Origin of the sequence: Paenibacillus sp. J53TS2 (assembly GCF_018403305.1) — a bacterium.
Taxonomy (GTDB): Bacteria; Bacillota; Bacilli; order Paenibacillales; family Paenibacillaceae; genus Fontibacillus; species Fontibacillus rhizolycopersici.
This window is the reverse complement of record NZ_BOSK01000011.1, coordinates 57,672-110,067: the sequence shown is the minus strand read 5'-3', so window position 1 is coordinate 110,067 and position 52,396 is coordinate 57,672. Positions and strand designations below refer to the sequence as shown.

General features: G+C 55.7%; 42 protein-coding genes (1 of these 42 running past the window's edge). 13 read left to right on the top strand and 29 right to left on the bottom strand.

The genetic code is table 11. From position 1 onward, the window contains the following. Window positions 1–289: 289 nt before the first annotated feature. From KJS42_RS20025 to KJS42_RS20010, 4 genes are all read right to left on the bottom strand, one after another. Entirely contained in the window at window positions 290–778 is a 489-nt protein-coding gene (locus KJS42_RS20025; RefSeq protein WP_155608570.1) for a low molecular weight protein-tyrosine-phosphatase, read from the bottom strand. 111 nt (window positions 779–889) lie between these two features. Beyond that, on the bottom strand, window positions 890–1,765 hold the full coding sequence (locus KJS42_RS20020; RefSeq protein WP_213623925.1) for an AraC family transcriptional regulator: 876 nt from the start codon (window positions 1,763–1,765) through the stop codon (window positions 890–892). A gap of 233 nt (window positions 1,766–1,998) precedes the next feature. Next, on the bottom strand, window positions 1,999–5,142 hold the full coding sequence (locus KJS42_RS20015; protein ID WP_213623924.1) for a discoidin domain-containing protein: 3,144 nt from the start codon (window positions 5,140–5,142) through the stop codon (window positions 1,999–2,001). Between the two features lie 237 nt (window positions 5,143–5,379). Beyond that, window positions 5,380–6,207 carry an AraC family transcriptional regulator gene (locus tag KJS42_RS20010; RefSeq protein ID WP_193415621.1) on the bottom strand — a complete coding sequence of 276 codons (828 nt, stop codon included), beginning with the start codon at window positions 6,205–6,207 and terminating at the stop codon, window positions 5,380–5,382. A gap of 241 nt (window positions 6,208–6,448) precedes the next feature. Between KJS42_RS20010 and KJS42_RS20005 the strand changes: the two genes are divergently transcribed. The 4 genes from KJS42_RS20005 (at window position 6,449) to KJS42_RS19990 (ending at window position 10,754) form a co-directional block, all read left to right on the top strand. Then, the gene (locus KJS42_RS20005) at window positions 6,449–7,612 is read left to right on the top strand and encodes a Gfo/Idh/MocA family protein (RefSeq protein WP_213623923.1); all 1,164 of its coding nucleotides are present in this window, start codon (window positions 6,449–6,451) and stop codon (window positions 7,610–7,612) included. A gap of 130 nt (window positions 7,613–7,742) precedes the next feature. Then, window positions 7,743–8,591: a sugar phosphate isomerase/epimerase family protein gene (locus KJS42_RS20000; protein WP_213623922.1), complete on the top strand. Its 849-nt coding sequence runs from the start codon at window positions 7,743–7,745 to the stop codon at window positions 8,589–8,591. 11 nt (window positions 8,592–8,602) lie between these two features. Further along, a complete protein-coding gene (locus tag KJS42_RS19995) occupies window positions 8,603–9,709 on the top strand; it encodes a Gfo/Idh/MocA family protein (RefSeq protein ID WP_213623931.1) in 1,107 nt (368 codons plus the stop codon). Window positions 9,710–9,728: 19 nt separating this feature from the next. Next, the gene (locus tag KJS42_RS19990; RefSeq protein ID WP_213623921.1) at window positions 9,729–10,754 is read left to right on the top strand and encodes a Gfo/Idh/MocA family protein; all 1,026 of its coding nucleotides are present in this window, start codon (window positions 9,729–9,731) and stop codon (window positions 10,752–10,754) included. Between the two features lie 140 nt (window positions 10,755–10,894). On the opposite strand, the gene KJS42_RS19985 is transcribed toward KJS42_RS19990, so the two are convergent. The 8 genes from KJS42_RS19985 to KJS42_RS19950 all read right to left on the bottom strand — a co-directional run bounded on the left by KJS42_RS19985 (window position 10,895) and on the right by KJS42_RS19950 (window position 21,105). Next, window positions 10,895–11,086, bottom strand: coding sequence for a hypothetical protein (locus KJS42_RS19985; protein ID WP_155608576.1), 192 nt, complete (start codon window positions 11,084–11,086; stop codon window positions 10,895–10,897). 222 nt (window positions 11,087–11,308) lie between these two features. Beyond that, window positions 11,309–12,286 (bottom strand): aldo/keto reductase, encoded by a 978-nt coding sequence (locus KJS42_RS19980; RefSeq protein ID WP_155608577.1) that lies wholly within the window; start codon window positions 12,284–12,286, stop codon window positions 11,309–11,311. Between the two features lie 85 nt (window positions 12,287–12,371). Further along, window positions 12,372–14,777: a glycoside hydrolase family 65 protein gene (locus KJS42_RS19975; RefSeq protein ID WP_213623920.1), complete on the bottom strand. Its 2,406-nt coding sequence runs from the start codon at window positions 14,775–14,777 to the stop codon at window positions 12,372–12,374. After that, entirely contained in the window at window positions 14,774–15,886 is a 1,113-nt protein-coding gene (locus KJS42_RS19970) for a carbohydrate ABC transporter permease (RefSeq protein WP_213623919.1), read from the bottom strand. The genes KJS42_RS19975 and KJS42_RS19970 overlap by 4 nt, the downstream gene beginning before the upstream one ends. Next, a complete protein-coding gene (locus tag KJS42_RS19965) occupies window positions 15,886–16,971 on the bottom strand; it encodes a carbohydrate ABC transporter permease (RefSeq protein WP_240908821.1) in 1,086 nt (361 codons plus the stop codon). The genes KJS42_RS19970 and KJS42_RS19965 overlap by 1 nt, the downstream gene beginning before the upstream one ends. Window positions 16,972–17,123: 152 nt before the next feature. Continuing rightward, window positions 17,124–18,542 (bottom strand): ABC transporter substrate-binding protein, encoded by a 1,419-nt coding sequence (locus KJS42_RS19960; protein WP_213623918.1) that lies wholly within the window; start codon window positions 18,540–18,542, stop codon window positions 17,124–17,126. Window positions 18,543–18,866: 324 nt separating this feature from the next. Then, on the bottom strand, window positions 18,867–19,898 hold the full coding sequence (locus KJS42_RS19955; protein WP_193415629.1) for a LacI family DNA-binding transcriptional regulator: 1,032 nt from the start codon (window positions 19,896–19,898) through the stop codon (window positions 18,867–18,869). A gap of 511 nt (window positions 19,899–20,409) precedes the next feature. Next, window positions 20,410–21,105, bottom strand: coding sequence for a DUF6273 domain-containing protein (locus tag KJS42_RS19950; protein ID WP_244868561.1), 696 nt, complete (start codon window positions 21,103–21,105; stop codon window positions 20,410–20,412). A gap of 164 nt (window positions 21,106–21,269) precedes the next feature. On the opposite strand from KJS42_RS19950, the gene KJS42_RS19945 reads away from it, so the two are divergent. From KJS42_RS19945 to KJS42_RS19935, 3 genes are read left to right on the top strand one after another with little or no spacing between them, the layout of a single operon-like run. After that, window positions 21,270–21,626, top strand: a complete 357-nt coding sequence (locus KJS42_RS19945; RefSeq protein WP_155608583.1) for a PadR family transcriptional regulator — start codon at window positions 21,270–21,272, stop codon at window positions 21,624–21,626. Continuing rightward, window positions 21,623–22,297: a permease prefix domain 1-containing protein gene (locus KJS42_RS19940; RefSeq protein ID WP_213623916.1), complete on the top strand. Its 675-nt coding sequence runs from the start codon at window positions 21,623–21,625 to the stop codon at window positions 22,295–22,297. The genes KJS42_RS19945 and KJS42_RS19940 overlap by 4 nt, the downstream gene beginning before the upstream one ends. Then, window positions 22,294–22,884: a DUF4825 domain-containing protein gene (locus KJS42_RS19935; protein WP_213623915.1), complete on the top strand. Its 591-nt coding sequence runs from the start codon at window positions 22,294–22,296 to the stop codon at window positions 22,882–22,884. Before KJS42_RS19940 ends, KJS42_RS19935 begins: the two co-directional genes overlap by 4 nt. Window positions 22,885–23,034: 150 nt before the next feature. Here the strand turns inward: KJS42_RS19935 and KJS42_RS19930 are convergent, their stop codons facing one another. Next, entirely contained in the window at window positions 23,035–23,259 is a 225-nt protein-coding gene (locus KJS42_RS19930; RefSeq protein ID WP_213623914.1) for a hypothetical protein, read from the bottom strand. Then, the gene (locus tag KJS42_RS19925) at window positions 23,208–23,552 is read right to left on the bottom strand and encodes a DUF1492 domain-containing protein (RefSeq protein WP_068787158.1); all 345 of its coding nucleotides are present in this window, start codon (window positions 23,550–23,552) and stop codon (window positions 23,208–23,210) included. Before KJS42_RS19925 ends, KJS42_RS19930 begins: the two co-directional genes overlap by 52 nt. Window positions 23,553–23,731: 179 nt before the next feature. Here KJS42_RS19925 and KJS42_RS19920 point away from each other — a divergent pair, with 179 nt between their 5' ends. Beyond that, window positions 23,732–23,956: a hypothetical protein gene (locus tag KJS42_RS19920; protein ID WP_193415634.1), complete on the top strand. Its 225-nt coding sequence runs from the start codon at window positions 23,732–23,734 to the stop codon at window positions 23,954–23,956. 186 nt (window positions 23,957–24,142) lie between these two features. Here KJS42_RS19920 and KJS42_RS19915 read toward each other — a convergent pair whose 3' ends face one another. From KJS42_RS19915 to KJS42_RS19885, 7 genes are all read right to left on the bottom strand, one after another. Then, entirely contained in the window at window positions 24,143–25,180 is a 1,038-nt protein-coding gene (locus tag KJS42_RS19915) for a glycoside hydrolase family 18 protein (protein WP_213623913.1), read from the bottom strand. A 66-nt stretch (window positions 25,181–25,246) separates the two neighbouring features. Then, window positions 25,247–27,886 carry a transglutaminase domain-containing protein gene (locus KJS42_RS19910; protein ID WP_213623912.1) on the bottom strand — a complete coding sequence of 880 codons (2,640 nt, stop codon included), beginning with the start codon at window positions 27,884–27,886 and terminating at the stop codon, window positions 25,247–25,249. Further along, window positions 27,887–28,942 (bottom strand): carbohydrate-binding family 9-like protein, encoded by a 1,056-nt coding sequence (locus KJS42_RS19905; RefSeq protein ID WP_213623911.1) that lies wholly within the window; start codon window positions 28,940–28,942, stop codon window positions 27,887–27,889. Window positions 28,943–29,213: 271 nt separating this feature from the next. Further along, window positions 29,214–30,659, bottom strand: a complete 1,446-nt coding sequence (locus KJS42_RS19900) for an alpha-L-fucosidase (RefSeq protein ID WP_244868560.1) — start codon at window positions 30,657–30,659, stop codon at window positions 29,214–29,216. A gap of 66 nt (window positions 30,660–30,725) precedes the next feature. Beyond that, window positions 30,726–32,372, bottom strand: coding sequence for an extracellular solute-binding protein (locus KJS42_RS19895; RefSeq protein ID WP_193415638.1), 1,647 nt, complete (start codon window positions 32,370–32,372; stop codon window positions 30,726–30,728). 43 nt (window positions 32,373–32,415) lie between these two features. Then, window positions 32,416–33,321, bottom strand: a complete 906-nt coding sequence (locus KJS42_RS19890; protein ID WP_193415639.1) for a carbohydrate ABC transporter permease — start codon at window positions 33,319–33,321, stop codon at window positions 32,416–32,418. Between the two features lie 18 nt (window positions 33,322–33,339). Continuing rightward, complete coding sequence (locus KJS42_RS19885; RefSeq protein WP_213623910.1) at window positions 33,340–34,302, bottom strand: ABC transporter permease; 963 nt, start codon at window positions 34,300–34,302, stop codon at window positions 33,340–33,342. Between the two features lie 401 nt (window positions 34,303–34,703). On the opposite strand from KJS42_RS19885, the gene KJS42_RS19880 reads away from it, so the two are divergent. Beyond that, the gene (locus KJS42_RS19880; RefSeq protein ID WP_239483510.1) at window positions 34,704–36,950 is read left to right on the top strand and encodes a helix-turn-helix domain-containing protein; all 2,247 of its coding nucleotides are present in this window, start codon (window positions 34,704–34,706) and stop codon (window positions 36,948–36,950) included. A gap of 74 nt (window positions 36,951–37,024) precedes the next feature. On the opposite strand, the gene KJS42_RS19875 is transcribed toward KJS42_RS19880, so the two are convergent. Then, window positions 37,025–38,194, bottom strand: a complete 1,170-nt coding sequence (locus KJS42_RS19875; RefSeq protein ID WP_213623909.1) for a Rho termination factor N-terminal domain-containing protein — start codon at window positions 38,192–38,194, stop codon at window positions 37,025–37,027. Between the two features lie 22 nt (window positions 38,195–38,216). Continuing rightward, window positions 38,217–39,203: a Gfo/Idh/MocA family protein gene (locus KJS42_RS19870; RefSeq protein ID WP_213623908.1), complete on the bottom strand. Its 987-nt coding sequence runs from the start codon at window positions 39,201–39,203 to the stop codon at window positions 38,217–38,219. Window positions 39,204–39,605: 402 nt separating this feature from the next. Here KJS42_RS19870 and KJS42_RS19865 point away from each other — a divergent pair, with 402 nt between their 5' ends. The 4 genes from KJS42_RS19865 (at window position 39,606) to KJS42_RS19850 (ending at window position 44,711) form a co-directional block, all read left to right on the top strand. Beyond that, on the top strand, window positions 39,606–40,109 hold the full coding sequence (locus KJS42_RS19865; RefSeq protein WP_213623907.1) for a hypothetical protein: 504 nt from the start codon (window positions 39,606–39,608) through the stop codon (window positions 40,107–40,109). 539 nt (window positions 40,110–40,648) lie between these two features. Beyond that, on the top strand, window positions 40,649–41,242 hold the full coding sequence (locus tag KJS42_RS19860; RefSeq protein WP_213623906.1) for an SLOG family protein: 594 nt from the start codon (window positions 40,649–40,651) through the stop codon (window positions 41,240–41,242). Between the two features lie 152 nt (window positions 41,243–41,394). Beyond that, window positions 41,395–43,011, top strand: a complete 1,617-nt coding sequence (glgP, locus tag KJS42_RS19855) for an alpha-glucan family phosphorylase (RefSeq protein ID WP_213623905.1) — start codon at window positions 41,395–41,397, stop codon at window positions 43,009–43,011. A gap of 449 nt (window positions 43,012–43,460) precedes the next feature. Next, complete coding sequence (locus KJS42_RS19850) at window positions 43,461–44,711, top strand: phosphodiester glycosidase family protein (RefSeq protein WP_244868559.1); 1,251 nt, start codon at window positions 43,461–43,463, stop codon at window positions 44,709–44,711. An 82-nt stretch (window positions 44,712–44,793) separates the two neighbouring features. Here the strand turns inward: KJS42_RS19850 and KJS42_RS19845 are convergent, their stop codons facing one another. From KJS42_RS19845 to KJS42_RS19820, 6 genes are all read right to left on the bottom strand, one after another. Next, window positions 44,794–45,987 carry a sugar ABC transporter permease gene (locus KJS42_RS19845; protein ID WP_213623904.1) on the bottom strand — a complete coding sequence of 398 codons (1,194 nt, stop codon included), beginning with the start codon at window positions 45,985–45,987 and terminating at the stop codon, window positions 44,794–44,796. Window positions 45,988–45,989: 2 nt separating this feature from the next. Next, window positions 45,990–47,501 carry a xylose ABC transporter ATP-binding protein gene (locus tag KJS42_RS19840; protein WP_213623903.1) on the bottom strand — a complete coding sequence of 504 codons (1,512 nt, stop codon included), beginning with the start codon at window positions 47,499–47,501 and terminating at the stop codon, window positions 45,990–45,992. A gap of 95 nt (window positions 47,502–47,596) precedes the next feature. Then, on the bottom strand, window positions 47,597–48,700 hold the full coding sequence (xylF, locus tag KJS42_RS19835) for a D-xylose ABC transporter substrate-binding protein (protein WP_213623902.1): 1,104 nt from the start codon (window positions 48,698–48,700) through the stop codon (window positions 47,597–47,599). A 232-nt stretch (window positions 48,701–48,932) separates the two neighbouring features. After that, window positions 48,933–50,498: a helix-turn-helix domain-containing protein gene (locus KJS42_RS19830; RefSeq protein ID WP_213623901.1), complete on the bottom strand. Its 1,566-nt coding sequence runs from the start codon at window positions 50,496–50,498 to the stop codon at window positions 48,933–48,935. 23 nt (window positions 50,499–50,521) lie between these two features. Further along, the gene (locus KJS42_RS19825) at window positions 50,522–51,961 is read right to left on the bottom strand and encodes a sensor histidine kinase (protein ID WP_155608601.1); all 1,440 of its coding nucleotides are present in this window, start codon (window positions 51,959–51,961) and stop codon (window positions 50,522–50,524) included. Beyond that, window positions 51,958–52,396, bottom strand: the 3' end of a protein-coding gene (locus KJS42_RS19820; protein WP_244868558.1) for a sugar-binding protein. 545 nt of this gene lie beyond the right edge of the window; only the last 439 of its 984 coding nucleotides appear in the window; its start codon lies off the right edge, out of view; it ends in the stop codon at window positions 51,958–51,960. Before KJS42_RS19820 ends, KJS42_RS19825 begins: the two co-directional genes overlap by 4 nt.

Genomic DNA, 52,396 nt, shown 5'->3' with positions numbered 1-52,396 from the left:
CTCTCCCGCTGAATTTGCAGTGAAACTGGAGAGAAACGAAGTAAACGCGTTTAGAATCGCCGTATAGTTGAGCCGAACTAAGGTTTGATCCTAAAGTGTCCAATATTCGGGGGCCTGGCCGATTTCGCCTCGGTCGGACAGCCGCTGCACGTATCTAGCAGCCAAGCACCACCCGCCTAGTTCACCTGGCTAGTTAACTAAGGCCAGCTTCGTCCTGCTCAGGCCTGATTGGCCAGCTTTGGCCAGGCTCAGGCTAACACAAGTCTGCTCAGGCAGGCCAAATTCAAGCTTAGCCCAGCGCTTTTTCCCGCTGAATCAGCTCTAGCAAAGCGCCGCAGCCCTGCTGCACCAGGCCGTAGACCTCTTCGAAGTTCCCTGTGTAATACGGATCGGGAACCTCCTTCAACTGCGATTCCGACACGAGGTCCAGCAACTTCACGATCTGAGCATCGGTCTTAAGAGCCAGCGCCTTCAAATCGCGTTCATTTTGGTTATCCATCGCGATGATATAATCGAATTTGTCAAAATCATCCTGCGCCACCTGTCGCGCTTGCAATCCCTCATAGGAAATGCCGTACTGGTCCAAAATGCGGCGCGTACCGTGATGCGGCGGATTTCCCGTATGCCAATTGCCGGTTCCCGCCGAATCGATCACAAACTGTTCGCTTAATCCCGCTTCGGTAACCCGATGCCGAAAGACGGCTTCCGCCATGGGCGAACGGCAAATGTTCCCCAGGCATACAAACAAAACTCCCACTTTGCGTTTGTCGTTATCCATGGTTCTCCCTCTTCCTTCCTATAAGCTATCTACACTCTCTTAGCAGATCGTACTATAGGCGGTCCAAAAAGTCATCTTTGGTCCACGGTAAGCCGGAGAACAACCGCAGCTTCAGGCTTTGCGCGCCACCGGAATCCAGATTTCACTTCGGTAGTTGGGCAGGGACGTGTCCGGACTCTCGTTCCACAAAAGTTCAGGGCCTTCGGCCAATTCGTAATGAGCAGACGGGAACCACTCCGAATAAATCCGTCCCCATACGTTCTGCAGTGTCTCCGGGAACGGGCCGACCGCGGTAAACACCGCCCACGTCGAAGCCGCTACCTCTAACGAAGCGTAGCCTTCTGGGCAAGCGTGTGTTGTAGCCACGCCGAGGTAATGGTCCAGCTCCCCTTGCTCCTCCATGCGACCTTCCGAGAAGTTGGCCGACGCACTGATCATCCCGGCGGGTTCGAGGTTGGACAACCCCTTCAGCCTAGCAATCCTCTCCTGGGTTAAGCTTTGCGCCATTTCCGCAATATGCGGGTTAACCCCCTGAAATTGGATCGGCACCCGTTTGTGCAGGCCGACGATCCGAAAAGTTTCCTTTTCCACGATCCGATAATTCATTTCGTTTCCTCCTTGTATGGTGAGTTGGAAGGTCATCCGAGGATAGGCTTTGAGCGGTGCTCCCGGATCTCTTGCTTCCGACGGCGTGATTCCATGCAGGCCTTGGAATGCCCGGGCAAAGGCATCGGCGGAACCGTAACCGTATTGGATCGCAACGTCGATGACCCGCACCGGTCCCTGCTGCAGCTCGAAGGCAGCCAGCGTTAGCCGCCGACGGCGGATATATTCCGACAGCGGGATCCCGGCCAGGAACGAAAACATCCGCTTGAAATGGTATTCCGAGCAAACGGCGATCCGGGCGACTTCCTCATAATCGATTTCGTCCGTCAAATTCCGCTCGATGTAGTTCAAAGCCTCGTTCATATTTTTCAGCACATCCATCGTTTGCACCTCCTCTGGTTCCCAGCATAACAAGAGTCCTTCGGCCCCATCCGACTTTCCGCGCACCGGTTTTGCGGGGGGGTCCAGACCAGGCTGGCGAAATGAGTTTGGTACCAGTATAACGAATCAGAAGGAACGCCGAAAGTTTCAGCCAATCGCTCGCACGAATCCGAACAAAACAAACAAAGGGAAGGCCACCGGCCTTCCCTCCAATGCTACGGATATAGCCATCCTTATGGCGTTTCCGTCAAGATTTCTTCCGTCGTCCCCATCCCCTCATCCGCCCAATCCGCGGACGTATACAACGTGAAGATCAGATCCCGATTCGCTTCCGCGAACCAGGTTAACCCGCCGTCCGTGGACAACTTCGCTTCCCCGCCCGCATAAGGATCGGCGTCGCTGTAAGCAAACCCATAGTTGTTGTCCGTACTTGGCGTATAGTCCGAGCCGGGCGACTTCAGGATGAGACCATACGTTTTGCTCGTATTTAGTCCTTTGAGCTGTGGGTAAATCGAATATGGCGAGATCGAACCCGGGATGTTGTAAGCCGGAAGCGAAGCCGTAAACAGCTTCTCTGCCGGTTGGCCCTGATCGTCCAGCACGACCAGCTCGAAGTAATAAGCGTCCTTCGGTACCTCGTTCCGATAACTCTCATAAATGTAGACATCCAGCTTAGGCAAATCCGCATGCTCTAAAGTGAAGGTCTGCATCCGCTGAATTCCCGCCCGCACGTCGGAGTAATTAGCGTATCCCAGATCGCTGTCATCCTGGTCGATGCGGCTGCCTCCCTCTCCGGGCGCGTAATAAGCTTCCAACTCATAGATCGAAGGCACGCCATAGTTCGTATTCAGATAGAGTCTCAGCTTGGTTGTCGTAATCTCCGGAAACTTCAACGTCCGGTTGTCGCCTAGCGTAAATCCTTTCGTGATGTTCCGGTATGCCGAGCCGTCCCAATATTGCAGCGTATAATTGGCCGTTTTGAAATACGGATCGCGGAACTCCTTTACGACAACCTGGTTCATCTTCGTTTCCGTGCCAAAATCGATTTCCGCCCATTGATCGTTCTGTAGTCCGTCAGCCGCATTCCAGCGCGTCGTGGGATCGCCGTCCGTCAACTTATCCGCCTCGTAGCCGGGATCGCCCCAGGTCGAGGAGACATTGACAGGCTTCCCTAACGCCAGATTCATCGGTAACGGATCGGCAGGTGCCGGTTTTCCTGAACCCACGATTTGAATGATCGCTGAGCCTTTCGCTTCCAGTGGATACGTTAACGTTCCCTGCGCCGTGCCAAGCGATCGCCCGCTGTAGAGCTCGGTCAGCCGGTATTTTTTGTTGGGTTTGAGGCCCAGATCGGCCAATTCGACCTGGATGTCCTGGGCCTGGTTCGTCCAGTTGGACAGCCCGACTACCAGGTTGTCTTTCCCCTGCGTCAGTACAGTAACAGCAGGGGAATGCGCCTCATGATGGTAAAAGTCTGTCATCTGCAGTGGTTTCGCCGCCTGCCCTTTTTTCACCAGATCAAGCAGCTCCTTATTGTGCAGCCAAGCCAACCGGTCCTCGTCGATGAAAGGCAAGTTATCGCCGATCAGGTAATGGCCCCCGCCCAACGTCACCGCCGTATTCAGCAGCTTGGCGTCCTGTTGGCTGAACTTGTACCAGAACCCTTGGATCACGTATTGCGGAATGATCATGTCCGGGTCGTTGTATTCGTAGATCGTACCGTTCGTCCACCACGAAGCGGCGGTATTAAACGCCTGCCGCTCGATGCCGGAGTAGCTGGCTACGCCAAGCGACGTGTCGCAGGCCGCCCGCCGACCATGGGCAAACGCGGCCGGCAGCAGCGGCGCGATCGACTCGTTGATGTAAATCGGGCGGTCCGCCGCCAACACCGCATCGCGAATGATGCCCATCCCGATCCGGTAGTTCTGCATTCCATTCACCGAAGGATCGTAATGCTGGCCTTCGTACATGCCCATATCGATAAAATCCAGCTTAATGTAATCGTAGCCCCAGCGGATGTAATCGTCGATGTTCCGCTTCACGATTTGCTGTGCCACCGGATGGCTGAGGTCCAGCGCATAGGTGTTCAGATAGGTTTTGATCAGGTTCCCCTGCTCGTCCTTCAGACAAATGTCGCGATGAGTCAAGCCCGTGCCTTCGATCGGCAAATCGAGCCATTCCTCATAAATCGTAAACGGCGTCGAATATCCGCCCGCCTTGAGCCCTTTGGCATGCACGTAGTCGATGAACTTGGTGATCGATTGTTCAAAGGGCAGTCCGCTTTCCGCCTGAAAACCGCCATCCAGATTGAAATAATCATACCCCTGCGGCTTCAAATGCTCCGCTACGTAATCGACCATTGCGTACATGGCCTCCGCAGTAGCATAGCGATCATGCGAGTAGAAGGTGTTATAACCCATCGGCACGTCGCCGTCCCACTTCATATGAGGCTCCCCCTGGTTATAGACGGTGCCGTATTCCTCCAAGCCATGCTGGTAATCGTCATAATACCCGAGGAAAAACAGATCGGAGGACACCGTTGTTCCGCTATGACTTCCCCCCCAGTTGTACAGGGAAAATTCGGTCAACGGACCGTTCGGAATTTCCGCTTCGCCGAGCTTTTGGCTGCTTTTCCAATTCTGGACGGTGGCCGCACCGCCAACAAAGCCATGTTTATTCTCGTTATCAAATACCGCCGCGACCCAATGGCTGATCCCGTTGAAGTCGTCCCACGTCAACTGCTCGCCGGCGAAGCGGTCGGCTCCGTTTTGGCTTTTGCCGAAATCGTCGACCGGCGCGACCCCGAAATCGAAATTGTTCGAATACGGCGTCGTAAAGATCTTCTTCGCATCGCCCGCCCCGATCTCGATCCGCTGCGCGTCCATGGGCGTCAGCTCCTCCACGGTCAGCCCGTCCGCCCGCTGCACCTGCATGTCAGTGAGCACGTATGAAACCTTAGGGTACAAGTAAAAGTTCAAATCGATTTGCTCGCCGGTTTCCAACTGGCTGTGAATCGTCAGCTTACGCCCGTTTTTGCCATAGGCGTCCGGCTTCAGCTTAGTCCACTCGGCCGAACTTTCCACGGCATCCCGGGTTGAGCGGGTTTCGCCGCCCTTCTCCCGGAAGCTCGCCTCGAACTGCGGCACGACCGGCAGTCCGTCCCACGACAAGCTGCCGGTCCCTTGCACCAAATCAAAAACCAACGAATGCCTTCCGTTCGACGCCTGAACGATGTTGCCGTTTCGGGCATAAGCCCCGGCTTCTTCCTCCGCCTGTACAGCCTGCGCGGATCCCAAAGGTCCGGAGAAAGCGAGTGTACCGGCTAACCAAAGAATGCATGCGAGCGTCGTCTTCCCTGTCCGTAAACGTCTTCTCACCTTTACGCCTCCCTCAATCTTGAATGGGTGGAACCTCGGTTTACGATGCCAGAACTGGATGTATTTTCTATCCTCATTCTAAAAACGGCCCTGTCCCACAGCTATACCGCAATGTAATGATTCATGCAGGAAAACGCCTTACATCCAAATTTGGCACAAAAAAGCCCGCTCCCTGCGCATATAGGCGTGGGGTGCGGGCGGTGCGGCTGAGATCAGTTGGCGTTCATACGGTGCAGGCTACCTTGTGCAAGCCCGGTACGCGGTAGGCGAGATCCCGGCATGGCTCTTGAACTGGCGGGAAAAATGGGCCAACTGCATGCCCAGCCGATCAGCAATGTCGGCGATGCTGTCGTCGGTGAAGGTCAGCAGCCGCTTGGCTTCCTCCATCCGTTTGCGCTGTACGTAATGCATGGGGGTGACGCCCATGATTTTTTTGAAATAAGGAATAAAATAATTCGGATGCAAATGGACGATGTCGGCCAGCGTTTCGATTTCAATCGGCCCGTACAGATGCTCTTGGATGTATTTCAGCACGCCGCTCAGCTTGTTCCGTTCCGTAAACTGCATATAGTCCTTCAAATAATCGCGGTATCCCCCCTCCTCCAGGCAGCAGGCGAGCAGGTTCAGGAGACAAGCCTGCATGCGCAGCCCGGCAAAAGGGCCGCCAGACTGAAACTGGCGGATCATCTCGTCGAAGGTCGCACGGACGTACTCCAGATTGCCGGCATCGCTGATAAACAACTTGCTTCCGGCATGAAACAGCGGCCATTCCCCTATTTGGGCGTCGAAATGACAGAAATAACGCGTATAGGGATCATCCGGGTTCGTAGACGTCGTCTGGCTTGTCCCTGCCGGCATGATCATAAGTTGGCCCGGTCGAGGATAATAAGTCTCCCCGTTGATGATCACCGAGCCTTCCCCTTCCGCGATAAAATAAAGCCGGTTGAAGCTAGGAGCCAGCTCCGTCCGGTTCCAGCCGGGAAAGCCGCTTCGCAGCTGGGCATGCGTCACCGTCACGGTCAAGCTCTCGGGCAGCCGCCCGGCGAGCAGATCCATCTCATTCATCGTTTCCCATTCCCTTTGTTGTATTGTAAGCCCTTCCACTTTCAAGGATTCTGATCTCATTGTAGCATTCGCATTTATCGAATACACCTTAATTTTGCGCAAAACCGTCTTAATCCGTGCCCTTCTCAACCCTTTCGATTCAAGCTAAGCTAAGAGCGACAGGACTACACAAAAGCGGACAGGATATTTAGTATGAGGTTCAAAGAAGGTTACCTCTAAGGGAAAGGCAGGGAGCGTTTAAATGGATAAACTACGTTTCGCCATCATCGGCATCGGCAATATGGGCACATCCCATGCGTTGAACCTCTGCGGCGAGATCCAGGGTGCGGAGCTGACCGCCGTATGCGACACCAACCCCGAGCGCCTGAAGTGGGCGAAGGAACATTTGCCGGAGACGGTGCAGACCTTTGACACGCCGGAAGCGTTGTTTGCTTCGCGGGCGATGGATGCCGTGCTGATTGCTACGCCGCATTACGATCACCCGACGCTGGCGGTGCAGGCTTTTGAGAGCGGTTACCATGTACTCGTCGAGAAGCCGGCCGGCGTGTTCACCAAAGCGGTCCGCGAGATGAACGAAGCGGCCGCGAAGTCCGGCAAGCAGTTTGGTATCATGTACAATCAGCGGACCAATCCGCTGTACGCCAAGCTGCGCGACCTCGTATTGTCTGGAGAGCTGGGGGCGATCCGCCGCACGAACTGGATCATCACGAACTGGTATCGTTCGCAGAGCTACTACGACTCCGGCGGCTGGCGTGCCACCTGGGCCGGAGAAGGCGGCGGCGTGCTGCTGAATCAGGACCCGCACCAACTCGATTTGTGGCAGTGGACGACCGGGATGATGCCGAAGCGGGTCCGCGCGTTTTGCCACTTCGGCAAATACCGCAACATCGAGGTGGAAGACGACGTGACCGCCTACGTAGAATACGAGAACGGCGCCACCGGGCTATTCGTCACCACGACCGGCGAAGCGCCGGGCACGAACCGCTTCGAGTTGTCCGGCGACAACGGCAAAATCGTCGTGGAAGACGGCAAGCTCACGTTCTGGCGGCTGCGGATGCCCGAGCCGCAGTTCAACGCGGAATATACCGGCGGCTTTGGCCAGCCGGAATGCTGGAAATGCGACATCCCGGTGAGCGGCGGCGACGGACCGCAGCATAAGGGGATTTTGCAGAACTTCACGAACGCGCTGCTGCGCGGTGAGAAGCTGCTCGCCCCAGGCGAGGAAGGCATCCGCGGCCTGACGATTTCCAACGCCATGCACCTGTCGGCCTGGACCGACGATTGGGTAGACCTCCCGCTGGATGAGGAGCTATTCTACGCCAAGCTGCAGGAGAAGATTCAAGCCTCCTCGTTCCGCAAGGACGGCGGCAGCGGCAAGGTGCTCGACGTGTCGGGGACACATTGAGCATTCGGGAGATAAGAGTCTATCATTGCCGCGGCCGAAGAATAGAGTGATTTTTTCACCTTATTTGAGACATACGCTGGGGAATGCTAGCCCCCTCCTCCAATTCCGTAACAAAAAGGAGCGATAACCCATGAAATTGTCCGTATTTACCGTATCCACCCCGGATTTGACGCCGGAGGAGTTGGTACAGGCCGCAAGGGAAGCCGGTCTCCACGGTGTGGAGTGGCGTTTCAAGGAAATCCCCGCCGAGGCAACTGGTGAGAAGCCATCGTATTGGCGCAACAATTTGTGCTCGATCGATCCGTCTTCAACGGAAGAACAGCTGCTTCGCTTCAAGCGCATCACCGAAGCTGAGGGACTTGAGATGGCAGGCATCGCGCCGTATTTGAACTCGCTGGACCTCGAAGAGACGGAGCGGGTATTCGCCGTCGCCCGCCTGCTGGGTGCGAAGACGATCCGCGTAGGCGCGGCCGGATATGACGGCTCAACGCCCTATCCCGAGTTGTACGACAAAACGGTGCGTTACCTGAAAGAAGCTGAGCGTTTGGCCAAACAATACGGCGTCAAAGGCGTCGTGGAAACACACCATCTGACGATTGCGCCAAGCGCCAGCCTCGCCCATCGACTGGTCAGCCACTGCGATCCCGATCAGATCGGCGTGCTGTATGATCCGGGCAACATGGTGCACGAAGGTTACGAGCAGTTCAAAATGGGACTCCAGTTGCTCGGGCCCTATCTCGCTCATGTCCACGTCAAAAACGCCGCCTGGTCGCAAACCGGGACGCGCGAGGACGGCAGCGCGGCTTGGCGTTGCGAATGGTCGCCGCTAGCGAACGGCGTGATCGACTACAGCCGGCTGCTCCAGGACCTGAAGTCCGTTGGCTACGACGGCTACCTTGGCATTGAGGACTTCAGCGGCCATTACGGTTCGAAAGAGATGCTCCGCAAGTTTGCCGAGTTTATCCACGAAAGGATGTAAGGCCGATGACGATGGATAAACAACAGCAGCCCTCTTATCAAGCGAAGGACGGGATGAACTATGCGCCTAAGGGGCGTCCGAATGCGGTCGTGAAGCCCGGCGAATTTGCATTTGCCGCGGCGGCTCTGGACCACGGGCATATTTACGGAATGGCAGGCGGGCTAATTGAAGCCGGAGCGACCTTGAAGTGGGTTTACGATCCCGACCCGGCGAAAGTGCAGGCGTTTGTGGAGCAGTACCCGCAAGCGATCCGGGCAGACAGCCTTGAGCAGGTGCTCGCCGATCCCGAGGTACGGCTCGTCGCTGCTGCGGCGGTTCCGTCGGAGCGGGGACCACTGGGTCTCAAGGTGATGGACGCCGGGAAGGATTATTTTACCGACAAGACGCCGTTCACCCACCTGGATCAGCTCGAAGCCGCACGCCGGAAGGTTCGCGAAACCGGCCGCAAATATATGGTGTATTACAGCGAACGCTTGCATGTAGAATCCGCCGTGTATGCCGGCCAACTCGTTCAGCAAGGGGCGATCGGACGCGTGTTGCAGGTAACCGGGTTTGGTCCGCATCGGCTGAATGCAGGTTCGCGGCCAGAGTGGTTTTTTCAGAAGGAGAAATACGGCGGCATTCTCTGCGACATCGGCAGCCACCAAATCGAGCAGTTCCTGTATTATACCGGGTGTCGGGAAGCCCAGGTGTTGCACAGCAAAGTAGCCAATTACCATCATCCCGAATACCCCGAGCTGGAGGATTACGGCGACGCAACGCTGGTTGGCGATAACGGGGCGACCCAGTATTTCCGCGTCGACTGGTTTACGCCGGACGGCCTCAGCACCTGGGGAGACGGGCGGACGTTCATTCTGGGCACCGAAGGGTATATCGAGCTGCGCAAATACGTCGATCTTGCCCGGGACACGGACGGCGATCATGTCTACCTGGTGAATCAGGACGGCGAGCAGCATTTTGCCGTGCGCGGTCAGGTCGGTTATCCGTTCTTTGGCGAATTAATCCTGGATTGCCTGAACCGCACAGAGAACGCGATGACGCAAGAGCACGCCTTCAAAGCCGCGGAGCTATGCCTGAAAGCCCAGCAACAGGCGCTACAAATCACCACATCTTACTAGGACGGGAAGGGACCTTACGATGCAAGAACCGATAGGCGCAGCCATCGTCGGCTGCGGAGCGATTTTCCCGCTGCATGCCGGGGCTGTGCAGCAGTTGGACGGCGTGAAGCTGAAGGTCGTCGTCGACAGCGATGCCTCCAAAGCAGAGCAGGCAGCTGCGGAATATGCCTGCGAAGCGGCGAGCGATTACCAGACCTTACTGGAACGCGATGACATTCAAGTCGTTCATTTATGTACGCCCCACCACCTGCATGCGGAGATGGCAACGCGTCTGCTACGGGCCGGAAAGCACGTACTCACAGAGAAGCCGCTCGCGCATCATCTAAAGGCAGCGGAGGATTTGCTTGCGGAAGCGCGCCGCAACGAAGCGCAGCTTGGCGTCGTTTTTCAGAATCGATATAACGCCTCGTCCCAGAAGATCCGCGAATTCCTGGATTCGAAAACGCTGGGTCGGCTCCTCTGCCTCAAAGGTATCGTCACCTGGCACCGAGACGAGGCTTATTATACCGACAGCCCATGGCGAGGACGCTGGGCGACCGAAGGCGGCGGCGTATTGATTAACCAGGCGATCCATACGCTCGATCTCCTGCAATGGTTCGGCGGTGATGTCGTCTCCGTACAAGGAAGCGTCACCGCCGATGCCCTTGGCGACGTGATCGAGGTGGAGGATACGGCGCATGCCAGCTTCCGGTTTGCGGACGGCGTCCGCGGGTTGTTTTACGCCACCAATGCGTATTTGGCCAACTCCCCTGTTGAACTGGAGCTGGTGTTTGAAGGCGGCACGCTGCATCAGCGGGGCGACCGCCTGTATTTAATTCAGGACGGCCTAGAAAGCCTGATCTCCGAGCCGCCGGTCAGCCTCGACGACGCGGGAAGAATCATCGGCAAATCTTACTGGGGCTCAAGCCACCGGTTATTAATCGCCGATTTTTACGACCACATCCGGACAGGAACGCGCTTTGCGATGAATGGCGAAGAAGGCCTCAAAACGCTGCGGCTCATCGCAGAACTGTATCGTTCCTCCCGGACGCGAGACTCCAGATAAGAACAGGCAACCAGAACAAGGGACTGGGAACTAAGACTTAGACAAACGAAAATGGAATATCGATGCATAGAGAGTAGACCGTTTCTTACGAGGGGCGGTCTATCTTGTATCGGGGGACTTACTGGAGGGTACGACCGAGGTTAACGCAGTTTTCGCATCCTAGCAAGGATGGAAATCAGTACCGAATTCATACCTATGGGTACCTTAGACCGCTCGTTCCTTGGTTTCTCCTTCTCCCAAAGCCGGAATTGCCGGGCCATCCTGCATCGGTCCAGCTCCTTGCGAAGATCCCGGATATGCTGTTTGGCAACGTCCAAATCGTTCATATACATCACGCTCCCACCTCCTTTCCATTTTCAAGTTAATCATCACCATATTTGGATCATGATTTCCTTCTTTATCCTTTCCTATCATAACGCCAAGGTTGCGGCCGCGTAAGGGTACAAAACACCTTAAGTTCTTTTTTCCCTCTTCCTCCCCGCAAAAAAAAAGCGGCCACCTTTGTTTTATGCAAAGGGGTCGCTTTTGTTCACGGCGTTCCTCACGCTTATAGTTTATTGATAGAAATTGCGGATCCAGCGGTGGGATTTCAGCTTGGCTACCTGTTCGGCGCTTAAGCCGCGGCCGTCGCCAACCGGCATGTTGCGCTCAACGTTGCGAACCGTTCGCATTCCCGGGATGACCGTCGATACCGCCGGGTGACTCAGGACGTAACGCAGCGCGATTTCCGGCATCTCCTCCAGCGAAACTCCCAGCTCAGCGGCGATCTTTTGCACCCGATTGTACACTTCCTGCTTCCGGTCGTCGCGGAAATAGTGATTACGGAAGTCGCCTTCCTCGAATGTGGTCTCCGGCGTTACTTTGCCCGTCAATCCGCCTTCGTCCAACGCAACCCGGACGATCACGCCAACATGGTGCTTCTCACAGGCTGGCAGCAGTTGGTCCTCCGGACTTTGATCGAAAAGGTTATAGATGACCTGAACGGTATCCACGACCCCGGTTTCGATCAGCTTGATCGCATTTTCCGGCTGATGGTCATTGATGGAGACGCCAAAATGGCGGATTTTCCCCTGTTCCTTCAGCTTTTGTATGCCTTCCAACCAAGAGCCCTGGCCCACCCACTCATCGGACCAGACGTGGAACTGCTGCACATCGATCGTCTCCAGGCCGAGATGACCGAGGCTCCGCTCCGTGCAGGCAATCACATGCTCGGCGGTAAACGTTTCGTCAGCCGGTACACCGGCGCGAGCGGGCCATTGGCCGTTTTTCGGCGGAATTTTGGTGGCCACGTAAATGTCCTTCCCCTGTGCCTTCTGCTCGCGAACGACCTGTCCCACCAGCTTCTCGCTGTGGCCATCCCCGTACCCGAGGGCGGTATCGATAAAGTTAAGGCCCAGCTCAATGGAGCGGCGCAGCGCTTGCAGCGACTGGTCGTCGCTGGCTCCAACCCATCCGGATTTGCCGATCCCCCAAGCCCCGTAGCCAATTTCGGAAATCCGCAGCCCGGTTCGGCCCAGCGTTCTGTAATTCATCGTTCTTCCTCCTGTCGCGTCCAAAATGGTCCTACGCCCCCATTATACGCCCGCCGGACAGGCTCCCGCAAAAGGGACGCGCACCCTAGTTCCCCAGGTGGCTGTCGGCTGGTTCGCGATCCGCCGCTAACGCACGTCGGACGGGTTCACCCGGGCGAATCGCAAGGCGTTCTCCGTCGTGCCGAATCTCCAGGCCCTCCCCTTCGCGAAGCGTATAGACGACCTGCTCCTTGTCAAAAAACACCTCAAGAAGTCGCCCCCGGTGCATCACCTTAAACCGGCAGCTCTCCCATTGCGGAGGTAGTACCGGACGGAAACCCAACACGCCGTTGCTGTCGAGCCGCATTCCGCCAAACCCGTTCACGACCGCCATCCACGAACCTGCCATCGCCGCGGTATGCAATCCGTCCTTGGCATTGCCGTTCACGTCGTCCAAATCCATCCGCACCGTCCGGCTGAAATAGTCGTAAGCGTCTTCCAATTCGCCGATTTCAGCAGCGATGATGCTGTGGATACATGGGGACAGCGAGGAATCATGCGTCGTCAGCGGTTCGTAATACCGGTAGTTGCGGATTTTCTCCTCCCGCGAAAACTGCTCGCCTAGCAAAAACAACACCAACACCAGATCGGCTTGCTTCAACACCTGATGACGGTAGATGACAAGCGGATGGTAGTGCAGCAGCAACGGATAGTTTTCCGGCGGCGTGCCGGCGAAATCCCATTTCCGCTTGGACAAGAACGTATCGTCCTGCGCGTAGATCCCCAATTCCTCGTCATACGGGACGTACATCTTGTCCGCCGCCTGCTGCCAACCAAGGATTTCCCCTTCCGTGAGACCGATCTTCCGCTGAAGCCGGGCGAAATCCGAAGAGTACCGCTCGCGCAGCACCCCCGCAGTCTCGCAGGCATACCGAAGGTGTTCGCGGGCCATAAGGTTCGTGTATGCGTTGTTGTTCACAACCGCCGTGTATTCGTCCGGACCGGTCACCCCGTCGATGCAAAAAGCACCGCCACGGGCCGGATTGTAATGGCCAAGGTCCACCCAGAACCGGGACGTCTCGAACAAGATCTCCGCGCCCTGCTGCACGAGAAACGCCTCGTCTCCCGTCGCCTGGACGTATTGGCGGATGCCGTAGGCGATGTCGGCGTTGATATGGGCCTGCGCGGTGCCCGCCGGGAAATAGGCGGAGTTCTCCTCGCCGCCAATCGTCCGCCACGGATACAGCGCGCCCCGCTGCGACATCACCTTCGCCCGCTGCCGCGCCTGCTCCAGCGTGCGGTAGCGGAATTCCAGCAAGGCCCGGCCGATCTCCGGCGTCGTGAAGGTAAAGAAGGGCAGCACGTACATTTCGGTGTCCCAGAAATAATGCCCTTCATACCCTTCGCCGGTGAGACCCTTGGCGGCCATGCTGGTCCGCCCGTCGCGTCCGGCCGACTGCAGCAGGCCAAACGCGTTAAACCGCAGCCCCTGCTGGAGCGCGGGATCGCCTTTGATCTCCACGTCGGCGCGGCTCCAGAACGCGTCCAGATAAGCATGCTGCTCCTCGGCCAGCCCGTCGAAGCCGCGGCTTTCGGCCATCTGCAGCACTTCCGCGCTTCGCATCTGCAGCTCTTCCTCCCGGGTATCTCGGGAGGTGTGAGTGCTGATGAATTTGCTCAGCGAAACGGTGTCCCCCCGGCGCAGCGCCACGTCGTACTGCACCGACAACCGCTGCCTGTCGTGCTTCTCCGACAGGCTATACGAGGCGGACGGCGGCAGCGCCAGCCGGTGGCTCATCGCCGTCAGCAGCGCGAAGCGGCTATGCCGCGTGCGCTGCTTCAGCCAGCCGCCGCCGCGCCCGTCGCTCCCCGCCCCCTCCAACAGGAGGCTGGGCTCCGTGCGGCGTGCCCCGAGGCGCGGATCTCCGCCCCGGTCCGGCGCATCTGCCTCGGCGATGTCCCCGTCCATCGCCGAGCAGATCGACACGGTGCCGTCGAAGTTCAGTGCCGTCACCTCGTAGTGGATCGCCGCCAGATGCCGATGGGTCAACGACACCAGGCGGCGGATATGAATCAGCACGCGGTGTCCGGCTGGGGATTCCCATTCAACCAACCGGTGCAACACACCGCTTTGCATATGCAGCACTCTTTTGTAGAATCGCACATGCCCCCGGTTCAAATGAAAGGTCTCGCCCTCGAGGGTCAGCTTGATGACCCCGGCATCCGTCACGTTTAGCATCGCTTGGCCCTCGGACGGAAACCCATACGCCCCTTCGGGATAAAGGATCGGCGCGGTATCGTAGAACCCGTTCACATAACAGCCGCGCACCGAGATTCCTTCCTGCCCGTGGTACCCCTCCTCAAAATGGCCGCGCATCCCGATGTACCCGTTACCCAAGGCAAACAAGCTCTCCTTGCGCTGATTGTCCTTCTCATCGTACGCATCCTCGACCAGGCTCCATTCCCGCGGGGAATGCAGTGTCGCCGGGTGCTCCTCAGACCGTTTGTTCATCCTTTCACCGAGCCTCCCATCAGCCCTCTGACAAAGTACTTCTGCAAGAGGAAAAAGATCGTGAGCGGCATCAGCATGGAGATAAACGCCGCCGACGTAAGCAGATGCCAGTCGTTTCCTCTCGATCCGACGAGGTCGGCTATTTTCATCGACATCACCTGCACGCTTGGCTGGTTGCCGATGAAGATCAGCGATACCAGATAATCGTTCCATACCCACAGGAACTGGAAGATGCCGATCGAAGCCAGTGCCGGTACGGACAACGGCAGGATCAACCGGGAGAAGATCGTAAAGTGACTCGCCCCGTCAATGAAAGCCGATTCGAACAAATCCTTCGGCAACTGGCTGATAAAGTTATACATAAAATACGTCACGAGCGGTAAGCCGAAGGCGGTATGGGCCAACCAAATGCCCAGGTAGCTGCCGTTCAGGCCCAATGCAGTGTAATCCTTCAGCACCGGGATGAGTGCGACCTGCAGCGGAATGACCAGCATCGCGATGATCACCACGAACAGCGTTTTGCGCCCGGGGAACCGCAGCCAGGCAAACGCGTAGGCGGCAAACGAAGCGATCAGCACCGGGATGACCGTCGCCGGTACGGCGATCGTCAGCGTATTCCAGAACGCCTGGGATAACCCGCTCCCTTTCTGGATCGATTCGCTGCCGTCGGCCAGCTTTAGCTTATATTCCTTGCCGGACAGCACATTTTTGTAGTTCTCCAGCGTCAGCGCCGGCTTAAACTCCCAGCCCTGCTCCTGCACGTTTAGTGTGCGGGCCCGGCGATTCTCCCAGATCAGCCGTTGGTCATCGCTGAGAACCCCGGCTTTCAGCTCGTCGTCGTTGAAGGTTTGCCCATTCACCTCAATCGGCTCGCGCAGATCGATATCTTTCGATAGCTGAATCGTCTCCGCATTCGTCCATTCCCGGTGGGGAAACACGTTCCACCAACCGGTATGCAGAATATCCGACGCTGGCCGGAAGGAGGAAATCAATAATCCCAGCGTAGGAATGAGCCATAATAAGCAGATGACGCCCAGTACGAGATTGACGATCGTTTTGCCGCGTTTGCGTTTGGTTCCTGTGGTACGTGGCTGATTCGTGCCCGCCATTAGAATCCCCCCTGCTTGCGGATCTGCCGCAGATTAAAGAAGATGACCGGCAGCACGGCAATCAGCAGGACGATCGCCAGCGTGGAGCCGTATCCGAAATTGCGGTACATAAAGAACTGCCGGTAAAACTGCGTAGCCACCACTTCCGTCCCGTATTGTCCGCCGGTCATGACCATAACAACGTCGAAGATTTTTAGCGTAAACACGATGATCGTCGTCGTCACCGTCAGGATCGTTGCGGAGATAAACGGGATGATGATGCGGAAGAAGATTTTGATTTCACCGGCCCCGTCCACACGCGCCGCTTCCAGAATATCGTCCGGGACGCCTTTAATCGCCGCGGAGAAAATCACCATGGCGAACCCGGTTTGCATCCAGATCAGAATCAGAATGAGAAACAGATTATTCCACGGCTGCAGCATGCTGGTCCAGGCCTGTGCTTCTCCGCCCAGGGCAACGACGATGGCGTTAAGTAAGCCGATCTGCTGGTCACCGGGCTGATAATAGTACACAAACTTCCAGATCACCCCCGCCGCCACAAACGAGATGGCCATGGGCATAAAGATGATCGACTTGGCGATCTTCTCATAGCTGCTGCGATCGGCGAGGATTGCAATCAGCAGCCCGAACCCAACGCAAGCCAGCGTGCCGAGGAACACCCATAGCAGGTTGTTGCGCAGTGCCGTCCCCATCAGCTTATCGGTGAAAATCGCCGCATAGTTGGCTAGCCCCACAAACTTCTCCGAGGAGGCGTTAAAGAAGCTGAGATAGAGCGTCCGAACGGCGGGCAGAACAAGGAGCCATCCTAGCAAGATGACCGCTGGGCCGATGAAGATAAACGGCAGCACCTTCCGCCGGACCTGTTCCGGATATTGCTCCACCGCCAAGTTAAACGTATAAAAAAGAAAATATACGCCGAGCACGCCCCATAGGACCGCGCATACCGCGGTCAACAGCGGATTCAGCGTCGAGTCGCGGAAGAAACGGAATATCAATCCGTGTCCGGCGGCATTGGCGAGCAAAATGACCAGGGTGAAGAGCACGGCCCTCAGGCTGACGGTTCGCTTGGCCTCTGAACTCATCATGACCCCTCCTAAAAGTTTGGTGAGCGTAATTTTCTGAATAACCGGTTGGATTCATAACTAAGAGGGGCGGTGTACCGGAACCCACGTTTCGGTTCGCGCGCCCCTCCAGCGGTGCAGTATTATTATGGCATGTCTTTGCTACCTAGCTAAATTTAGTTCTTCCAGCCTTCCTGAATTTGCGCCAGCGCTTCATCCAGCGTAGCCGTGCCGCTCACGTAGTCGGTCATTCCCTTCCAGAAGGTGCCGGCACCCACTTTACCCGGCATCAGGTCAGAACCGTCGAATCGCAGCGTGGAAGCCTCTTGCACGAGCTTCGCCATGCGGCGATCCGCCTCAGAGGTATACCAGTCAAGCGAAGCGTCGTTCATCGGCGCAATGACGCCGCCGGATTGTACCCAAGATTTAATCGATTCGCCGGTCGTGAAGAACTCCATGACGGCCCGAACTTCAGGGCGATCGTTGAACATCGAGTAGATATCGCCGGCGACAAGCACCGGTTTGCCATATTGCTCATCAATCGGCGGCAGGTAGAACCAGTCGTAGTCTTCATCGATTTTCGCCGTTTCCGGGAAGAAGCTGGTGATGAAGTTAGCTTGACGGTGCAGCCACACCTTCGGCGGATTGTCGAACATCGGGGCCGGCGAATCGCCAAAGGCCGTGGTCACGATCGACTTCGTTCCGCCATACACATAATCCGGGTTCATCCAGATTTCCGACATCTTTTCCACCGCGTGCTTCACTTCAGGGGAAGTAAATGGCAGTTCCCCGCTAACCCACTTATCATAATTCTCCGGCGAGGTCGTGCGGAGCATGATGTCTTCGACCCAGTCGGTAGCCGGCCAGCCTGTTGCCGCGCCGCTTTCGATCCCGATGCCCCAAGCGGTGTCGCCATCCTTAGCGATTTGTTCCGTCAGCGCCATCAGCTCATCCCAGGTTTGCGGAATGGTGTAGCCCGCTTCCTCAAACTGTTTCTTCGGATACCACACCAAGCTCTTCACGTTGCTGCGGTTCCATACGCCCGCCATGATTTTACCGTCCTTGCCGTCCATCGTCGCCATGTCGAGCCAACTTTGATTGTAATTGGCCTTCAGCTTCTCCTGATCGAGAATGCCGGTAAGGTCAATGACCTTGCCGGTTTTGGCTACGGCAGCCAGCAATCCCGGCTGCGGGAAGTCGGCGATATCGGGTGCGTTACCGCCGTCCACGCGGACGTTGATGGTCGCCTCAAACTCCTTAGAGCCTTCGTATTGGATATCGATGCCCGTCTTTTCCTCGAAATCCTTGATACTGGTCTCGAATTTCACCTGGTCGGCGTCCACGAATGGCCCGAACATCGTTACCTTGGTGCCTTTATATTCGCCTTTCAACGCGAGCTCCAGCGGCGAGCCGGTGGCTGCGGCGTCATTCGTAGCGGTGCCTTCATTCGTATTCTGCTCCGTGGTTCCGGTGTTGGCCAGGGCCGCCGGTTCGTTATTTGCCGCATTGTTCCCTCCGCCGCAAGCGCTGAGGAGAAGCGTAAACGATAATCCGCTAACAAGCAGTAAAGAAGTCCATTTTGATCTTTTATTCATTGACCCTACATCCCCTTCGATATGTTGTATGAGAAACCATCTGAAGGTCTGGCTGACAATGGAACGCTATTCGGCAAATCACCTCCTTGAAAAGCATTTCAACAGTCGTATGAATGAAGCTCCCCCTGAATCCGTTTTCATTTTGGTATAAGTGTATGACCTGCCCAACTGGAATGTTCCGTTTTTTTGAAAAGCTTTTCAAAAAGTTATTGGTAACTTTGTTGATTGCGTAGTTCGTAGTGGTGTTCGTGTAAGTAGTGATCGTGTAGGTGGTGTTTGATCGTGGTGCGTTCATGTGGATTGGGTTCAAGTTGGTACACGTTGTTAAATCGTGGTTGCTCTTTCTCGCGACGATTCGCGGACGATGAGTTTGTGTTGGAGGACTTCTCGGGGCACCGTTACACTGCCGGTTGTCAGCAGCTCATGCAGCTTCTCCGCCGCACGGTGGCCCAGGTCATAGATGGGTTGAGATATCGTTGTCAGTTTTGGAATGTACATGCCGGCCATGCGGTGGTTGTCGAAACCAACGACGGACACTTGCCCCGGCACAAGAATGTGCCGATCCCGAAGGTACGAAATCGTCCCCATGGCAAACTCATCGGCGACGCAGAACACGGCGGTCAATGGAGGATGCTCGGTAAACAGCTCGTGTGCAGCCTGATACGCATGTTCGAAATAGTGACTGGCAAATTTCACATTGGCGATGTTGGACGTCAGCCCGTATTCCGTCATGGCTCGGACAAACCCCGCGTAACGCGGCGGTCCGGAAATCGAGTTCTCGTGATTGAAACCGATCATCCCGATTTGGCGATGCCCAAGCTCGATCAGGTAAACGGCCGCGTCGTAAGCTGCCGCCTCGTCGTCGACTTCAACGCAAGGGATCTCGTATTCATCCGAATGGGAGGACACCATGACAAAGGGGATCCGGCAGCCCACCAGCTTCTCGTAATACTCCGGAAACATTTTGTCGCTGGCAAACACAATACCGTCCACCTGCTTCTCATGAAACGCGTCGATATAGGATAACATCCGTTCCTTATCGCGGTCCGTGTTGCAGATCATCAGGCTATAACCCAGCTTGTTGCAGGCATCCTGCATTCCCCGGATCATTCCGGCGTAGTACATATTTTCGATGTCGGGGATCAATAGCCCCAGGGTAAAAGATTTCTTGTAAATCAGTCCGCGGGCGAACGCATTCGGCTGATAGCTCAGCTCCTCAATCGCTGCCAGCACCCGTTGCCGCTTACTCTCAACCACACTTGCCGGCGCGTTCATCACGCGCGAAACCGTGCTTATGGAGACACCTGCTTTATTGGCAACATCGCGTATCGTTGGTTTGTTTTTGTTTTTGTTCATGTCGGCATCCTCGGTTTGAAAAGCTTTTCAATGCGATTATAACAAGGGGTATTTTGGAATACAAGAGTTTTTTTGAAGCGCTTACAAATTTATGGTTCATAGGGCCATTTGCCGTCTTTTCACCATTATCCCTTTGGCTCCGGTTTCGCGTAACAGATTGTCCCTAGGTGTTCGGTTACGCATCAACGTATATCCAATTGAGATCCGTTTCAGATCAACAACTATCCCTTTGCGTCCGGTTTCGGCGTTAACGTTGTCCTGTGACTCGACTCGACCGAGGTTCTAACGGAACCAGATGACGCTAATGTCCATTTCCCGCGCAATTTTCCAACCTAACGGAACCAGAAGACGTTATTTGGCTCAAAAGGGGTCTAGTAGGCTTGGTTTACGTCAAATAACGTCTCTACGTTCCGTTAGATTTTCGAACAACTAGTTTCCCGCCAAATAAGGGCTCTACGTTCCGTTAGAAACGGATCACATGGGACTCTGCAGCAACAGATCGATATTATCGTCACAATCCTGGTGTGCCTCCCTCTAATATCTTTAACCTGATCGCCGGCCGCACGCCATCTCGCGCCAGACTGACATTGGCATAGCTGCGGATGCTGTGCCCGGGACCGATAAAATGGGCGCGTGATGGCTTATTGCCCCGCGTGCGCAACCACCACCAGGAACAGCCCTCCTCCTTGCCGTTTCGCAGAACGTAATTGTCTTTCTCGCCCTTGTCGTAGACATAGAGACTGCAGCCGTCGGGCTTCTTCAACTTCGCGTAGTCCGTCCCCGCGGCGGTTAACCACGTTTTGCCGAGGGCCGCGGTGAACGCTTTGATCTCTGCCACGCTTAGCAGAAACACTTTGTCCTCCGTATCCGGACTCCCCTCTCCATGATCCGAACAAGGCGTAAGCTTGATGAGATCCTGTTCCTCTAGGCTAAAAGCAGCAGGATAGAACTCCTCGTTCAACCACTGCCGCAAATCACAATCTCGCCACGTTACCTCTGCGGCATCGCGCCACGAAATATCTGCGCTTTTTCCGTGATATCGCTTGCACTCCAAGATCTCCTCGCTTAGGAGAAACAATTCGCTGCCCGTGTTCTCAAGAACCCGCCATACAATGGGTTGGACTTCCCCGTCAGCGGATTGCGGGTACGAACCGAAAGTCAGGCGTTCCCCAGGCTTAATGGTCGGATTCGCTATTCCCTTTGACAAGTTAACTCTCTCCATCACGCTAACTCCCCCTTCATCCTCAGTCTACCTATCTTACAACATGTTGCCGGGGGATCCGCAACTCTATCTCCTTTGGGGGCACCGCGACCAACTACCTTGACACACATAGTAATATGTTTTACATTGTTCTCTGAAGAGGTGAACGCATGAACGATAGCGCCATCAGCCGGGATTTGATCCGCGGCCATATTGATACGATTATTCTCCGGGTGCTGCTGGAGGGCGATAACTACGGTTATGAGATCATGAAATCCATCTCCGTCATCAGCCAGGACCGCTACGAATTGAAGGAGCCGTCGCTCTACACCAGCCTAAAGCGATTGGAAGCTCAACAGCTAATTGAGTCCTATTGGGGCGAAGACCGCAGTATGGGCGGACGGCGCAAATATTACCATATCACCCTTGCAGGAACTGAAGTGTACAAAGCTAATTTGTCGGCATGGAAAACATCCCGCGAAATCATTGATGTCTTAATCGAGAAACAGGAGGGATCCCCATCGTGAATCCGCTGCAAAAACACGTGGATCGTTTATTCGCCGGATACCCGGCAACCGGACGTATTCGCGAGCTGAAGGAGGAAATCCTCGGCAATCTGGAAGCCAAAGCCGCCGATTACATGGCCGGCGGAATGGAGTACGAACAAGCCGTCCAGGCCGCCACGGCCAGCTTAACCCGTATCGACGGGCTGATTGACGAGAGCCCGCAGATCTATGTGAACCGCTATCGGCTGGATCTTCTGCAAAAAACGCTGTTTTTTACGCTGATTCTGTGGATACTCACCATTCCTTTACGCATGATTGAACGCACGCCGCTCAGTTTTTTGTTCTTGGTCCTCGTCCTGCTGCTCGGAATCCTATATTTGGTCCTGAACTTCGTCTGGCGCGGCCATGCGCTTGAAGTTACGTCTCCGCGCAACCTCCATGTTGCCCGGAGACGAAGCCGGATGGTTTGGCTATTATGGGGCCTGTTCATTCTCGTCACCCTCTTGGCTATTACTGCCCTGCGATTCGGCAGCAACATCTGGTTTGGCCATCAGGTAAAAATCGGCGGTCCTTACCAGTTTGCCGTACTTGGCATTCAATACGCCAAGCCTTTTCTGACGATCTTGATTCCCTTGGCGTTCCAGGCAAGCACCACGCTGATCTCGAAACACGAGGCGGGTGAATTGGAATGACGGCCCAACGCTTCAGACGTTGGAACATCGGAATACTCGCATTGCTCCTCGCGGGACTGGTCTGCTTTGGGGTAGTAGAAGGTGTGGCGCTACCGCGCCAGGATCAGCGCGAAGCTCAGTATACCGCTGACCAGAACAGTCCGATAACCCATGATATTGCCCGAACCGCTCATTACGCGACGCCCTACATGGGCGACGCCTCTAAAGTAACCGGCCTGTTCCGTTCGCTTCCGCTCGGCTCGATTCGCTCCTTTGCGCTGGATCCGGACGTATTTACCGTACAAGTGAATCTGGATTCTTCAACGCCGTTGGCGGATCGGGATCGCGACCCTGCATATCTATACAGCGCGACCGCTGCATTCGCTTATGTCGATAACCTGGAGGCCGTCATTTTCAATGAAGGAGCCGTTGCGTACCGCGTAACTCGGGAAGATCTGCTGACCTGGTACGGCGTCGATGGGTTTTCCGCATTCACCCGTGACGCCGCTGTTTGGAAAACAGCGGTGCAAAGCAAGCTCGAGGATGCGGAGTATGCAGGGCGCGCTTTCCAAGAACTGTTCCACAATACGCAGGTTCTGTCCGATTAACGCTGTTAACCTTTATCGCTTTCGGCAGGTGAAGCCTTTTTCCGCACTCATCTATAAGGGAAATCCGGGAAACTGAATAACAACCGATTTGATAAAAAAAAGTCGGTCAGGAGAAAACCTCCTGGCCGACTTTCGTTCGCGTGTGTGTCACTATTCCTCCTCCCGCCTCTTGATCATCTCCAGAAACTCGAGAATGATGTCGGAAACGGCGTCCTCTTCGGACATATGGATAAACTTGCTTATATGCATAATATCGCCTTTAAACAGCTCAATTAACTTTAACGTCGATTCGGGATCGTTTTCCCTGGACTTTTGGAGCAAAATCAGGAACTCATCATCATCCGGGACAACTCTTTGATCATCTTTCGTTTCCATTTGTTCACCCCTTGCTGACTCATATTCAACTCGCGGGCGACTTCCCTCTCCGTTTTGTCCTGCAAGTATATCTTGGAGATGATCGTTTTTCCCGTCGTGGAAGGAAGCGCATTGATCAGCTGTCTCACAACGATTTTATTATCAGAAGATGAGGTGAAGCAGGTTACGGCCGGCTCGACTCCATTGAATGAACATTCCCGTTTTCTTACGACTCTCGCTCTGTATTGGACCCTCCATGCGATTCGATAAACTTCTTTCCGGTATTGCTCGTACACGGTATGTTGTTCCTTCAAAACTACCTCCCCCTTTCATATTCATCTTCTATGTATAGGGAATTTTCAAGGGGGTTTTCACAACCATTTTTATATAAGTAATTATGATTATAACATTTTTTCTATTTTTTGGTTGTACCTAGGCAAACTTTTTTTCCCCATATAGTGAAGGGCCCAAAAAATTCAAGGAGGTAACAATTATGCAGGTTGCGGATATTGTGTCGTTGGTTGCCAATGTAGGTTTTCCGGTCACGCTTTGTTTCATTTTGATCAAATATGTGCTGCAAACCGTCGGCGATAAACTGGGCAAAATCGAGACTTCCCTGCAGGCCCTCTCCGAGGAGGTGCAGCGTCTGGACGCCATTCTGGATGAAGACCGGTCACCCTCCGGTTCCCCCGTCATCAAAGAAACTAGGAAACTGTGAAAATTCCCTAACGGGAGGTTGTACCGCAGGATCAGGCGAAAAACGCCCCTATTTATATCTATGGCGAGCCCGGCACATTTAGAACATTTGATGTCAGAAAAAAAGCCCCATGCTCCGCTATCCCTTTGACTCCGGGGATTTGGCGATCCATGAGGCTTTTATTATTCCGCAGTTGGGAGCTCACGCTTACGGCTTGGTGAGTCCTTGGTGCAGTGCATCCAGCAGCCGGAGCGTCCGGTCGCAGCCATACTCCCAGAACATCACCCCAGCCAGCTCTTGCTCTTTGACGTATTCGCATTTGCAGCGAATGGAAGTTTCGTCATCGTAAGAGATAAACGTTTGGCCATCGAAGAGATACGGCGCTTGGGCCTCGTCATCCCAGTAACGGACAAATCCGTTACGATCGATATACTCGGCGGTCAGCGCTGTAAAGTCCGGGCCGTACCCACCGGGGCCGGGGGACATTTGATACAATCCGCGATTGACGTTCGGAACGTCCTTCCACATGCGCGAATAGAACGCCGCGCCGATGACGATTTTCTCCTTCGGCACCCCGGCTCGGACAAACAGGTTAACCGATGCGTCAACGCTGATGCGAAACAGATCGCCTGTCCCTGTGTACAGATTGGTGTGGTGACCGGTCAACGTCTGGAACCCGCCTCGCATGTCGTACGTCATCAACTGGACGAAATCGAGGTAACGCTGCACCTCGGCCATCGCCGTGCCGTCGATATAGTATTGGTCCGCGCCCGCCGCGATCGTCAGCCCATAATGGCGGCCGTCTCGCTCGCCTTGCCGATCCAACGCTTCCCTCATCGTGCGCAGCAGCAACGTGAAATTCACCTTATCCTTCGGACTGGCAGCAATGCCTGCCGCGGCATAACAAGGGTACTCCCAATCCAGGTCGATTCCGTCAAGCGCATGCTCCGTGACAGCCCGGACTGCTGACTCGGCCATCGCCTGCCGGCCGGCTTCCGTCGAAGCGGCTTCCGAGAAGCCGCCGGCACTCCAGCCGCCTACGGAGAGCAGGATCGTCAGTCCGGGATGTTCCCCTTTCATTTCGGGCAGCAGCCCCAGGTTCTGCAGATGCCCGGTTTCGATTCGATCCTCTCTCACATGTCCAAAGGCGATATTCATATGGGTCAGCTTCATCAAATCTTCCTTCGTCAGTTCAGGGAGATGGCGGTCGCTGACATATCCTGCCACCACATAGTTCAGGCTCATTTGGGCGCTCCTTCCTTTGCTTGCGCGGCCATCAGAATCGGCGCAAGCCTGTCATCCATTTGTCGACTATAGCTCGCTTAACACTTGCAACGCTTCTTTGCCGCTGCCCGGTTTATAACCGGATTGCATGTAGCGGATGTTTCCCTCGCGATCCAGCGCAAATAAGTGTGGGAAGCCCCCGCCCCCCAGTTGGATGCCGGCAGCGGTCAAATCTTTCAACGCCGCGTAGCCGGGGTCGCTTACGAATACCGTGCCGCCCGGCAAACTGGCTGTAGGGAGGGCAGGGGCGGCCAGAGCCGGCTTGCCATCGTCGCTGCCGAGAACAAAGATCACTGGGATGCCAAGGACATCAAACGTTTCCGCGAGTTCTCCCGTTTCGCGCAGCAGATGCTTCGACGGCTCCCGATCCGGCTCCAACCAAGCGATCATCGCGCCGCGTTCTCCTCCGCAAAGCGCACTGAGCGTTGTTTTGGTCCCATCCGCTCGCCATAGCGGCGTTTGCGGATCGGGGGTCCCGTACACGGGGATATGCTGCGACGGAGCCGGAAAGCTTAGCGTGACCTGTGTCTCCGTCTGCTCGTCAACCCGGCAGTACGTCAGCCGCCCTAGGACTGTGCCGTCTTTCAACCGCACGCCGGTCGTGATTCGGTATTCCCCCGGCTCCACCTCGAAAGCCGTATCGTACACATCGGTTTTGCCATGTGGATACAGCAGTGTTTTGTAGTAACCCCCCTCAAGCCGAGCGAGGGTGAAGTTCTCCATGTACGAAGCGACCGGCTCATCGGTTCGGCCTTCCGCTTCGCGGCCCAGGCGCAGCATGCCAATACGACGGAGTGCCTCTTCCTCCGTATCTACCTCTTCCCGAACCGGCCCGACTGGGGCGTCCACCCACGTTCCGCCCGCGTTATACTGCGGTTTCTGCTCACTGGGATGCAGCCTTGCCGGAATGCCCAAGCTCCGGCATAAGGCGACGAACAAGATGTCCAGCGAGCCTTTGTCGGCGACCCGCAGCTGGAACGTGCCCAGCGGCCCCGCTTTCCCACGCAGGTTCCCCGGCCCTTCGCGCAGCTCCCAGCCTTCATTCAGAAGCCTTGCAATCCGGGATGGATCTTCTTGATAGAAGGCCACCTCCGCTTCGGTAAAGCGGGCCTGCAGCTCCTTCCGGTAGGGGCCGATCATTTCAAACAACACCCGCGGGCACATGACATACGGCACGAACAGCTCCCGGCCGTAGGAATCCTTCCATGGCAGCGATCCGGCCAAGTGGTCGTCCAGCGTCTCCCGCATCGTATCGGTCAAATCCTTCTCCCGTAGGCTCTCGAGCAAAAGCAGCGGCCACTCTCCGTGTTCTGGGACGCGCTCCTCCAGGAAAGCGGCGATCTCCCGGCCATTGCCGCGGGCAGGCTCCAGCACCTTCCACAACCGCTCCGCCGGTAACCCGAGCTGGGCCGCGAGCTGCTCGGCTTCCGCCTCCGTCAGGAACGTCTCCTCGTAAGCCCGGCGCAAAGCGGCCCCTTCGGCCACCCGCTGTTCATGTCGCCGCAGCAGTTCCGCGGAGAGCGGTTCTGATTCCGGCCCATCCAGCTCCGGTGGGGGCACCATTTCGAAGTCTTCGGTTCCGATCGGCTGATCCGATATCGCTCCGTTTAGTACGACCTCGAACCGGTCTCCATCAGCGATCCGTATCTTTCGCTGACCCCAGGCCTCATTCCGTACGGCCCGGACGATGAGATCGCCGTAACCGGTCGTGAACCGAGCTTCGCCCTGGTCATCCGTCACCAGCTCGGCCAGCGGGAACAGCTCGGCATAGTTATACAGCTGGAACTGCACCCTCGCTCCTGCCGCCGGCGTGCCGTCCGCCTCTCTCACCTCCACGGCAATCGTCCGGGTTGGCGCATAATTCGCCAGCAGGTTTAGCTCCGCATACGGTCCACCCTTCACGGTGATTTCCTCCGGGCCGGGATAGGTCGCCGGGACGCGGGTGTGCACCAGCATCGCCCGGCGCGCCGGACCGCTGAACCAGCCTTGGTCCAAGCGGGCTTCCGGCTCGCATGCGCCGATGTAATGCCACTTGCCGTCGGCCCAAGCTTCGACCCAGGCATGGTTATCGTCGCAGTGCGCCCAACGCGGCGTATAGCATTGCCGCGCCGGAATGCCGATGCTGCGCAGCGCCGCGACCGCCAGCGTCGACTCCTCGCCGCAACGACCCCGCGCGTTCCGGATCATGCCAAGCGGCGACAAGGTGCGCAAGTCGCTGCCGATGTAGGTGGCTTTTTCATGGCACCAATAATTCGCCTCAAGAATCGCCTCCGCCATCGAACATCCCGCCGTCCGCGGTCCCAGCTCCGCATAAATCACCTCGCGAAACTTTTCGATGTTCTCGGTGTTCACCCGGCACGGCAACACGAAATGCAAGAAGAGAGGATCGGGAACCCGGTCGCCCCAAGGCACCCGCTTTCGAACCGCCAACGCCTGGCGGACATGAGCCAAGAACAGCGATCCGTCGTAATCGGCCAAATCGTTCAGTGGCATATGCACATACAGGAATTTCAGGGCCCATGTCTCTTCCGTAGTCAGTGGGCCGTCAAATTCCCCAAACAGCGCCTTCTCCCGGCCTCGGGCCAGCGTTCGAATCTCCGCAAACCTGCGTTCAATCTGCTCCAGCTCCTGTTCGCTCAGCGAAAACGCCGGTGTCTCTACGCTCATCTACGATCGCTCCTTCCACAGTTTTCCGTCTTCCCGAATCATGAAAATCCCGTTCCCGTCAGAGGTGGTCGCGGATATCTCAAATCTCCCGCCTGCCGCCTCGACCTTTGGCCGGATGCGAAACGTATTCATTTCTTCCGCGGTGACGAGTTCAGCAAGCTCCGCAGTAAACCGCCCGCAGCGGGCATAATAGCTGCGCTGCCGGTAATATAACCGCCGAAGCTCCCATTTGACGTATTCATCCTGCGGCAGCGGGAACCCGGCGGATCCCCCGCCCGCATCGGCGCTTTCATCCGCAAATACGACATAACCCCACAATTCGGGGTAATGCATGTTTACGATCCCTTGCGGAGACCAGACCCAGTTGTCCTCGGGATAAGGGTTCCCGGTCGCAGGGTTGACTTGCTTGACGTACCGCCCATCCTGCACCTCCACCTGCCATTCCACCCGGGAGAAGTTTACCCTCCAGAATTCGCCCGGCACCGGTGGCCGCCCCTCCGGCGCGCATTCGCGCAGCGAAGCCCATGGCATCGCAATCTCTACGCTCCATAGACGGTTCTTCGCGGCAGGATGGTTTAGCTCCCCGTCTATATACACCGCGGTGCGTAATCCGCGAATATCCCAGCCGTTTACCGGCGGGCCGCCGTCACGGTACGGCTTGACCAGCAGCAAATCCCAAACGGTATTCAGCGCGTTGATTTCAAATTCGTAGTACAGATGGCTGTCGCCGTCCGGATCAATGAAAATCTCGAAATCGTTGTCATGAAAAATCACCGAGTCCCGTTCCGTCAGCGTCCCCCAAATTTCATCCTCCTCCATTTCGGCAGCCACGTAGAAATGCTCGTCATCCCATAGCATTTTCGCCCGCGTCCGTTTCCTTGGCTTGGGCCGCAGGTCGCCTTCGATGTCGACGAAGTCGTCGGTCCATGCGGCGGCATCCCAGAACGGCTTATCGATCCGCCCGTCCAAGACGAGCGGCCCGGCGACGGCCCGTTTGCAGACATACGTTTTCGGGGCGAACTCGATCACCGGTTCAGGCACTTTGCTGAAATTCACTATCGTTCTCTCTCCTTTCCTGATTGAGGTAAAGTTCGCCAACCGGTCCTTGAGCTAACGCTAACGGACCCCAGCGCCGTTATTTTGCCGATAAGCTCTGTTTTCAAAATCTAACGGACCCAGTTGACCTTATTTGGCGTTTTCGAGCAGTAATCCGGACTATTCCGAGTCAATAACGGCTCTCCAGTCCGTTAAATGGCAAATTGACATCTTTTCCGGAAAATAAGGTCTTTCAGGTCCGTTACGCACATGTCATTGAGGCCCCCCGCCCTCACCGGATGCGCAGCACCCAAGCGATCGGCGTCTCCTCCTGCCGCACAACGTCCGGCAGGCGAACCGCTACCCCGCCTTCCAGCGACGGGCGGAAATCCAACCCCTCGGCTCCGCCAACGAGGTCGATCCGGCCGATGCCGGAAGCGGGAAGCGGCAGCAGCAAGTCCCCCGCCGTTGCTTCAGCGTCCTCTTGAAGCAGCACTAACGCGTATCTTGTGTCCCCTTTGCGCGTGAAGAAGCTATTCCCTGAAGCGTACGGCTCACAGATCCGCGTTCCGTAAATCGCTTCGCCGTAAACCTTCAGCCACTCGCCTAGCCCCTTCATCCGCTCGAGCGCCGGTCTCGGCAGCCGGCCGTCCGGCTGCGGCCCGACGTTCAGCGCCAGATTGCCGCCTTTGGCGACGATTTCGACGAGCAGGTGGACCAGCTCGCGGACGGACTTGTAGCTGTCGCTATAGCTGAACGAGAACGAGTGTCCCATCGTGATGCAGCTCTCCCAAGGGACGGTGAGCGGTTGCTCCGGCACCGTTTGCTCCGGCGTGATGAGGTTCTCGTACGGCCCGCCAACCGTGCGGTCCGCCGTCAACAGCCACGGCTGGATCTGCCGTGCCTTCTCCACTACCTCGCCAAGCCGGATGTCTTGATCGCGGCGGGCGTTTACCCACCCGGCGTCCAGCCACAGCATGTCGATGCGGCCGTACCTCGTCATCAGCTCCATGATTTGCTCATGGGTGAACTGGACGAATCGCTCCCAGAGCCAAGGGTATTGCTTCGGATCGTACGAGGGCCCGCGCCACATTCGGCTGCCTCGTTCCATGCCCGGCGCCCAATAATAAGGCGTATGCCAGTCCGCCTTGGAGAAATAAGCGGAGATCGCCAACCCCTCGGCACGGAACGCATCGAACAAGTCCCGGCAGATGTCCGCATAACGGTGCGTATGGAACGGACAGTCCGGTCCGGTGATCCGGTAGTCAGTCGTATGCGTATCCCACATGCAAAAGCCATCATGGTGTTTTGTCGTAAACGTCAAATATTTGAAGCCGCCCTCAGCCGCGGCGTTCGCCCATAATTCCGGCTGGAAGCGAATCGGATGAAACGTACGGTTCAAATCAAAATATTCCTGTTTGAAGCGTTCCATGTCTTCCGTCCAGTCGATGTCGTTCCGGGACCAATCCCCGTCCTCGTCGCTGAGCGCCCAGGATTCTACCAGTCCAAGCTGGGAGTAAGGCCCCCAGTGCATCATCAGGCCCAGCTTCTGATCCTGGAACCATTCCAAACGTTCCAAGATCACCGGGTCCTCCGGCTTCACCCAATTTCGTTCGCTGCTGTAATTGTGTACGCCTTGCTCCACCGCCGGTTCAGCCGCAAAAGGCGCCTCGGTGGGCGCCTCGGTCTGCGGCTCGGCCGATGGCTCCAGGTTCGTCGCGGATTTCTCCTCGCTCATGGATGCCTCCTTATCTCGGTCCGAAAATGTAAGTTAACGTTTCAAGGTTTATCTTCCTTAGGTTTCTTAGCTTCCTTGATTCCAACGGTCATAGGCGGCTTGATATACTTCGGCGACGCGATCGCTGCCCATTTTCTTCAGTTGGCTGACGTATTTATCCCAGTTCTCGAGCGGCTCTTGGCCGGTCACGAACTTCGCCTCCATTTGCGTCACATACGTCTTCAGGTCGGACAGCAGGGCGGAAACCTCGGATTGTTCATCGGTCGTCAAGAAAGCGTTCGGGAACGGCGGCTTGCCGATCGGAGCTAACTTGGTTTGCGTTTGCTGATCAATCCATTCGTCGAATTCGCTCTTCAACCCGTTTGTCAATTCTTTCAGATTGACGCCCGGCGTCAAAATACCGTAGTTTGGCGTAATGGTTCCGCGATAATCCTCACGTTCCTTGCCGCCAGGTACCGGTAGCCATTCCTTGACCTTGTTTTCTTTATCCTTGTACTGCCACAGCAGTCCTTCCGGACCTTGGGTCCACAAGGTGGCCCCTTCATAGCTGTATTGATAGTCGATCCAGCGCATCGTGGCTTCCGGACTCGGGTTGCTCTTCGTAATCGCGAACGTCCCGTTAGCGGACATGCCCGGATGCTTGCCGTACACCGGCGTACCGGCAATTTCGCTGGCCACCGGCGTCATCAGCGGATGATCGGCGTTTGGCTCCCCGCCAAGCGTGAAGTAAGGATGATAATCACTAAACAAGGCAACCTGGTTGTTTTTACCCTTTGCTTTCTTCTGGTCGTCGGTTTGAGAGAACGTCTCATGGTCCAACAACTCATCCTTCCACAAGCGGTTCATAAAGGTCAGATAACCCTTATATCCTTCCTCTTGCGGCGAATAGTGGACTTTGCCGTCCTTGTCGGCGTAGATGACCGTGTCATACATTCCCCAGAACCCGAGGAAGAACATTCGCAGATCGTCCAACTTGACGGAGGAAAGCGGAATTTCGTCGGCTTTGCCGTTGCCATTCGGGTCTTCTTCCTTAACGCGCTTCAAGTACGTGTACAACTCTTCCGTCGTCTTCGGCTCCTCCGCGTTCAACGCCTTCAGGAACTTACCGTTATACCACATCGGGCCGCGGTACCATACCGCCGCGGTATCGATGAACGGCAGGGCATAAATATGTCCGTCCGTAGTCGTGATATTCTTGCGTACATCTGGATTCTCATCGAGGATCTTCTTCAAGTTAGGCGCGTAGTTGTCGATCAGATCCTCCAGAGGAATCAGAATTCCTTGGCTGCCGTAGGTGACTTGCTCCGCTGGAGTAATGTCTGCTGCGTACAGCATGTCCGGCAGGTCGCCGCTGGCGAAGACCAGATTTTTCTTCGTACTGAAGCTATCGATCGGCGAGGTTTGAAACTCTACTTTGATCCCCGACAGCTTCTCCATCTCTTGAATGACGGGCATCGTGTTCCAGTCCGCCATTCCCGCGTCGGGAGCGAACATCGTCAACGTAAGCGGCTCATCGACAATCGGAAAGCCATCTTTCTTTACGCCTCCGGTATTCTCGGAATTGGAAGCGTTCGTGCCCGAGTTCGCCTCGCCTCCCGAATTGCCTGCCGTGTTGCCGCCCGCCGTATTGCCGGATGAACCGCAGGCCGCCAGCAACGAGGCCAGCAGGAGCAAGCTCAAGGCTAACGCTCCGCGTCTTTTCAGCTTCTGCATGAATGAATCCTCCTTTTGAATAGGTTATTGATGTATGGCAAGATCATCCCTTAACGGAACCGATCATGACACCTTGCACAAAATAGCGTTGCAGGAAAGGATACACCACAATGACCGGCAGCGTGGCCACGATAATGACCGCGTATTTGACCAGCGCGGCCACTTCCGCCCGGTTATTCAGCGCCGTCGCCGTAGCGGCATCGATGGAGCCGGTTTGCGACGACATCTCCTGCAGGACGAGAATTTGCCGGAGTACGAGCTGCAGCGGATATTTCGCATGGTCGTTCAGGTAAATCATCGCGGAGAAGTAGCTGTTCCAGTGCCCGACTCCAAAGAACAAGGCCATGACCGCGATAATCGAAGTCGACAGCGGCAGGATGATGCGGAAAAACAGCCGGAAATTACTGCAGCCATCGATTTCCGCTGCCTCCTGCAGCTCCTTCGGAATCGTCGATTGGAAATACGTCCGGCAAACGATGAGATTCCAGACGGAGGTAGCCCCCGGCAAAATCAGGGCCCACATGCTGTTCACCAAGCCCAGATCCTTGATCAGCAAATAGGTTGGCACCAGCCCGCCGCTGAAGAACATCGTGACCATGAAGATCCCCATGAACAAGTTCCGTCCAACAAAGTCTTTGCGGCTGAGCGCGTAAGCGGCCGGGATCGTCACCGCCAGATTGACCATCGTACCCAGCACCGTATATAGGATCGTGTTCCCGTAGCCGGTCCAGATTTGCGGATCTCGGAACACCCGCTGATACCCCTCAAAGGTGAGGCCCATCGGCCATAACCACATCTCCCCGGAAGCGACGTATTTCGGGGTGCTGATCGAGGCGCTGATGATATACAGAATCGGGTAAGCGACGACGACCAGCGCTAGTAACAGAAACACATAGTTGCAAGCCAGAAATAGCCGATCCCGCCGCGTTTCTTTAATTGCCGATACCACGTTCCCCACTCCTTTCTTCTACCATAGGCTGTTTTCGCTGGTGCGACGGACGATCTGGTTGACGGTAATGAGCAGAATCGCGTTCACGACGGAATTGAATAAGCCAACCGCCGTGGAGAAGCTGTACTGCGCATCCAACAAGCCTGATCGGTATACGAATGTTGAGATGACGTCGGAGGATTCCATGTTCAGCGGGTTTTGCAGCAGCAGGATTTTCTCAAATCCCACGCCGAGCAGGCTGCCCATATTCAGAATCATCAGGATCGTGATCGTTGGCAGAATCGCCGGTATATTGATGTAACGGATCCGCTGCAGGCGTGAAGCCCCATCGAGGATAGCCGCTTCGTGTAATCCCGGATCAACGCCGGTCAGCGCCGCTAAGTAAATGATCGTCCCCCAGCCGGTCCCCTGCCACACGTCGGAGAATACATATACCGTTTTAAACCAGCGCGGGTCAGTCAGAAAATCGGGCGGCGTGAAACCAAACGCTTCGATCACATTGACGATCATGCCCGTTGAAGGCGTCAGGAACGTAATGATCATCCCGGCCATGACAACCATCGATATAAAATGCGGCGCATAGGTCACGGTCTGTACCGTCCGTTTAAAGAAGCCGTCTTTCACCTCATTAAAAGCCAAGGCCAGGATAATCGGGAGCGGGAACCCTACGACCAGCCCGTAAAGACTGATGCCCAGCGTGTTCCACAGCAGATCCCAGAAATAATAGGAATTAAAGAATCGGACGAAGTGGTCGAAGCCTACCCACGGACTTCCCAGAACCCCGTTTACAGGTATGAAGTTTTTGAATGCGATTTGGATCCCGTACATCGGAACGTAACTAAAGATCAGAACGCTTAATAAAGCCGGAGCGATAAAAATGTACAACTGCCAATTCCGGAGGATTTTTGTCCTGAGTTTCCTTTTCGTAGCGAACGGGGTAATCGGCCTGGTGTCAAGAACGGTTGGCGCGCTTTTCTGCATCAAACAACTCCTCCTTTTTTTCTGAAGTGTACCGGAGCTCCCCCACCCTCGTAAATATGTCATTTTGCTTTACGTTAACAAAGCGGAGAGGCAAATTTAACAAATCGGACGATTTTTGTGTCATTAAAGTTGACATGTCCTTGTCCCGAGGCAGCGGCGGCGATGTGTATTTTTTTACTGACAATACCCCGAACTACGGCAACAACGGGCGGCAGACAAGCCTCGATAAGCAAAAATAACATGCTCTTTCCCGATGAACCGCTACTTTCTTCCCTTGCGTTATCCGGGAATCTCCTTTACATTTTAGATAAAAAAATAGAGCGGACAGGGGGCAGACGCAAAGTGAAGCTGAATTATTTCAAGTCTAAACTTTTCAAAAATACACCTGGTCTTACTTGTTCATGCTACTGGTTCCACTTGCATTGTTATCGGTCTTCATCTATAACAGCGCGGTCCGCAATCTCCGCTCCGAAATCGAACAATCTCATTTAAATCAGTTGTCCCAGGCCCGAACGATCGTCGACACCCATGTCAAACAACTAAGCGATATTGCCTCGCGGGTTGCTTACGACGTTCAGTTGGCCCGCTACCGCGTACACGACCCGTATTACAGCCTGGAAGCGATCAATGCACTCAAAAATTACAAAGCGACCAGCCCGATCATCGGGGAGATGTTCCTGTACTTCCATGGGGATGAGAAGATTTATTCCACCGCAGGAATGACCAGCTTGGACGTGTTTCACGAGCATTATCATTTTCTGGACTGGGAGGGTCCGAAGCTGGTCCAGGATCTAAACTCCGTCAAGTATCCCGTCATCCAACCTACCGAGATGCTCAATCAAAATGGAAACATGCGGCAATCGGTCCTGGCCTACCTCGTGCCCATCACCCCGAACAATCCGAATCCGCATGGAACATTAATGTACTTGATTCGGAAATCAGAATTGACCGGGCTGATTGATACCATTCTCGGTAACTACGAAGGGTCATCCTATATTTTCGATAACAACGGTCGCGTAATGGCCTCCAAAAACAACCAAGAACAACCGCTTCAGGGAACGGACCTAGAAAAATTGTTTACGCTTTCAACAGGAATCCACAGCATCGATTTAGGCGGGGTATCGCATTCGGTCGTCTCGGTCAAGTCGGACATGAACGGCTGGGAATACGTTACCTTGATGCCAAGCGCACAGTTTCTGGGCAGCGTGCTACACCTTCGAAGCTTGATGATCTTGCTCTTGACCGTGCTGGTGGTCGTCGGAACCGCGGCCGCCTTGATCTTGGCCCGGCGACAGTTCCATCCCATCCACGATCTCCTCGAGTTCGCCGATTCCAAGTCGAAGTCTGGCCGGCCAGCCGCGGAACCTCGCAAATCCGGCAACGAATTGGACCGCATCCGCACGGCGCTGCAGGAATACAGCTCGCGTGCCGATTTGCAGGAGCCGTACGCGCGCAATCATTTTCTATTGATGCTGCTGAAATACGGAAATGCTCGCAGCCTGGTACCGCAGCTTTTGCATTCGCTGGAAATCGACCTGACCAAAGCTCAATATTTCGCCATGGTCATCGGCCGGGATGAGGAATCGAAGAGTCGGTTGGACAGTCATGATTGGCAGGCAATGATTGGCCGCCTTACGGCGGCGGAGGTTCCCGAATACGGAGCGCGCCTGTACAGCGTCGAGCTACCCAAGCCGGGGCAGATCGCGTTAATCGTCGGCTTCGATAAGGTCGGATCCTGGTCCGGGCCCGATCAGTTCCGCCGGATCGTGCATCGCATCCACGACAACTTGTTGGAGCGGTTCCGCATCGACCCTATGATCGGTGTGGGTACTTATTACAACGATCCCGACCAGTTGAACCAATCGTTCATCGAGGCCTGCTCCGCCTTCGAGTCTCGGATGTTTGCCGGACACGGCAGCATCACGTTCTTCGAGAAGCTGTCTCATACACCGGGAGAAACGTCATGGGTGCCGAAAAACGAGTTGCTGAAGTTATCCCAAAGCTTAAAACAAGGCAGTTATGAGGTCGCGGCCCAAACGATCGCCGAGGCAATGAATGTGTTACAGGGTCCGGACCTGACCGTCGAGATGAAGCGCTGCATCAGCTTTGACATCTTGAACGCCATCCTGCGCACGGGGATGGAGATGGGCATTCGCGATTGGACGCCCGATATTCCCGGATCCGATGCGTTTAATTCTTTGCAGGAGCTGGAGCGCCACTTCCTCCGCCTCGCTTCTCGCATCTGTGAGCTTGCCCTGCAGAACGAACGTAAGGAAGAGCATTCCCTGATGGATCGGATCGTCGCTTATATCGACAGCAACTTCATGGATCATGCTCTAAGCCTGGAGGCAATCTCTTGCAAATATTCGATTTCGGTATCCTATTTCAGCCGCTCTTTCAAGGATCAGATGGGCATCAACTTCGTTCAGTACATCTGGCAGAAGAGAATGATGGCGGTGATGAACGACCTGACCTCCACCAACGATCCGCTCAAGGACATCATCCAGCGAGTTGGTTATCTCGACACCCCGAACTTCATTCGCAAGTTCAAGAAGGAAACCGGCCTGACCCCGGGCCAATACCGCAAGCTCTTTTCCCAAGCGGAATCAAGCGATCCGCCAATGTCAGATTCGGCTGATGTCGGGTAGTCGTCACTGAATGCCAAAAAAGGCCGTCTAAGCTTTGTAGCGCTTAGACGGCCTTTTTGTTGATATCACTAAGTTTACTTACCGCAGCATTTTTTGTATTTCAAACCGCTTCCGCATGGGCAAGGTTCGTTGCGGCCGATTTTGTTGGATCGGACCTGCTGAACGATATGTCCTCGTATGGAGGGCGTCGCCGGTTGATCGCCGGACATCTCCTGCATCTGGCGCAGCTCGTCCAGCGTATGTCCGGCGTTAGACCACATCCGGGTATGGTCGTATACGTCGGTGATAAGAGCGACGGTTTGCTGTGCCTGTTGTTGGGACGTAAAATCCAGATCCCGTCTCTCAAACTCGTAGAGAAGATCCTGCAGCGAGGCTTCCATCGAGCAACTGAGCTGAATGTCATCGACCAAATACTCCGCGCTTTCCGGATCCAGGCGGAATTCCTTGGTAACGAATTCCCGCAGCGCCGTGAGCTGCGGGGTGATCTCAAAATAATCGTGATCCGCATATTTGAACAGCTCTTGCTGGTCCGGTACGAAATGAGGTTTCCCTTGCACCTTGTCTACGAGGTCCTCAAACTCTTTGTCTTCCATGTCCAACGATGCGATATATCCCTTCCGCAGCTCGAAATACTGATCCGTCCGCTGAAGAAAACTTTCAAGCTGTTGCAGCAATTCCTCTTCCGAGATGGATTCGCCGCCGTTCTGGGCATTGATGATTTCTACCAGCTTGGCCGGCGCGATGATTCCGTACAAATTGATCGCAGACATCAGGTAGTTATAGAGTTGATGGCTCCTTTGCAACGCTTTGCGGAATGACGGCTGGTCCAGCTTCCGGATGGCGGACTTTACTTCGTCTGGGATCACCAAATACAGCTGATTATTCTCAAAGAAGGTAAACAGCAAGCCGCGATCCAGGAAATAATAGTAATACCCGAAGGGAGTCGCGTTGCTGGGTTGATAGGAACCGTCCAGCAGCGAACCAAACAGCTCCCATTCCTTGGGCCGGCTATTGAGGAAGGCCGTTTGAAGCATCTCGGAGTCCTCCATGCCTGCCTGCACAGCGGCAATGAGCTCCTCCTTCTTCATTTTGGAACGTCCGGAGATGTTGTAGACCGAGGCTAACGCAGCCAGCCTGGTTTTGGTGAGGCTTGGCAGGATCTCTGCCAAACGCTGCATCCGCTCGCCAATGATGGCGTGCTTAATATTATTTTCTTCCAGCAATTGATGGGTATCATCGATCATTTGAAACTACTCCTTCTTGATTTCATTCGAACGGATATTTCAGACCCCACTGCCCGCGAATTTGATCCATCAGGCGCAGGATGGCCAGCGATTCATCCAGCGGGATGTCGCTGTTTTCGGTCAAACCGGCTTGCAGGGCCCGGCCAACAGCCTCGGCTTCATAGGCATAACCCTTAAAAGTCCGGTTATCGCTGACCGTCTCGGGCTCTTCCCCGTCGACGTACAACGTAGCTGTGGTCGCGTTAAGGAACCCCGGCACGTAAATCTTGCCGTTCGTCCCATGGATATACGCGTCGTTGCCGATCGCCAGTCGTACGGCACCATTCAAGGAGGCGGTTGCCCCGTTCCCGTAAGTCAACAACACGGAGAAGTGTTCGTCGACCCCCGTTTCCCCGAGGTGTGCCGTGCTTTGAACGCTTTGCGGATGCGGACCCAGCACCATGGACGCGAACGAAATCGGGTAGATGCCGGCATCCAGCAATGCCCCGCCGCCAAGTTCCGGATTGAGCAGTCGCCCGGCCGGATCCCAGCCAACGCGGAATCCGAAGTCGGCTTTCACCAGTCGAACTTCGCCGATCCGTCCGGCCGCCAGCCATTCCCGCACACGGCGAATGACCGGCAGGAACCGCGTCCACATCGCTTCCATCAGGAACAGCTTGCGTTCGCGCGCATAAGCAACCAGCTCTTCAAGCTCCGCGGAATTGACCGTAAACGGCTTCTCGCAAAGGACCGCTTTCCCCGCCCGCAGCGCGGTCATGACGTTGTCCTTGTGGTAAGGATGCGGAGTGGCTACATAAACGGCGTCCACCTCCGGGTCAGCCACCAGCTCCTCATAGCTTCCATACGCTTTGGAAATCCCGAACTTCTTGGCAAACGCCTCGGCTTTCTCCAAGTTTCTCGACCCGATGGCATACGCTTCGCCATTACTGGCGGATGCCAGGTCCCCCGCAAACGACTCGGCAATCCCGCCGGCCGCCATGATTCCCCACTTGATTGTCGCCTCTCCCATTGATCCTTCCTCCTTCGACGCGATCCTTACTTAGGCTAATTATACCTTTTTGCGGTGGATGAGGAAACGGAACGTATTGGAGCAGAGCTTCTCCCACTGAAGACGGAAGAAATGTTGCACTTTCTGCAGGATTTCATTCCCACCCAGGCTCACAAGGATAAAATGTTTCGAAAATACAAAACCCAGAAACCCCAAAAATGCTGCAGTCTGTGCAACATTTTCGAACTAAACGGTCGGAACTCCGCAAATTTATCGCACAAAGTGCAACATTTTGAGTCAATCCCACATTAACGGCCGCATGCGAGCTCTGGTCTTGCCCGCCGATATGATATAATCGATAAGCGCGGGACGAGCCTTAACCATCGAATCCCGCAAATTTGCGAGTTTGAGAGGTTGGGCAACATGCTGACGTTTGAGCAGAAATTGGAAGTCTTCAAATCATTCCCCGAGCTGGAGCAAAGAAACGTATCGCTGGGCCGGGTCAATTTTCACTATGAAGGCAGCGCTTATGACAAAAAAACCGTCGTTTACCACCTGCACCCGAACGGGAACGGGTATGTTTACGCCGGATTGCTAGACGGTTATGAGACGGATGATAAAGGGTTCGTCAACATTCGGGAAATGGCTGAGCCGGAACTGCGGCAACTGGTCCGGGAGACGATTAACGCAATGTCCGTCCGGGAGGGCGAAGCCCCCGCTTCACGCCCTGAAGCAACGGAAGCACCCAACCGAAGCACGTCGCCCGGCGGCGTCTGGACGAATAGCAAAGGCGAAAAGCTGACGCTCAAATACGAAGACGACTTGTGGTATATTTACTCCGGCCTGAGCCTGGAGATGGCCTTCGATACCCGCGAGGAGGCCGGCGAATATTTGGCGGAGGAAGGTTTTTCTCCACTAAAAGGGTGACCCGTTCCCCGTGCACCAATGAATAACCAAAACGACCATGCCTTACTGAGGCATGGTTTTTTTATTCTGCCATAAAAATAAATAAAAAGTTCAATAAATTGTTTGATTTTTGACACAAAATGTTCAATAATTAAGTCAGACACAAATTGTTCACAATTTGTTTGGCCAGTGAAAAGTAAAGGAGCGAATCCTCATGTGGCAACCGGAGAAAATGAAAGGCAACGCTTTTCTGTGGATTGTTGGGCTAGGCACGTTTTATGCGGTGTTCTACACGGTATTTACTCTTCTCTCGATTCACGGTCAATAAGCCGCACATTGTTGTAACCGCTGCCATGGGCTTCGGGCGCTCACGTCCGTTCCCGCGACATGCCGATAACCATACCTTTGTTCTAAGTCATATCTACCGCCTAGCCGATGGAGCTCCTCTCCCGCGCGAAGCGGTGTTTTTATTTTTGCCGGAGAGGAAAGGCAAGGTATAATAATAGAGGACATGGCCATGATCGGCCGGCTTCATCCACTGAACTTAAGGAGTTTTCCACTTGAAAAATCTGCTCATCACCGGTTATCGCGCCCATGAACTCGGCATTTACAACCAGAAGCACCCCGGCATCCCTTATATTCGCCAAGCCATTGCTAATCGCCTTGTCCCCTTGCTGGAAGAGGGGCTGGAGTGGGTCATCACTCCCGGCCAATACGGCGTGGATCTATGGGCATGCGAAGCGGTGTTTGATTTAAAAAAGCGGTATCCGCAGTTGAAATGCTCGATCATCACCGCCTATAGCCAACAAGAGGAGAAATGGAGCGACGAGAAAAAGGACTACTATACGCAAATTCTCCGTCAGGTCGACCACTATGCGGCGGCCAGTAAAGAGGCTTACCTCGGACCTTGGCAATTCACTGGCAGGGACGAGCTGCTGTTCCGCAAGACCGACGGGATCCTGCTCGTCTATGACGAGGACGCGGGCGAGGCCAGTCCGAAATTTTTTAAAGAACGCGCTTTGAAGAAGCAGGCCCAGGACGGCTACCTGTACATCAATATCGGCTCTGAAGAAATTCAGGCAATCGCTAACGAGGAGCAGGAGCGGGCTTACCACGACAGCGACATCCGTCCGGATGAATCGGATCCATCTTAACCTTCTCGTGGTCTATTTTCCCTTCCCCATTCTCCCAATCTTCCGCACGAAATCCCCCCTTTTGTCACCTTCCGCCCGCCTCCAGACTACACTGTTAGCAGAAAATCGCTTTCAGTACAGCAAGAGGTTTGCATCGCAAAGGAGGTATTCCCATGAGCGAAAGGCAGCTCCCTACCGTTGCTTATTTCAGCATGGAGTACGGTCTTCATTCCGATTTTAAAATGTATGCCGGAGGACTTGGCATTCTGGCCGGCGATTTCATCAAAGGGGCCAAAGACATTGGCGCACCGCTCGTCGGTATCGGTATCAAGTGGAAGCAAGGTTATACCGACCAGCGAATCGGCGAGGATGGACGGCCTTACGATACGTTTATCGATCACGATTATGATTTTCTCGAGGATACCGGCCTGACGGTCACGGTGACGATAAAAAACGCCGAGGTTCCCTGCAAAGTATGGAAAACGGAAAAGTTCGGAAACAATCCGCTCTATCTGCTGGACACAGACCTTTCGGAGAGCGACTATGGCTGGATCACCGCACGCTTGTATGGCGGTGGCTTCGGCGAGGAGCGCATTGCCCAGGAAATTGTGCTAGGTATCGGGGGGGTTAAGGCGCTTCGCGCGCTGGGCATCCCGGTGGAGGTTTATCATTTCAACGAAGGGCACGCCGCCTTGGCCGCCACGGAGCTGATCCGCGAGAAAATGCAGGCCGGACTCACCTTCGAATCGGCCTGGCGGGACACCCGCGAAACGGTCGTCTTTACGACCCATACGCCGGTCAAGGAAGGCAACGAAGCCCATGCGCTGGATCTGCTTGCGGCGATGTCCGCCTTTAACGGGTTGACCCGCGACCAAATGGAGCGGATCGGCGGCAACCCGTTTAACATGACCGTCGCCGGTCTGCGGCTTGCGCGCCGCGCGAACGCCGTTGCCGCCCTGCATGCGGAGACCGCAGGCCGCATGTGGAAGAACGTGGCCGGACGGGCGGAGATCATCGGGATCACGAACGCGATCCACCTGCCGACCTGGGCCGATGCGCGGATGCTCCGCGCTTATGATGAAGGCGGCGATGTATGGGCCGCGCATATGGAACTCAAGCGCGAGCTGATCGATTTGGTCCGCGAGCGCTCGGGAGCCGCGCTGGATCCGGACCGGCTGCTGATCGGGTTCTCGCGCCGTGCCGCGCCGTATAAACGGAGCGATCTGATCTTCTCCCGGCCGGACCTGATCGGCCCCTACCTCGAATCCGGCCGGATTCAACTCGTGTTCTCGGGCAAAGCCCATCCGAACGACGATACCGGCAAACAGATCGTCAGCAACCTGGTGGCGATGATGAAGCAGTACCCCGGCAGCGTCGTGTTTCTGGAGAACTACGACATGACGATCGGCGCCAAGCTGACCCGCGGTGCGGACGTTTGGTTGAACAATCCGCGCCGGCCGCTGGAAGCGAGCGGCACCTCGGGGATGAAAGCCGCCGTCAACGGCGTGCTAAACTGCTCGGTCCTCGACGGCTGGTGGCCGGAGGCCTGCCTAGACGGCGAGAACGGCTGGCAAATCGGCGGCGGCTTCGAGTCGGCCGATCCGGGCGAGCTCGACCGGCACGACGGCGAAGCGCTCTACGACACGCTGCTGAAGCGGGTCGTGCCGACCTACTACGAGGATCGCCCCCGCTGGGTGCAGATGATGCGGCGCAGCATCGAAACGACCCGCGAGGCGTTCTCGACGCAGCGGATGCTGGAGGAGTATTACCGCAGGCTATATATGCGGTAAACGTGACGGCGGATGATCTGCGGTGCTAGGGGCTTGCCCTTGCACCGTAGTTTTTTTGCGGATGCGGCTGCACTTCTCACGTACCATTGATCTATGGCGTAATGCAGCCCCCCTCCCCTCGCACCATTGATCTATGCGTAATGCGTCCCCCTCCCCTCGCACCATTGATCTATGGCGTAATGCGGCCCCACTCCCCCCACCCCTTCGCACCAAATGTATTCGAAAAATCGAATACATTTCAGCGTTTCCGACGGTTTCAAGGGAATCTATATGAAATTTCATATAGATTTGCACACCAGCAAGAGTTCTACCCGGAATCTATATGAAAAATCGTATAGAATGCGGATTTTTTGCCGCCAGCCCCACTTTGTATATGAAAAATCGAATACATTTCCGATATTACATAAAGAAACAAACCTCACAACCCTACATAGAAGGAGAAAACCATCTTGATGAACCGAACTAGAAGTACTAGAACTAAAACCGAAACTGAAACTGGAACTGGAACTTCTCTGCGCAGCCTCGCGAAACGCCTGCTCGCTCTAGGGCTTGCCCTGGTCTGCCTGATCCCCGCCGGCAGCAGCCTAGCCCCCGCCCCGGCGTCCGCCGCAGCCACGGCAGCGCCCGCCAAGAACGTCGTCCTGCTGGATGCCGCCAGCGGACATGCCTTCGTGCCCAGCCGGGCCTTAAACGGACTGGATGGCATCCAGATCCAGTGGGATGCGTCCCGGCAGCAATTGACGCTCGCGCAGGGCGAAGCCACCACCGCGATCTTACGAGTCGGCTCCGCCAAAGCTGAGGTGAACGGCGAGCCGATCACCTTGACCGATGCGCCGTTCACCGAAGCCGGCGCGACCTACGTGCCGCTGCAGTTCGTCAGCGCCACGTTCCAACTCCCGGCGGAATGGGACAAAACCGCCGGCGCGGTCAGCCTCGGCCAAGGCGATGCCCGCTTGACCCTGCCGTACGCAAACCGCGGCACGGCCAGCACCGCCGGCGCCGGGAAAGCGATCGTCAGCGAGCGCAAGACGTTTAAGGTCGGCGGACGCTCCTTCTCCGTGCAGATGGTCACCATCTCGCTGATGGATCCGAAGGTCCGCCTGAAGGTCGCGCTCGCCGGGGACACCGTCGGGAAGGTCGAGGAGCTGAGCAGCCTCGCCAAACGCCATAAGGCCGTCGTCGCCGTCAACGGCACATTCTTCAACGCTTACACGAATGAAGCGTACAAAGCCCCTTACGGCTACATCGTCAGCGGCGGCGAGCTGAAGATGAAGGCCTCCGGCGACAAGCGCACCATTTTCACCTATGACTCGAATCTCTTGGCGCGGTTGATTCCCGGCGCGGACTTCAACGATGCCTTTGGCGCAGGCACGATGGAGGGAGCGCTCCAAGCCGGGCCGCGCCTTGTGGTCAATGGAAAAGTCGCGATTGACGTCAAGGCGGAAGGCTTCAAGGATCCGAAAATCCTTACCGGAGGCGGTGCCCGCAGCGCCTTAGGTCTCACGCGTGACCATAAGCTGATCCTGCTGACTTCCGGCGGCGCTACGATTCCGCAGCTCGCGGAAATCATGAAGCAGGCCGGCGCGTACCAGGCGATGAACCTCGATGGCGGCGCCTCTAGCGGTCTTTATTACAACGGCAAATACCTGACCCCGCCGGGCCGCAAAATCAGCAACGCGCTGATCGTCACCTATCAATAAAAAGCAAAACGGCACTTCCAAGGAGTTCCCCTCAACAGGGGCCTAGCTCCAAAGAAGTGCCGTTTGTTTTCATACAAACTTCTTATCTCAACCCTTTGCGCCGATTCGAAATGTCCAGCCAAACAGCAAAGACGAGGATCGAACCTTTAACCACATATTGCCAGAACGACTCCAGCCCCATCAGCGACATCCCGTTATCGAGCGAAGTCATAACGAGCGCGCCGATCAAGGCGCCAAGCACCGTACCCGCGCCGCCCATCAGCGACGTTCCGCCGATGACGCAGGCCGCGATGGCGTCCATTTCCGCCATGTTCCCGGCGGTAATTGTCGCCGAGGCGAGACGCGACGTCAGGACGATCGAAGCGATCGAGGCGAGCAAGCCGCTGAGCAGGAAGACGCTCATCGTTTTGCGGCGGATGTTGATGCCGGACAGACGGGCCGCTTCCAGGTTGCCGCCGATTGCGTAAATGTGCCGGCCGAAGGTCGTTTTCGTGGACAGGAAGAAGAAAATGGCGGCCAGCACGATGACGAAGATGATCGGGAAAGGAATCCCCTTATAGGCATTCATGACGAGCACGAAGGCGACGACCAGCAGAGAGAGCGCGGCCATCTTGATCACGTCCACGGCGAACGGCGCCACTTCGAAGCCGTATTTCTGCCGGGAACGGCGTTTGCGGAGCGTGCTCCAAACAATCAGGCCGATGGCTAACACGCCGAGGGTAATGCCGAAGCCTTGGGCAAAATACGCATTCCCAAGCAGCGCAAGCACCTTGTCCGAGACCGGAATCGTCATCGATTCGGTCACGCCCATGAGCGTGCCACGGAATACCAGCATGCCCCCCAGCGTCACGATAAAGGCGGGAATCATTTTATAAGCAACCAGCCAGCCCTGCAGCAAACCGAGTACGGCACCGGCCGCCAGTGTACCGATAATGACGACAATCGCCGGCAGCTCCAGCCAATTGCTGAAAATCGCGGCAATCCCGCCGGTCAATCCCACGATCGAACCGACCGACAGGTCGATGTGTCCTGCGACGATGACCAGCACCATGCCGATCGCCAGAATCGAGGTCACGGACATTTGCGTAAAGAGATTAGACAGGTTCCGCGCCGTCAAAAATGTCGGGTCGAGCAGGCCGAACAGTACCCAGATCAGCACCAGTGCTCCCACCATCGTGTAAGCCCGCACGTCCATTTTACCGAACAGGCTGCCCCATAGCGTCGTTTTTACGGCTGAGCCGTCCGTTTGTTTTCCGATTTCCTTTTGAAGCTCCATGTTTATTTCCCTCCCGTAGCGGCTTGCATGATATTTTCTTGGGTCGCCTCGCGCCAGTCGAATTCCCGGACGAATTTGCCTTCGCTCATCACCAGAATCCGGTCGCTCATGCCGAGCACCTCCGGAAGCTCCGAGGAGATCATGATGATGGCCACGCCCTGATCGACCAGCTGATTCATCAGATGATAAATCTCGTATTTCGCCCCGACATCAATGCCGCGGGTCGGTTCGTCCATGATAAGGATTTTCGGGTCGGACATCAGCCATTTTCCGACGACGACCTTCTGCTGGTTCCCGCCGGACAACGTGCCGACAGGGGTTTCCAGAGATGCGGTTTTCGTCTTCAAATCATGCACATACTTGAGGCCCCAGCGAATTTCCTCGTTGTCGTTAATCACGCCTAACTTCGAAACTTTGGCCATGGTGGCCATCGTCGTATTCGTCTTGACATCCATTCCCATAACTAGCCCTTGGCGTTTGCGATCCTCGCTAACGAGGGCAAGCCCGGCGCGGATGGCGTCGGCGACGGAGCGGATACGCACCGGTTTGCCGTCAACGAAGACCTCACCCGTCGCCCGTCCGCCGTAAGCGCCAAACAGGCTGCTGACGAGCTCGGTCCGACCAGCGCCCATCAAACCGGCAATGCCAAGAATTTCGCCTTTCCGAACCTGGAAATTGACGTCCTTGATCACCTTCTGGTTTCGCTTCTCCGGATGCCACACATTATAATTCTTAACTTCCAGCACGGTATCCGACGGGCGATGTTCCACCCGCGGGTATCGTTCGGTCAACTCCCGTCCTACCATCAGCGACACGACTTGGTCGTCATTGGTGTCCTTGCGTTCCAGCGTCGCCACCGTATGCCCATCGCGAAGCACCGTAATCGAGTCGGCCAGAGCAAACACCTCCGGCATTTTGTGCGAGATATAAACGCAAGACACCCCTTCGCTGCGCAGTTGGTTCAGGATGCCCATGAGAATCGCCACTTCGCTTTCCGTCAAAGCGGCCGTCGGTTCATCCAGGATCAAGATCTGCGTATGCTTGGACAGCGCCTTGGCAATCTCCACCAGCTGCTGCTGGCCGATGCCGAGACTCCCGATTTTCGTGTCCGGGGAAATTTGGAGTCCGACCCGCTTCAGCCACTGGGCTGCATTGTGGTACAGCTCATCCCATTGGATCACGCCGCGTTTCGTCGGTTCCGCCCCGAGGAAAATGTTCTCGCCCACCGTCATCTCCTTTACGAGCGCCAGTTCTTGGTGAATGATGGCGATGCCGGCTTTTTCCGCATCGGTAATGTTGTGGAACTGTTTCTTCTCGCCGCCGATGACGATGTCTCCGCTATACGTGCCGGCTGGATACAGACCGCTCAGCACTTTCATCAGCGTTGACTTGCCCGCCCCGTTCTCGCCGCAGAGCGCGTGGATTTCCCCTTTGCGCACCTTAAAGTTCACGCGGTCGAGGGCTTTTACGCCCGGAAACTCTTTGCTGATATTCACCATTTCCAATACATGCATAGGCTTAGCTCTCCTTCTTTAGCCTAAGGATCGGCGGAAAGCGCGAAACCAAGGAACGCCGAACGCTCCCTGGTTTTCGCCGCTTCTGCCCTGATTTATTGCTTAGGCCATTGATCCTTCGGCACGTTTTTGTACACGTCTTCCAGCTTGTGGAACCCATCTTCGATCACAACGTTCAGGCTGTTCTTGTCGACCGGAATCGGATCGAGCAACACGGAAGGCACGTCGATCTTGCCATTATTGACGGTCTTGTCGGCTTTGACTTCCTCGCCTTTAGCAGCCGAGACAGCCATTTCCGCAGCCGTGGTAGCGATCGATTTGATCGGTTTGTACACTGTCATCAGCTGGGTGCCTTCGGCGATCCGTTGAACGGCGGCCAAGTCTGCATCCTGCCCGGATACCGGGATCTTGCCGGCCATGCCTTGGGCAGTCAACGCCTGGATGACCCCGCCGGCCGTGCCGTCGTTCGCGGCGACTACGCCTTGTACGTCATTGTTGTTGGCGGTCAGCGCGTTTTCCATGTTCTTCAGCGCTTCTTCCGGCTTCCAGTCTTTGGAGAACTGGTCATAAACGATCTTGATGTCGCCTTTCTCCTCCAGCGGTTTCAGCACGCTCATGGCGCCTTCTTTAAACATGTGCGCGTTGTTGTCAGTGTCCGCGCCGCCGATGTAAACGATATTGCCCTTCGGTGCCGCTTCCATGACGGCGCGGGCTTGGAACTCGCCGACCCGGACGTTATCGAAGGAGATGTAGTAGTCGACATCCGAGTTTTTAATCAGTCGGTCATACGCGATCACTTTGATGCCCTCTTTATGCGCTTTTTCCACAATCGGCGCGGTTGCTTCGGCATTGTGCGCAATAACCACCAACACGTCGACGCCTTGCGAAATCAATTGTTCCGCTTGGCTCAGTTGCGTAGCATCGTCACCGTTAGCCGCAAGCACCTTCACTTCGCCGCCGAGCTCTTCGACTTTGGCGGTGAATAGATCCCGGTCCTTCTGCCACCGCTCTTCCTTCAGGGTATCCATCGACATCCCGATGACGATTTTGTCGTCCTTGCCTCCAGCCGCGCTGCCCGTATTGTTCTTCGTGCTCCCGCTGTTTGAGCTGCCGTCCGATACAACCCCGCAGCCTGCCAGGGAGGAAGCCAATAAAATGGCCGCCAAGCTTAACCGTACAAAATGACTGTGTTTTTTCACTATGCCTACGCCCCTTCTTTACATAATCGTTTATTGATTGCGCTTACAAAATTATCTTAGCACCGCCCTCATCCCTACGGTCCGGTCAAAGCCTGCACTTCTTTGCGCTGTGCCTGCACTCCCTTGCTGCGGGATGTAAAGGCTTTCATTCCCGCTGCTTTCACTGGATTTTTTTGTGTAGAAAAAACAAAAAAGTCCTTGTCTGGGACAAGGACTTAAAGACCGGACAGGCTCATTCGGTTTGCTGGCGATACTCGCTGGGGGTGATGCCGACGGATTTTTTGAACACCCGGCTGAAGTAATTCGGGTCCTTGTAGCCCACCTCGTAACAAATCTCCTTCAAGCTTAAGGAGCGCTCGGCAATCAACCGCTTCGCCTCCTCGATCCGCAGGCGAGTTAAGTAATCACTGAAATTCTCTCCCGTTTGCAGCTTGAACAATTTGCTGAAATAATACGGACTGAGATTGACGTATTCCGCCGTTTGCTCCATCGAGATCTCTTCCTTGAATCGCTGGCTGACGAACAAGATGGCCCGCTGCAGCACATGCGAGCGGCTGCGTTCTTTCCGCTCCCGCAGTCCGTCGATCCAGCCGCCAAGCCGGCGCAACGCGCTCGCGCGCAGCGATGCCGGATCTTCGCATGCGCTTAAGTCCTCGATTAAATCCGGGCCATCTCCCGCTTCAACGCCGCGGCTCAAATACAGGAGCAAACCAATCACGTCGCCGCGCAGGCGCGGATAATGCCGCGGCTCGGCCGCCTCCAGGCGTTCAAACAGCTGGGCGAAGCGTTCGGTGACTTCGGGCTTGTCGTGCCGCAGCAGCGCATCGAGCAGCTTCTTCTCCTCGTCCAGAGGGATCGCCGGACGGCCCGAGCTTTCGGCGATATCATCGTAATGCCGGACGCTGACGATATCCTGTTCGTCCGCGCAGACGCGCACGGCTTCCCGGTAGGAGCGGCTCAACCCGTCCCAGCCCTCGCGAATCGAACCGATGCCAACCGAGATCGGTAGCCCGAACCGCTCCTCAACCTGGCTGCGCAGCCGCTCGCCCCATTCCAGCGCGATGACCCGCTGCGTATAACCCGGTCGTCCCGGCGGAAACGGAACAAACAACGCCATCTGGTGCCCGACTACCGGGCTGACAATACAGGACAACCCCGGCTTCACCCATTGCTTGACGGCGTCGTAAATCTCCTTCTTGGCCACTTGGAAGCTGGCCCATTCCTTCGGCGTGTGCTTCGCGAACGACAACACCATCGCGTACCCCTTGCGCCACTGGAGGTTCAGCATCCCCGCCAATTGGTCGGCTTCGACCTCTTGCGCATATTCCAACATCAACATCAATGATAGCTCGTTCTCTGCCAGCGGCAGCAACTGCGACAACTTCTCCTGTAGCGCCAATTGCTCATCCCGGACACGCTTCGCCTCCTCGGTTTCGGCGATCAGACCCTTTAGCACGTCCAGCACCTCTTCCCGCCGCGCCGGCTTCAGCAAATAATTCCGTACGCCAAGTGCCAACCCTTCCTTCGCATAGGCGAAATAATCATGCGCCGTAATCATCACAACCTTCGCTCCCGGCTGCCGCGCCATAATTTCCCGCACCGCCTCCAGGCCTTGGATCCCCGGCATTTTGATATCCATAAAGATAAAATCCGGCCGCCCTTCCTCCGCCAACTGGATCGCCCGTCGCCCGTTCTCTGCATGAAGAAAACGGAACGTATCCGGCATCGCATGACCGATCATCAATTCCAGGCCTTCCCGCTCCAAAGCTTCGTCGTCCGCAATCAACAAAGTATACACCTTGGTTTCCCCCGTTCCCCGTTCTATTCCATGCTCGTGCGAAGAGGCAGCGTAAACCTGACGGCCGTTCCGGCCCCTTCTTCGCTGTCGATGGCGATGCGTTCCTGCCCGTCAAAAAATAAATGCAGCCGCTTGAACACATTATGCGTGCCCAGACCCGTCGATTGCCCTTTGCCGCCGAACCGCGGCGCGTCCCCGCGCACCGATTGCAGCAGCGTATTCACCGTTTCACGGCTCATGCCGACGCCGTTGTCGCGGATTTCGATCTCGACCTTGTCCTCCCCGCCGAGTCGGATCACCAGCTCCAGCACGGCCCCTTCTTCCATCTGTTCAATCCCGTGCACGAAGGCGTTCTCCAATATCGGCTGCAGGGTCAAGCAAGGAATCCTCCCGTCCAACGCGCGCTCGTCGATGTTGATCACGAAAGCGATCCGATCGCGGAACCGCGCCTTCTGGATGTTCATGTATTCGGTGACATGGGCCACCTCCTCGCGAAGCGGTACCGCCTGGTCCAGCTTCTGCAAATTGTAACGAAGCAGACGCGACACGGAAACGGCAAGATCGCTGGTTTTGGCAGCCCCTTCGAGATAAGCCAGCTTGGAAATGGAATTCAGCGTATTGAAGAGAAAATGCGGATTGATCTGGCTTTGCAGCGTCTTCAACTCCAGCTCCTTGACCAGCCGGTCTTTCTCCAGATTGTTAATGTTCTCGGCCATCAGTTGCTGGATGTTATCGATCATCCCGTTAAACGCGCGGCACAAAATGCTGATCTCATCGTTGCTGTCGCTTTCCGGCGCTTTGGTGTCCATCCGACCCTTGGAAATCTGTTTAGCAGTCGCGACCAGCCGGCGGATCGGATTCGTGATGCTGCGCGACAGCCAGATGGCAAGCAGGATACTGAAGGCCGCCGCGGTCACCACCAGCAAAATGCCCAACTTGTTCAGCTCGCCGGTTGTATACATCATCTCTTCGTAGATCGGCTTGTACTGCTCCAGTTCCAAATCGACCAGCTCCTGCGCCTCCTCGCGGATAAAGCGCTGAGTCTGCTCCGCTTCGATATAGGCCCCGGCCATCGTATCGGAATCCTCATAGCTGATCTTCTCGATCATCGCCTCGGCCTGCTCCAGGAACGTATCGATGAGGTTGCGGTAATTGGCTAGGGCCAGATCGCTCCCACCGATCGTTCGAAGCCCGTCCAGATCGGACCTCAAGGTTTTGACGGCGTTCAAGTGCTTGACCACTTCAGGCAAGCTTTCAGTATCCATCTGCATGATGAAGCGGTTCATCGACCGCATATTCTCCCCTACTTCATAGGAGATTTCTTTATACAGCAAAATGCGCTTCATCATCAGATGATAGCTTTCCTGCACGTTCTTTCCGCTTTGGAATAGAAAGAAGGACACCGAGCTCATGACCAGCACCAGCAGCGGAATGAACAGAAACAGCTTGCGGCGGATGCTCATAAGCTCTCCCCCTCCTCCACATTTCGTGCATCCAGCACTTTCACTTCCGTGAAGTACTTCTTCTTCAGCGGTTTTCCTTTGAAGTGCTCATAGAGCAGTCGAACGGCTGTATCCCCCATCAAAAAAGGCTGCTGCGCGACCGTCGCCTCGATCTCGCCCTTGCGAATTGCCTCCAGCGTTTCCTTCTGATTGTCGAAGCCGATGATCGTCAAGTCATTGCGGTTTTTGGCGGCCTGCAGGACGCCGAGGGCGTCGGTCGCGCTCGTGCCGACCATAATGTTGATCTCCGGATGCTTCCGGAGCATATTGGCTGCCTGCTGGATTGCCTCCATATGAGAGATGTTCGAGCTGCGGACGTCGACAATCTCAAGCCCCTCATGCTCGGCGACGATTCTTTTCAGCCCGTCCAATCGCTGCAGTTGGTTCGCGGCCTGA

What these genes read in the sequence shown, in the direction of transcription:
- KJS42_RS19955 (WP_193415629.1), bottom strand. Translation starts at nt 19,898, where the DNA reads ATGAACAAAAACAAAAACAAACCAACGATACGCGATGTTGCCAATAAA.
- KJS42_RS19970 (WP_213623919.1), bottom strand. Translation starts at nt 15,886, where the DNA reads ATGGCGGGCACGAATCAGCCACGTACCACAGGAACCAAACGCAAACGC.
- KJS42_RS20005 (WP_213623923.1), top strand. Translation starts at nt 6,449, where the DNA reads ATGGATAAACTACGTTTCGCCATCATCGGCATCGGCAATATGGGCACA.
- KJS42_RS20000 (WP_213623922.1), top strand. Translation starts at nt 7,743, where the DNA reads ATGAAATTGTCCGTATTTACCGTATCCACCCCGGATTTGACGCCGGAG.
- KJS42_RS19840 (WP_213623903.1), bottom strand. Translation starts at nt 47,501, where the DNA reads ATGCATGTATTGGAAATGGTGAATATCAGCAAAGAGTTTCCGGGCGTA.
- KJS42_RS19880 (WP_239483510.1), top strand. Translation starts at nt 34,704, where the DNA reads ATGCTACTGGTTCCACTTGCATTGTTATCGGTCTTCATCTATAACAGC.
- KJS42_RS20025 (WP_155608570.1), bottom strand. Translation starts at nt 778, where the DNA reads ATGGATAACGACAAACGCAAAGTGGGAGTTTTGTTTGTATGCCTGGGG.
- KJS42_RS19995 (WP_213623931.1), top strand. Translation starts at nt 8,603, where the DNA reads ATGGATAAACAACAGCAGCCCTCTTATCAAGCGAAGGACGGGATGAAC.
- KJS42_RS19985 (WP_155608576.1), bottom strand. Translation starts at nt 11,086, where the DNA reads ATGTATATGAACGATTTGGACGTTGCCAAACAGCATATCCGGGATCTT.
- KJS42_RS19960 (WP_213623918.1), bottom strand. Translation starts at nt 18,542, where the DNA reads ATGAATAAAAGATCAAAATGGACTTCTTTACTGCTTGTTAGCGGATTA.
- KJS42_RS19895 (WP_193415638.1), bottom strand. Translation starts at nt 32,372, where the DNA reads ATGCAGAAGCTGAAAAGACGCGGAGCGTTAGCCTTGAGCTTGCTCCTG.
- KJS42_RS19930 (WP_213623914.1), bottom strand. Translation starts at nt 23,259, where the DNA reads ATGGAAACGAAAGATGATCAAAGAGTTGTCCCGGATGATGATGAGTTC.
- KJS42_RS19935 (WP_213623915.1), top strand. Translation starts at nt 22,294, where the DNA reads ATGACGGCCCAACGCTTCAGACGTTGGAACATCGGAATACTCGCATTG.
- KJS42_RS19915 (WP_213623913.1), bottom strand. Translation starts at nt 25,180, where the DNA reads ATGAGCCTGAACTATGTGGTGGCAGGATATGTCAGCGACCGCCATCTC.
- KJS42_RS19870 (WP_213623908.1), bottom strand. Translation starts at nt 39,203, where the DNA reads ATGGGAGAGGCGACAATCAAGTGGGGAATCATGGCGGCCGGCGGGATT.
- KJS42_RS19875 (WP_213623909.1), bottom strand. Translation starts at nt 38,194, where the DNA reads ATGATCGATGATACCCATCAATTGCTGGAAGAAAATAATATTAAGCAC.
- KJS42_RS19980 (WP_155608577.1), bottom strand. Translation starts at nt 12,286, where the DNA reads ATGAATTACAGAACGCTGGGCCGAACCGGGCTGCGGATTTCCGAAATT.
- KJS42_RS20010 (WP_193415621.1), bottom strand. Translation starts at nt 6,207, where the DNA reads ATGAATGAGATGGATCTGCTCGCCGGGCGGCTGCCCGAGAGCTTGACC.
- KJS42_RS19825 (WP_155608601.1), bottom strand. Translation starts at nt 51,961, where the DNA reads ATGAGCATCCGCCGCAAGCTGTTTCTGTTCATTCCGCTGCTGGTGCTG.
- KJS42_RS19965 (WP_240908821.1), bottom strand. Translation starts at nt 16,971, where the DNA reads ATGATGAGTTCAGAGGCCAAGCGAACCGTCAGCCTGAGGGCCGTGCTC.
- KJS42_RS19990 (WP_213623921.1), top strand. Translation starts at nt 9,729, where the DNA reads ATGCAAGAACCGATAGGCGCAGCCATCGTCGGCTGCGGAGCGATTTTC.
- KJS42_RS19865 (WP_213623907.1), top strand. Translation starts at nt 39,606, where the DNA reads ATGCTGACGTTTGAGCAGAAATTGGAAGTCTTCAAATCATTCCCCGAG.
- KJS42_RS19910 (WP_213623912.1), bottom strand. Translation starts at nt 27,886, where the DNA reads ATGAGCGTAGAGACACCGGCGTTTTCGCTGAGCGAACAGGAGCTGGAG.
- KJS42_RS20020 (WP_213623925.1), bottom strand. Translation starts at nt 1,765, where the DNA reads ATGGATGTGCTGAAAAATATGAACGAGGCTTTGAACTACATCGAGCGG.
- KJS42_RS19945 (WP_155608583.1), top strand. Translation starts at nt 21,270, where the DNA reads ATGAACGATAGCGCCATCAGCCGGGATTTGATCCGCGGCCATATTGAT.
- KJS42_RS19975 (WP_213623920.1), bottom strand. Translation starts at nt 14,777, where the DNA reads ATGAACAAACGGTCTGAGGAGCACCCGGCGACACTGCATTCCCCGCGG.
- glgP (WP_213623905.1), top strand. Translation starts at nt 41,395, where the DNA reads ATGAGCGAAAGGCAGCTCCCTACCGTTGCTTATTTCAGCATGGAGTAC.
- KJS42_RS19920 (WP_193415634.1), top strand. Translation starts at nt 23,732, where the DNA reads ATGCAGGTTGCGGATATTGTGTCGTTGGTTGCCAATGTAGGTTTTCCG.
- KJS42_RS19900 (WP_244868560.1), bottom strand. Translation starts at nt 30,659, where the DNA reads ATGAGCGAGGAGAAATCCGCGACGAACCTGGAGCCATCGGCCGAGCCG.
- KJS42_RS19845 (WP_213623904.1), bottom strand. Translation starts at nt 45,987, where the DNA reads ATGGAGCTTCAAAAGGAAATCGGAAAACAAACGGACGGCTCAGCCGTA.
- KJS42_RS19885 (WP_213623910.1), bottom strand. Translation starts at nt 34,302, where the DNA reads ATGCAGAAAAGCGCGCCAACCGTTCTTGACACCAGGCCGATTACCCCG.